Source organism: Porphyromonas sp. C0026D3, assembly GCF_056590775.1.
Window position 1 is genome coordinate 1 of sequence record NZ_JBWPWU010000003.1, and the last position, 55,987, is coordinate 55,987.

Sequence of the window (55,987 nt, forward strand, 5' to 3'; positions counted from 1 at the left end):
CACTTGGGCAAAGCCATACACTTGGGCATTGCCATACACTTGGGCAAAGCCATACACTTGGGCATTGCCATACACTTGGGCAAAGCCATACACTTGGGCATTGCCATACACTTTGGCAAAGCCATACACTTGGGCATTTCTACACACTTTGGCATTGCCACACACTTTGGCATTGCCACACACTTTGGCACAATCGTACACTCGGGCACAGTAACACACTTCGGCAGAGTCATACACTTTGGCCTCTCCGCCCACCCAGCAATAGTTGTGGTGCGATAGGTTCTTCTCGCTCTCCACGTAGCCCCCCCTGTCCCCCTTTCTGACACCACAAAAGTCTTTGAGAGCCTCGACACGGTACAGCGTCCGCCCGTCCACCTCTATTGTGTCCTCCTCCAGCAGTTTGTATTTCTTCTCTTCCATGGTCTTGTTGTTGTTTACTGAATACATGTATATACCCTCGTTGCCGTCCTAGACAGGACTGCCGCCACTGCTATACATACCACCGCCAGCACCTTGGATCCCAGCAAGTAGAGCGCCCAAGCGCCCAGCGACAAGTCGCCAACGGGTATCGCCATCAGGCACACCAGCCCTACAAGAAATAGGATCATGGCCAAACCAAGCGCCAGGATCACCGCCCCAAGTTTTACGTTCTCTTTCATAGTCTTGTTGTTGTTTGTTGTTTGCTACATCTGTGCACAGTAGTACCTCAGTATCTCCCGTCCGGTGTAGAATCTCCGGCCGTTGTGCCTCCAGTATCCGCACTTCAGGTACCCAGCCCTCGTGTGCCTCCGCACCGTGGTCACATCCACCCCCAGTAGCTCCGCCACCTGAGTGGTCGAGTACCGATCATTCAGTTTCACGTTAGGTTCCGTTGTCGTCATAGTCTCTCTTTCCTAATGGTGATGGTACACTTGTTCAGGTCCGTCCTTATGGTGACCCGATACTCATACCGTCCGCCCAGCTGATAGGCGTAGGACTTGGCATTGTAGATGGTGTTTCGGTCGGGCAGTTGGAACGTCTGCTCCCCACCTACCGGAATGGCCTCAAACACATCCAGCGTCAGTTTTTCGATTTTTCTCATTTGGTATATTTGTCTAGTGTTTATTGTTTTGCTGTCTTATGGATCGGATAAGGTTAACGCCAGATGAGGCGGCGTTGCTCAAGTACCTCATCACTCACGATAGGCAGGTTTGCCCGGACCGTGTCGATGGTGTCAATGACTTGGGGGAGGCGGTGTTTTCGCTGAGCCGTCGTGGCTTGGTCAGGCACTCACCCACTACCGGCATGCTCAGGCTCACACCTGACGGCAGGCAGTACATTGGCGAGTACCCCGACCTCCGCAACAAGATAGACGCTACCGAACAGTGGCTGATCATAGAAAAGCAACAAGAGGCGACGCACAAAGTGGCAAGGACCGCCAACCGTATAGCGCTATTTGGATTTATCATAGCTCTGCTATCGTTTTTACTGAGGGTACTCGAACACTTTTCTATTCTTTAAGGGTTAGCAAGCTGTATAAGACATATCCAATAACGGCCACCACAAAAACGGAGAGGCCGATCTGCATAGGCAAGTTTCCTCGGTAGGTGTCCGTGCCCCATATGTTCAGCAACTCCACGACACACACCAGCGGAGAGAGGATAATCAAGCCTTTAATCATCCATTTGTTTCTCCGTTTCATCTCGTCCAGCTCCTTTTGCCATTTGTCTTGTTCCATGTTCATTTTTTGCACTCAATTGTTAAAAACCTTGGAGGATCGAAAAAGAGTACGTACCTTTAGAGCGTAAGATCTAGTCACGAAAGTAGGGCTCCCAAAAGCACCTACTCTTTTTACTTTGTCCTCAAAGTGTTACTTGCTTTGTTACTTACTTGGCAAAGATAGAGCAATGCACCGAAACAAACAAGGAAAATCGGAGCTTTGCTCTAGTTAAACTAGGTTAAACGTTATAATAGTCTGATTATGAGTACTGTAAAAGATCGATTGCTCCGCTACATAAGCGAAAAAAACATGACAGTAAGGGATTTTGAAAGGAGCATTGCTCTATCAAATGGATATGTAAGCTCAATAAGGAAGTCTATAGGACATGATAAACTTGAGAGCATTACAGAGAAATATCCAGACCTAAACAGAGACTGGCTGTTATTCGGCGAGGGCGAGATGTTGGTAAAACAGAGACCGACCAACGAAGCCACCGTCCTACCACCCGAGGATCAACATTGGATCGAGGTACCACTGGTACCCTACGAGGCAATGGCAGGCGAACTGGGCTGGTACCGAGATGTCTTCCCCGACGAACTCAGCCAAAAACGCATGGTCCTGGTAGCCCCCGGCACCTCAGCCCGTGACCACGTAGTCTTTACCGTAGCTGGCGACTCAATGGAGCCACGGCTCGAAAAAGGCGACGAAGTACTCGCCAAGCTGGTCCCGGTCGACTACTACAAAAACGCACGACTGCACATAGACCGTTACAACATTTGGGTAGTCGTCACCCGAACCGAGGGTATACTCATCAAAAAGATTGTCCGCCACGATGTCGCCAACCACACCATCACCCTACACTCCCTGAACCCCCTTTACTCCGATTTTGACGTAGACTTGGCGGACGTAGCTATGATCTACCACGCAGTCTCCCTCTCTCGCAAAAACCTCTGACATAGACACATAACAACATACAAACCAAAGTACAAACAACCCAAAAAGCGCAAATCACGAGCAAGCAACCTCTCCGCAATTATAATCACCACACATACACTCATTTATAAGGTCTGACAAATACCTGTCACGCAGGAGGTCACGGGTTCGAGTCCCGTCCAGACCGCAAAAGGTGGTGAAGCGCTATGCACTTCACCACCTTTTTTGTTTTTGGCGATCAAATTTTGCCGATTCGCTTTGCGACCCCTGGCGGGGTCGGAGGGGAGGGCGCGGGGCTTGCGGTTCCGGGTCATCGTGGCTCCGCCCCTCGACACCTGGCTACTAGGCACCCTTGGCGGGGTGCTGTGGACCCAATTTTGCGACCCTTGGTTTGTCCAGATGACGGGTCAGAGATCCGGGTCTGCCGACCCCGTGAGGGGTCGCGCTTTCATAGCCGGGCGGTCGAGGAGGGGCGGAGGCCCGACGATGACCCCCGGAAAAGACGGTCACCCCACCACCTGCCGACCCCGCCAGGGGTCGCAAAGCAGGTCGGCAAATGATGCTGAAAAACGCCATTTTGTGGAGTGTTGATAATCAGGTGCTTATGCGGGGCTTTGGGTTTCACGGATAGAAGCGAAAGTTTTCACGGATAGAAGCGAGTGTTTTCACGGATAGAAGCGATTGCTTGGACGGATAGACGATTTTTCGCTCGCCTTTTTTGTATTTGGGGTGGGTGGTTTTGGAAATTTCGAGAAAAGTGCGTACCTTTGCGGTCACAAGGATCGGGGTTTCTCGGTCTGTTGATTGGCTCCTTAGCTCAACTGAATAGAGCATCTGACTACGGATCAGAAGGTTAAAGGTTTGAATCCTTTAGGAGTCACTGTTTCGGAACCAATCCGGCCATCCTTCGTGGGGTGTGGATCGGAGGTTCTTTGTAGCCATCCTCGGTGGAAGAAAGTAGCCTTTCGGACCCGATGGTGGTGTTTTTTTTGCGAGGGTGGCATCGGCCCCTTTTCTCGAGTAGTCAATATAATCTCTTGTGTGTATGAACTATCTGACAAATCCTCATGCTCGTGCGATATGGCGACTGGGTACGCCAATAATGCTCGGTCAGATGGGGGTCATCATGGTGGGTTTTGTGGACAACATCATGGTGGGGCGGTATGGAACTGCGGAGCTGGGTGCGGCTTCTTTTGTCAACAACTTTGTGAATATCGCTTTTGTGCTGGGGATGGGCTTTAGCTATGGGCTGACCCCTCTGGTGGCCGGTAGCTATGCTGTGGGGGATGGTCGCCTGAAGAGTTTGCTGAAGAGCAGTGTGCTGGCGAATGTGCTGGTGGGGCTGGTGTTGTCGGCTGTGATGGGTTTGTTTTTGTGGCGTTTGGATTGGCTGGGTCAGCCTGCTGAGCTGACGCCTCTGATCGTGCCGTACTATCTGATCCAGCTGGTGAGTATCTTGCCAATGTCTGTGTTCAATGCCTATAAGCAATTGGTGGATGGGGTGGAGCAGACTCGGGTGAGTATGCAGTCGATCCTGTATGCGAATGTGGTGAATGTGCTGCTGAACTATCTGCTGATCTATGGTAAGCTGGGTTTTCCGGAGCTGGGCTTGCTTGGTGCGGGTGTGGCTACTTTTGTGGCTCGTTTGCTGAGCTTGCTGATCTTGCTCTATGCGGTGCATGGGACGGCGCGTTTCGGACAAATCTTTCGGGAGGCGAAGTGTGTGGGGGGGCGTGTGCGTGGTGATGAGCTGAAGCGTCTTTTTGGGCTGGGACTGCCGTCGGGTATGCAGATGGGGCTGGAGTCGGGCTCTTTTAGTATCGCTGTGGTGATGATTGGCTGGCTGGGTACGATTCCGCTTGCGGCTCACCAGGTGGCCAATACGCTGAGTACGCTGGGCTTCATGATGTACTATGGTATCTCCAGTGCGGTGGCGATACGTGTGGGGCACTTCTATGAACTAAGGGATAGTGAGGGGGTGCGTCGGTCGGTGCGTAGTGGCTTGTCTATCCATGCCCTGCTGGCTGTCTCTCTGGTGGTGATGCTTTTGCTCTTTAGGGAGGAGATTTGTCGCCTTTTTGTGACGGATGAGGCGGTGGTGGCTCTGGGTGCTCAGCTCTGCTTGATCCTCTGTCTCTATCAGCCTGGTGATGTGTTGCAGATCTTGTACTCCAACGCTTTGCGTGGTATGCGTGACGTGAGGTTTACGGCAGGTGCGGCACTTTTTTCGTATGCCGTAATGACGATCTTGATGGGCTACTTGCTAGGTATCCGTTTCGGCATGGGTGTGGTGGGTGTCTGGCTGGGTTTCCCGATAGGGCTGACGACTCTGGGGGTGTTGCTGCTGTGGCGGTATCGTCGAGTGGTGAGCCGCCTGTAGTCTGGGCTAGGGGGCGGTGTTGCGTGGATGGTGGAGTAGGATCTCGTCTCGTAGCTTTTGACGGTCGATGTGTGTGTACAGCTCGGTGGTGGAGATGCTGGCGTGGCCAAGTAGGTCTCGGATGGCCTGAAGGTTGGCTCCCCCCTCGAGTAGGTGTGTGGCAAAGCTGTGGCGAAGGGTGTGTGGGGAGATCTCTCGTGTGATGCCGGCCAAGACAGCCAGTCGCTTGATGGTGAGGAAGACCATCTGTCGTGAGATGGCGGTGCGGTTTCGACTGATGAATAGGTGGTCGGTGTAGCCGGGCTTGGGGATGAGCTCGTGTCGTATGGGGAGGTAGTCGTTTATCCTATCGATGCAGATGCGTGACATGGGCACGAGTCGCTCTTTGGACCCTTTTCCGAGGATGCGGACGTAGCTTTCGTCGAGGAATAGGTGTGAGAAGGTGAGCCCGCATGCTTCGCTGACGCGTAGCCCGCAGCTGTAGAGTACCTCGAGGAGTGCGGCGTCTCGTGTGCCGTTGGGGGTGGAGGTGTCTATGGCGTCGAGTAGGGCATCTACCTCCTCTATGGTGAGTACCTCGGGCAGTGAGCGTCCGATGGATGGGGTGTCGAGTAGGAGGGTGGGGTTTTGGGGGAGTATCTCCTCGAGCTCGAGGAAGTTGTAGAAGGACTTGATGCCACTGATGACGCGCGACATGCTCCTCTGTCCCAATCCTAGATCTGCCAGGTAGGCGAGTAGTCGCTCCAGGGTGGGGTAGGTCATCTCCAGTACCGGTGTGGCTGTCTCGTCGCTGTACTCGATGAGGTGCTTGAGGTCGTTGAGGTAGCTCTCCAGTGTATTGGGGGAGAGGTTTCGCTCGAGTAGGAGATACTGTCGGTAATCGTCGATGATCTCGGTGAGGTTGTTTTGGGCCGGTGTCATGATTGTTCGTCTACTGCCAGTGTGTAGTAGGATATGGACTCTGCGCCGTCGGCTAGCACTGCTTGTGCCAGGTGGACGAGTGTGGCTCCTGATGTGAGGAGGTCATCGACGAGTAGGACTCGCTTGCCGGTGAAGGTGCCGGGTGTCTCTACGGCAAAGATGCCATCCATGCTCTCCCAGCGCTGCTCTCTATTGCGTGTGGTCTGGGTGTCTGTGGCGGAGTCGGTGTGTCGGACGATGGCTTGGGTGAGGAGCTCTGCGTGTAGGGCTTGTGCGAGTGGTGTGGCTAGGTAGTCCGATTGGTTGTAGCCGCGCTGATGCAGTCGCTTGGGGGAGAGTGGGACGGGGACGACGGTGGAGATATCGGCGTAGTGTCCCATGTGGAGGTGTCCGGGGAGGAAGTACTCTACGAGGGAGGTGGCGAGTAGGGGGCTCCGGCGGTACTTGATGTAATGGATAAGGTCTCGGACGGCATTGGTGTGGGTGAATACTAGGTCTGCGTGGTACTCGTTGTATGGCGCATAGCCCTCTATGCGTGGGGTGACATCGTAGTAGTGTGTGTGCCCCTCGTATCGTGGCAGTGCCTCAAAGCATGAGGCGCAGATGAAGTGTCGCTCTGCCGGCAACCGATCCCCGCAACAGATGCAGTAGCCGGGAAAGAGGAAGTCGATCAGTCGACTAATACCACTTGTCGTCATTGTGGGGATTGTCTATGGCCAGCTCGGGAGAGTCCATGGCCACCTCGGCTAGCTCCATGGGGTAGCCTCGTAGGTAGGCGGCTTGCATGAGTCGCGCACGGTAGTGGTAGTCGGAGTCGGACTTTTGGCGGTAGGAGTCAGCTTTGGGGAGGAGGTATTGTACGAGGGCATCGGCCCATGTCTCATCGGATATGGCGAGCAGGGCTTGGTCTATGATCGGTGACGGGATGCCCTTTTGGGCCAATTCACGTCGGATGAGTAGGGGCCCTTTTTTGAGAAAGCGTACTTTGTCAGCTGTGTAGTGTCGTGCGTATCGCTCCTCGTCCACAAAATGGTCTTGGCGCAAGTCCTCGATGATCTTTTGGAGCTCTTGCTCCTCGATCGGTTCGTGGGCCCACTGTCGTACCTTTTCGGCGACTTCTCGGGGCGATCGCTCTGCCTTGGCGGCATAGGCTGCGGCTTTGTTGAGCAGCCTTTTGTACTCGTCTGTCTCTATAGGCATGGTTTTGGGGTGGGCTGTGAGGTGGTTTTTTTGGCAAAAAGGAAGCGACTGAGCCCTCGAAAGTCTTGGAGTAGCTCGGTGTCTAGGCCGGCGCTTTGGTAGAGCCGGCTTGTCTCGAGGGCCGTGTGGTGGTTGAGCTCCAGAGCAATGATCCCTCCGGGGCGTAGCGCAGGGACAACTCGCTGGAGCAATAGTCTGTAGTAGAGCTGAGGGTCGTCGTCGGGGACAAAGAGTGCAGCGTGTGGCTCTCGTTCCAAGACGTGTGGTGCCATCTGTGACTGCTCGGACTCGAGGACGTAGGGGGGATTGCTGACAATGAGGTCAAGTGGGGTGTCGGGTGTGTGGCTGCGCAGATCGGCTTGCCGGAAGGTGATATTGGTGAGACCGAGCCGGTGGGCGTTGTCGGAGGCGACTTGCAGTGCGGCGACACTGAGGTCAAGTGCGGTCACCTCTGCTGTGGGAAAGAAGTGCGCCAGGGCTATGGCTATGGCACCGGATCCGGTGCCGGCGTCCAAAATGTGTGCCCCGGGAGGAAGTGTGCAACGCTCCCGAATCCGTAGGCAAAGCTCTTCGGTCTCGGGACGGGGGATCAGGACATCGGGCGTGACGTGGATCCTGAGGTCGCAAAAGTCGGTGTACCCGATAATCTGTTGCCAAGGTTCGTGCTCCAGCAACCGGATCGTCATCTCCTCCAGACGGTCTCGCTCGAAATCGCTAACTTTGTAGCCCTCAAGTATCAGCAGCGGGTACTGCTTGCCGGTCACCTCTTCGAGCATATAGCGGGCGAGGGAGTCGGCTTCTGTGGGTGTATAGTAGGACTTCAGACGGTCGGAGAGGGTATGGTGTAGGGCTTGGATGTTTTCCATGCTGTGTGTGTTGACTGAGGAGAGACAAAGTTAAGCTAAAAAACAATGCCATCACATGAGTACTATATGTGGCGTGCCATCGACCTTGGCTATCGGGCCGAGAGCCGAGAGGTGCGACTCAATCCCAGGGTAGGAGCGGTCCTAGTCTGTGCTGATCGGGTGATCGGTGAGGGCTACCATAGATGCATGGGGGGACCACATGCCGAGGTGCACTGCCTGAATAGTGTCTCCTCCGCTGATCGTCCGCTCATCCCCGAGAGCACACTCTACGTGACCCTCGAGCCGTGTGCGCATGAGGGGCTCACCCCCTCCTGTGCCAGAAGGCTGGTATCGGAGCGAGTAGGGCATGTGGTGGTGGGTACGATGGATCCGAACCCCTTGGTCGCCGGCAAAGGGGTAGCCATCCTTAGGGAGGCCGGTGTGTCGGTGGAGGTCGGGTGCCTCGAGAGCCAATGCCGCGAGCTGGCCAAGGTCTTTTTGACCAACCAAAAGCTCCACAGGCCCTATGTGTTGCTAAAGTGGGCAGAGAGTGCGGACGGCTTTGTAGACCGTTTTCGCTCGGATGACACGACGCCACCGGCTCGGCTCTCCACTCCGTACACTCAGCTCCTGGTGCATCGTCTGCGATCGCAGTATGAGGCAATCTTGGTGGGCGGGCATACCTTTTGTCTCGATCGTCCCAGCCTCACCAATCGGCTCTGGCCCCCAAGTCACTATTCACCACTGCGGATCCTGCTCTCGTCGCAGATCTCTGCTCCGACCGGCTGGGTAGCTCTTGGCAGCCTCTCCGCAGAGGCGCTCGCCTCCCTTTTGACCCGAGAGAACATCCCATCGCTCATGGTAGAGGGCGGCCCCCAAGTACTGCAGTCGTTCATCGACCTTGGCTTGTGGGACGAAGCCCGAGTCGAGACGGCTCCAACCCTACTACATGACGGTGTATCGGCACCCCGATTGCCGGAGACGGCCCGTCCAATCTCAGTCCGGACCTTTGGCCCCAATCGTATTACTCTCTACAGACCATGAAGATCATAGACACCCATACCCACCTCTACGGTGCAGACTTTGAGGCGGACCTCCTACAAGTGGTGGACCGTGCCCGAAAAGCCGGTGTGGTGGCAGCACTGCTCCCCAATCTCAACCTCGCCTCACTTCCTGATCTCGAGCACGCCTGCTCCTTGGCACCGGACTTTTTTCGTCCGATGATTGGGTTGCATCCCACGGAGATGGGCAGTGACTGGCGACAAGAGCTCCGGCTCCTCCACGACAAGCTGACGGAGTGCCCCTCTAGGTATGTGGCTATCGGTGAGATAGGACTTGATTACTACTGGAGTGTGGACGAAAAAGAGGCCATGAACACTGCTTTTTGCACTCAGCTCACTTGGGCACGCGACTATCGCCTGCCGGTGAGTGTCCACAGCCGTAGTGCCACGATGGATGCGGTCGCTGCGATCGAGCGGATAGGAGCCGATGACATTCGGGGTGTGTTTCACTCCTTTACCGACAGCCCGGATGAGTTGTGCTCCATCCTAGCCTTGCCTCATTTTATGGTTGGTGTCAATGGTGTCCTTACTTTCAAAAACAGCACCTTGCGGGACTTTTTGCCCGACCTTCTCCCCTTGGAGCGCATCGTGGTCGAGACGGATGCCCCCTACTTGAGCCCCGTGCCCCATAGAGGGAAGCGAAACGAACCGGCCAATCTGCCCCTTGTCATTGACGAACTGGCGAAAGTCTACCGAATCTCAAAAGAAAAAGTGGCAAGGCAGATTTTCGCAAACTCTCTGGAAATGTTTGGTTTGGAGTACTGAGTTGACCGAGTGGAGGTGTGGAAAACGAAAAAAGTCAGGCCAAAAGTAGCTTGTTAACTAGAAATAAACTAAATTTGTGGGGTGAATACTTGCCATAGGTGCATTTGAGGGCCGAAAAGGCAAGCATTTGGGAGGCAAAAAAAACGCATGCAGTGGCATGTTGGATACCTATATCAGATACAATGGAGAGGTGCTCGAGTGGCTGAAGAGGCACGCCTGGAAAGCGTGTAAACACCAAAAGTGTTTCGAGGGTTCGAATCCCTCCCTCTCCGCAAGAAAAAGAAAAAGGCGGCTACCCTTGGATGCGGTTGTCCGGATACAGAGGGCAACTGAGGGGTGGTAAGCTGAGGAAAAAACACAGTAAAATTTTTAATCACTAATCTTTAAAAAAGAAGAACTTACAATGAAAAGATTTTTGGCAAGCATCGCCTTAGCCGGCCTTCTGACGTTAGGTGTCGCCAACGTCGTAGTTGCACAAGACTCTGCTCCTGAGGCCACGACCGAAGCTCAAGAAGCAACCGCTCCAGCCCAAGAGGCAACTGCCGATGAGCAGGTTCCCGTAGTAGAGGACAATGGTGGTTTTCACCAAGCTCTGAAGACCAAGTTTATCGAGGGAGGTCCTGAGTTTATGGCCTCTATCGCATTCGTGATGATCCTCGGCTTGGCTTTCTGTCTGGAGAGAATCATATACCTGAACCTCGCTGAAACCAACAACGAAAAGTTCCTCAACGAGATCCAAGCTCGCCTCAATGCCAACGACGTGGCAGGTGCTCTGGATATCGCACGTGATACTCGTGGCCCCGTTGCCTCCATCACCTATCAGGCCCTTCTTCGTCTGGATCAGAGCCTCGACGTGGTAGAGCGCTCTATTACCGCTTACGGTGGTGTGCAAGCCGGCCTTTTGGAGAAGAACCTCTCCTGGATCACCCTCTTCATCGCCACTGCCCCTTCTCTAGGGTTCCTTGGTACGGTGATCGGTATGGTGTTGGCCTTTGATACGATTGAGCAAGCCGGTGATATCAGCCCTACAGTAGTCGCAGGAGGTATGAAAGTCGCCCTGATCACCACCATCTTCGGTCTGATCGTAGCGATGATCCTCCAGGTCTTCTACAACTACATCCTGGCAAAATATGAGGCCATCCTCAACAACATGGAGGACGCTTCTATCACTCTCATTGACTTCGTAGTAGACTACAACGTCAAGTTCAAAAACCTCAAATAATAAGTAAGAAACAAGATTATGGCAGTCACTAAAGCACGGAAAATCTCCAGTACAGTGCTACTTGTCATAGCAATACTCGCATTGGCGGTCATTGTAGCCTTCTTTGCCGGGGGCTATGTTGATCCTACAGTAGCCAAGCCAGAGCCCAAGTTTGCAGATGCGTTGCTGTTCTTCTGCTACGGCGTCTTCTGCCTATCAGTGGTGGTGCTTCTCGGCTTTGCGGTTGTAGGCTTCGTCAATAGCTTCCGAACCAATGCCAAAAACGCACTCGGAGGCTTGCTGGCCATCCTTGGGTTGGTCGTATTGCTAGGCGTTTCTTACGCACTGGGTAGCACTGAGCCGCTTCACCTCGGCACAGACAACCAAGTTTACAACACAGACTTTTACCTCAAGTTTTCAGATATGTGGGTTAACTCCATATACGTGATGTTGGCATTGACCATCCTTGCCCTCATCTGGAGTGGAGTCCGCGGCGTATTTGCCGGAAGGAAGTAAGATACCGGAAACATTATAAAAAGATACAACTATGGCTCGTAAAAAGAAGAAAGTACCCAGCATCAATGGGTCGTCTACTGCCGATATCTCTTTTATCATGCTTCTGTTCTTCCTGCTAACGACCTCGATGGGAACAGACAAGGGTATTGCCCGACAGCTACCCCCTGCTGTACCGCCCGATCAAAAGGATATATCCATCGACGTCAATAGGCGTAATATGCTCCGTGTCTTGGTCAACAACCAAGGCGAGATCCTTGCCAATGGCGAACTTGTGACCAAGGACGCACTCAAGGACAAAGTAAAGGAGTTTGTACTCAACGAAAATGATCGTGAGGATCTACCCGAGCGTACGGTAGAAAACTTCCCGATGATCGGTGACCAAAAGGTGACCAAAAAGCACGTTATTTCACTGACCAACAACGTGGATACGCGCTACGAGGACTACCTCGGGGTACAAAACACCCTTACCAAAGCATATTCTGAGCTGAGAGATGAAAAGGCCCGCTCTGTATGGGGCAAGTCGTTTGAGGAGCTAGAGCCTGCGCAACAAAAGGTCCTGATCGACCTCTATCCGCAGAATATCTCCGAGGCTAACCCAAAGGAGTACGGAGGAAAGTAATTCACTAGAGTTTGAGAAAAGATTATGGGAAAATTTAATAAAGGTGATACGCGTGAAGTGCCGGAGCTGAATACCATGTCCTTGCCGGACTTGATATTTGCGTTCTTGTTCTTCATCATGATGGTGACTTCCATCCGTGAAGTGACCATGATGGTCAGCCTTGACCTTCCTAAAGCTACCGAACTCGTGAAGTTTGAGAAGAAGTCGCTCGGTACCTACATCTACATGGGACAGCCATTGGAGCAGTACCGAGATCAGTACGGAACCGAAGCCGTCATACAGCTCAACGACAAGTTTGCCACACCCAACGATATCTTTGACTTTATCGCTCAGGAAAAGTCGTCCATGTCGGAGGTTGATGCCTCTTACATGACCACGATCCTAAAGATCGACAAGGATACCAAGATGGGTGTCGTTACGGAAGTAAAGCAAAAGCTGAGAGAGGCAGATGCCCTCAAGATATTCTACTCCGCCACAGAGACACGTGAGTGATCGCTGACACGGTATTTTATATCTGAGTAGGCAGATGATTGAGTAAGCCTCGAGATATGTAAGAAAATGGGTGTGACCAAGCCAATTGGTCGCACCCATTTTCTTTTTTTTCTGTGCCGGATAGCCGAGTTCCTTCTCCGCCACACTGTCCGGCTTTTTCACTCTGTTTTCCTTTCTCCCCCTCACCTTACGGTGATTTCATCACCATAGAGATCAGCTTTAGCGCCAGCCAATACGTATTTGTAGGTTGAGTTTGAACCTCAGATGCCCCGTATCCCCGTCACGGTTGATGAACCCGTATCCATGACGACGGGTGCTTGGTCGTTCTACATAGGAGTGGTTGAAAAGTAGATTTTCAAAAGTCCTCAACTCCATGATGTGATAGGCCAGTATTTCGCCATCCTCTTTGACGATAAGGTAGCCACCGTTTGCATCAAAGTGACCCAGCCAGACCTTTTTGGGTACCATCCCCACCACGAAAGCAGTCAGCAGTCTTTTGTCGAATAATGTAGCAGATTCGATCTACCCGTTTCAGCTCCAGATCCCCGGCGTACAGCTTGCCATCGCCCAGTAATTTTAGCAGGACATAGACCTCACTCCACTCTTCTTTGTTGCCACAAAGTACCTTGTTATCGTTGTCCTTACTTGGTTGCGGGGATGGGGGTGGGGGGTTAGCTGCGGGAGCCGGCCCACAGTCCGGCGAGCAGTGCCAGGATCGACAGGGCAACCGATGCGACCAGGTACAGTACCATCATGCCCATCGCCCCTCGGCTGTAGTGTCCGTATAGATCCAGCGCAAAGGTGGAGAAGGTGGTGAAGCCCCCGCACAGTCCGACCACGAAGAATGGCCGACCGACAAGCCCCGTGGAGTGGTGTGACAGGCCGCAGGCCGATAGGTAGCCGATTGCAAAGGAGCCGAGGATGTTTACCACAAGTGTGGCTACCCAGCTGTATCCGGGGAGTGGGCTTGCCCATTCGGTGAGCAGTGTCACCGCATACCGAAGTGCCGCTCCGAGGGCACCTCCGAGCATGACGTACAAAAAGTCAATCAAAACCAACATACCACTACTCTCTCTCTTACTAGAAACAAAACGGAGTGACCGGACACCTGCCCCCGAGGGTCAGGCTTGCTTTTTGGTGGCCACCAGGTGCGAGGCGATGAGGACCAGCCAGGTGGCAAAGACAAAGGGGGCGGTGAGGGTGGTGACCCCCAGCCGTATGCCTGCAAACTGGAGTGCGATGGTCAGGAGGACTCCCACAACGATCCTGAGGAGGCCTCGTGCGGACTTGTCGCCTACCGCCATGGCGACCAGCACGGCGTTGTACCCATACAGTCCGGCATTGATCTCCGCTGTCGGGAATAGGTCGAATAGCGTGACCACCAGCGAGCTTGCCACGCCGGCAATGGTATAGAGCGCGAGGTCGCGTGAGGCGATCACGATGGCCAGCATGAATAGGAGGCCGGTCAGGAGCGAGTCGGCCTGAAACATCACCTGCCCCAGGTCGTAGTCGAGGCTGCTCAGGAGGTCCAGCCTTTCGGCGGGTAGAGCCGTCTCTTGGCCGGTGAGGGGTAGTGGGGGCAGGATCCCTGCTCGGGTGAGTAGGAGGATTGCCCAGACCGTGGCGACGAAAGGAAAGGTGTAGGCGGGGATACGGCACCTATGGTTGAGCAGATGGGCCAGCGGTGTGGTGACCATGGCTCCGATAGCCACCGTGGCGAGCGAAAAGAGCGATAGACCGTAGAATAATAGGACGGCGATGCCGACCAGTGTGCCGTTGAACCCATACAGTCCCCGCTCGATCTCCGTGCGGTCGTACCTCAGCAGCATGGCTGTGTAGGTGGAGGTGATGGCTCCGAGGATGGCACTGAGGAGCATGGGCAGTGAGTTGATGCCGATGCCGATGAGTAGCAGTAGACCGGAGAGGGCGTTTTGGAGAAAAAAGACCTGACCGACACCTCGGAGTAGTTGTTTGCAGTGGTGCAGGAGGGTGGAGAAGACTTGGGCCATTACTTTTTTGGGGGGCGCAAAGGGTTGTTGGATCCGTACTGTGTGGTCGTCGGAGGTGCGGTGTGAGGCCGTGTGTAGGTTTCTGCTCCGAGCAACCGATCCCGTGTCACCCCGCTTGGGGGAAGACTGCGGTGGGCAATACCTAGGCAAAAGTAGGCAAAATATCTGTAGTACGTGGCACGAAGCAATGTCCTCGTACTGTTGCTCCAGGTGCGCCCGAGGGGTGCTCTTGGAGCTTTTGCGCTCGGAAAAGTCTACGCCTCGCCCGGAGAAAGTTAGCCCGATGCGTGCACAAACTATTTCTTTCGGCCGAAAAACTCAAAATCACTGTGTGATTTATTCAGATCACTAAGTGATTTGTTCAGATCACTAAGTGATTTATTCAAATCACACAGTGATTTTATCTTTCTCATAGTACCTGCTTCCCTTTTTCTCCGTTTCGGATAGAATAATGAGGGAATTGGGTAAGTTTGTAGCACCAAAGAGACGGTGTCCCTAGGTGGGTGCGTCCTTTGGGCACAGGTGCGAGTGCGGTGCTTTGGGGCACATTCTCCCACCTCCTTTTCCGGAAAATCGATGACCCGAGCTTGATGGCGAATACATCTCCACATAGCGTACCCCAAAAGGGTGGCACCAAAAACAAGCGCTCCTGGCAGAGGCGTTTTTGGAACATCACTCAAGGGACTTTCCTTGAGGGACAGCTGACGCTACGCAATGCGATCTGGATCGTGGCGGTGGCGATGCTCTTCATCATCCAGGGGCTCAATACCTATACCTTGCTGAGGGGTAAGAAGGAGATTGCGCGCCTCAATCGTGAGATTACGGAGCGGCGTATGGAGCAGGTGACGGTGGAGTCCGAGCTGATGGGTGCACGTCGACTCTCCTCTATTGAGGAGCGGGTCCGTGCCGACAACCTGGACCTGAGTATCCCCAAGTCTCCCCCTATACTGATCAAGTAAATGAGTGGTAGCGAGACCAACAACCGCCTGCAGGCAGGAGTCGAGGAGCGAGAGGAGCGGGTCCGGACCTCGTACATGAGGTACTTCTTGATCGGCTTGGTGCTGTCGGTGCTGTCGGTGGCTGTTTTCCTAAAGACGACCTGGACCGCCACCGTGGATGCGGCGGCGTGGAAGGGGCTCAATGCCCATATGCACAAGGGGAACCAGCCCTCATTGCCCCGACGTGGCAATATCTACTCGGACGAAAACACCCTATTGGCGATCAGTGTGCCGAGGTACGAGACCAGGATCGACTTTCGGGCGGCGGGGTTTGATGCGGATCTTTTTGCCCACAACGTGGACTCTCTGGCGTATCGGCTGAGTGGCTACTTCAAGGATAAGAGTGCCGCCGCGTATCGGGCGCACCTGATGCGTGGCTATGAGCGCAAGAGTCGCTCGTGGCGAGTGGTGGACAAGGAGGTGTCGCACATGGAGTTGCTGGCAATGCAGCAGATGCCCTACCTCTCTGTGGGGAATAAAAATAAGACCGGGTTTACGACCACTCGGTATATCCGTCGGGTGATGCCCTATGGCAACCTGGCACAGCGGACCATCGGTTCGCTCAAGCGGGATGCGGACAGTCTCGGGATTACGCATGGGAGCAGTGGGCTGGAGCTGGCTTTTGACAAGGTTTTGTGCGGAGAGCCGGGCTTGGATCGCTTTATCTTTGTCCCCAAGCGGTGGGTGCCGGATCCGATCCGCCTGCCCAAAAACGGGATGGACGTCTATACGACCCTCAATGTCGACATACAGGATATCACAGAGCGAGCTCTGCGCAAGGCTCTCACCGAGGTGGATGCCGACTGGGGCTGTGCGGTGGTGATGGAGGTGAAGACGGGTGCCATCCGTGCCATGGCCAATCTGGACCGAGTGGGAGAGGGTAGCTATGTCGAGCGAACGAACCATGCACTGGCCGACCAGCTGGAGCCGGGGTCTACCTTCAAGGGCATCACGATGCTGGCCTCGCTCGACCAAGGACGGATCCACCCGGGAGATACGGTCGATGTGGGCAACGGACTCTATCGTGTGGGCCGTGGGCTCGTGATCAAGGACCACAATGCCCACAAGGGTGGCTACGGGCGGATCAGCTATGCGCAGGCCATAGAGTTTTCGTCCAATATCGGAGCCGCCATGGCCGTCCGCAATACGTTTGGAAACGAGAGCCCCAAAAACAATCGTGCTTTTTTTGACGCACTGGACAAGATGAATATCTTCGATCAGATCGATCTGGAGATTCCGGGCACGACCAAACCCCACATCAACACCAACCCCGAAGGGTGGCGACCCGGAGCCATGACGTGGATATCATTTGGCTACCAAGTGCAGATGCCACCGATATACACACTCCGCTTTTATAACGCTGTGGCCAACGGTGGCAGGATGATGGAGCCCTACCTGGTGACCTCCGTCCACAACGACGATGAGGTGGCGTACGAAAACGGCCCCAAGGTGAAAAACAAGCAGATCGCCTGCGACCGAGCCATCAAGGAGCTGCGGGAGATGTTGCGCGGTGTCGTGACCAATGGTACGGGCAAGGCGATGAACTCGCCTTTTGTGCAAATAGCCGGCAAAACCGGTACGGCCAAAATCTCCGGTGCGGGTGGCTATGATGCCGGGTATGGGCACAATGTGACCTTTTGTGGCTACTTCCCGGCCGACGACCCTCTGTACAGCTGTATCGTGGTCGTCAGTCGACCAAGGGGGGTGTACCCCTCCGGGAGCATCCCCGGAAAGGTCCTCCGAGAAGTGGCCGAACAGACTGTGGCTACCACCAACACCCTCCACCTCAGTGACTACACACCGGACAGTACTGCGGTATTTGACCAACATGTGGCCGGTGGAGTGGCGCGTAGCGTGAGACAGGGGGTACACTTGACCAAGACCACTCTGCCCGAAGTGGTGGGCAACGGTGACTGGGCCTGCTACTCCCCCAATGACACCATAGCCATCATGCGGATGAAAGACCCGGTCGTGAACCGTATGCCCTACTTGGTGGGGATGGCCGCCTCGGATGCCGTGTTTTTGGCCGAGATGCAGGGGTTGAAGGTAAACCTGGTCGGAAAAGGAGGATGTGTACACAGCCAGTCCATCCCCCCCGACCGAAAGATAAGCGAAGGAAACAGAGTGACGCTAATATTGAGATAACCAACTATGATCCTAAATAAACTGATGAAAGGCATCCCCCATGAGGTGATAGAGGGGGATGACCAAGTGGAGATCGCACGGATAACCAATGACTCGCGTACGGTACGCCCGGGCGAGCTCTTTGTGGCTATCCGCGGGACCGTGACCGATGGCCACGACTTTATAGCGCAGGCGGAGGCCAACGGAGCGACGGCCATCCTCTGCGAGACGGTGCCCGAGAGCCGCAAGGTGGGGGTCACCTATGTGCGAGTGGAGCACACCGATGTGGTGGTGGGACCGCTTGCCGCCAACTTTTATGACCACCCATCCGATAAGCTCACACTGGTGGGGGTCACCGGGACCAATGGCAAGACAACCATCGCCACACTACTCTACCGACTCTTCACGAGCCTCGGACACAAGAGTGGACTCATCAGCACCGTCTGTGTGATAGTGGATGGACAGGAGATTCCCAGCAAGCTCACCACACCGGATGCTCTGACCCTCCAAGCCTACTTGGCGCATATGGTGGAGGCGGGGTGCGAGTACGCTTTTATGGAGGTCTCCTCTCACTCGGTCGTACAGCACCGGATCGGTGGGACGACCTTCCGTGGTGGGATATTTACCAACCTGACCAGGGATCACCTCGATTTTCACAAGACGTTTGCAAACTATCTGCACGCCAAACAATCGTTTTTTGACGGTCTGCCCAAGGAGGCCTTTGCCCTCACCAATATCGATGAGACCAACGGTGCTGTGATGGTCCAAAACACCCAAGCCGAGGTGCATACGTATGCGCTGAAGCGGGATGCGGACTTCAAGGGGACCATCGTCGAGCAACACTTGGACGGTACGGATCTATTCATCAACGGGACAGAGCTGACCACAAGACTCGTGGGAGCGTTCAACGCCTACAATATCCTCGCAGTCTACGGAGCCGCCATGCTGCTCGGTCAGGAGCACGGAGAGGTACTCCGTGTGCTGAGTGGCCTCCGTCCGGTGGATGGGCGATTCCAGACAATGTCTTCGCCCAAGGGCTATGTCGCTATTGTCGACTTTGCCCATACGCCCGACGCCCTCCAAAATGTCCTCCAGACCCTCACCGATCTCCAAAAACAACATGGCGGACGGATCATCACTGTGGTGGGAGCCGGTGGGGATAGAGACCACGGCAAGCGACCAATCATGGCCGCAACGGCTGTCCGCTACTCCGATCTGCTCATCCTTACATCCGACAATCCTCGGAGCGAGGAGCCCGAAGCCATCATCGCCGACCTGTATTCCGGTCTGAGCGAGGACGAAACCCGGCGCACGCTCTGCATCACCGCACGCCGAGAGGCTATCCGCACAGCCTGCACCATGGCGATGCCACAGGATATCATCCTCATCGCCGGCAAAGGTCACGAGCCCTACCAGGAGGTCAAGGGCGTCCGCCATCACTTCAGTGACGTAGAGGAGGTCCAGGCTGTTTTTGAAACCGAGAAGAAGAAGGACTGATGCTTTACTATCTTTTTGAGTACTTGCAGCGACTAAATATACCCGGTGCCGGAGCTTTTACCTACACCTCCACCCGGGCTGCGCTTGCCCTGGTCCTCAGCCTTGTCGTGGCCACTCTCATAGGTGACAAGATCATCGATCTCCTCAGACGCAAGCAGATGAGCGACTCTATTCGTCCGCTGGATATCGAGGGACAGCTCGCCAAGGTGGGGACACCCAGCATGGGCGGGATCATTATCCTCCTCTCACTGCTTGTGCCGGTCCTGCTGTTTTGCCGGCTCAATAACATCTACATTCTCCTGATGATCGTCACCACGATTTGGCTCGGAACACTCGGCTTTGTGGATGACTACGTCAAGGTTTTCAGGAAAAACAAGGAGGGGATCCACGGGCGCTACAAGCTCATTGCGCAGCTTGGACTGGGTGTGCTGGTCGCTATGGTGATGCTCACCAGTCCTGCGATAGTGATCAAGGACAACGCTGAGGTCCTCACGGAGCATGGCGAGCAGGTGGTGGAGTTTACGACCACGGAGGTGCGCTCCCTCAAGACCACGATCCCATTTGTCAAAAACAATAACCTCGACTACGCAGAGGTGGCGCAAATGATCGGCATCGGTCGAAACAGCGAGCTATTCACGATGATTTTTGTCACGCTGATCTTCGTCTTCATCGTCATGGCTGTCTCCAATGGTGCCAACCTCACCGATGGACTCGACGGCTTGGCTACCGGCTCTTCTGCCATCATTGGAGTGGTGCTGGGGGTCTTTGCCTACATGAGCTCGCACATTCAGTTTGCCTCCTACCTCAATATCATGTTCATCCCGGGAGCAGAGGAGCTGGTTATCTTTGCCGCCGCCTTCATTGGTGCGACGGTAGGTTTTTTGTGGTACAACGCCTATCCGGCACAGGTCTTCATGGGCGACACGGGTAGCCTTATGCTGGGAGGGATCATAGCCGTCTTTTCCATCATTATCCGCAAGGAGCTTCTTTTGCCCATCCTTTGTGGCGTGTTTTTGGTCGAGACACTCTCGGTGATTCTTCAGACCACTTACTTCAAGTACACCAAGCGACGTACCGGCAAAGGGCGTCGTGTCTTCAAGATGACCCCCCTGCATCACCACTTCCAAAAACCCGGCAACGGCACCATCGATGCGCTGATACAAGCCCCTGTGCGTGCCGTCCCCGAGTCCAAGATCACTGTCCGCTTTTGGCTGATAGGGATACTGCTGGCTGTGCTGACTATTGTTACACTAAAGTTTAGGTAGATCGTATGGATTACATTATAGTACTTGGCGGGGGAGAGAGTGGCCTGTGGAGTGCGCTTTTGGCCCAAAAGCAGGGGTCGCGCGTACTACTCTCGGACAGCGGTATGCTCTCGACCAAGACACGAGAGCTACTGGCGCAAAGCCATATCCCCTACGAGGAGGGTGGGCATCTACTCCCCGACCTTGAGCAAGCCACGGCAGTCATCAAGAGTCCCGGCATCCCCGACACAGCTCCGGTCGTCCTGCGGTGTCGTGAGGCCGGTGTCCCGATCCTATCCGAGCCCGAGTACGCCGCACGCTTCGCCGGCACCTCCACCCTCATTGGCATCACCGGTAGCAATGGCAAGACCACTACCACCACCCTCACCGCCTACCTCCTCCGCGCCTGTGGGCTGGATGCCATCGCCTGTGGCAATATCGGCACCTCGCTGGCCCACTGTGTCGCCTCCGACCCCCACGACTACTACGTCATCGAGCTGAGTTCCTTTCAGCTCGACCACATGTACGACACCGATCTCCGAGTGGCGGCTCTGCTCAATGTCACACCGGATCACCTCGATCGCTACGACCACAGTCTCGACAAGTATGCCGATGCCAAGTGGCGCATCTTTAGGGCCCAGACACCCGATGACCTGCACATCATCAACCTCGATGACCCCATCACTCGCCAACTCATCGACCGATCACCGGCACTTTGCTCCCGAGAGTACACCTTCTCGCTAAAGGACGACCGTGCCACAGCCTACTACCGAGACGGGATCATCCGCATACACACGGACCGCGACACCACAGCCGAGCTCGACTTTGCCGACATGCGGCTCAAGGGCGAGCACAATGCAGCCAATGTCATGGCCGCCTGCCTGATCCTCTCCGCTCTGGGGGTCCAAACAGCCCTCAGAGATGGTACGGTCCAAAAAGCCCTCAACCACTTTGCCGGCATACCTCATCGCATGGAGCATGTGGGTACGTGGCACGGAGTCACCATGATCAATGACTCCAAGGCCACCAATATCGACGCCACCCACTACGCGCTGGGCGCCATGGCACCTGCAAGTACCATCCTCATCCTGGGGGGTACCGACAAGGGAAACGACTACAACGATATCCTGCCACTCGTCCGCCAAAAGTGCAAGGCACTCATCTACCTCACCACCGACTCCCAAAAGCTCCACGCCACCTTCGACGCACTCCCCATACCGGCCTATGATGTCCGGAGCATGCCCGAGGCCTTTGAGCGACTTCGTCTCCTGGACACCAAGCCGGGAGATACCTTCCTCCTGTCACCGGCCTGTGCGTCGTTCGACCTATTTCACAACTACGAGCACCGTGGAGACTGCTTCCGTGACGAAGCCCGCAAGTTGGCCGGCACCCAGACAGAAGCGTGATCGACCTATGGGGCTTTTTGATGAAAAAACGCCCCCCTCGTACCCCTGTCCACCACCCTTGGCGGGCAAGCGGGTCGCTCCACTCCGTTTTTTTGTGTACCTTTACCAATGGAGCGATGCTGAGGTACAGCATCAAGTCTCCCGTAACTTCAAAAAGAAGAAACAAACTATGAAGAAGATAATTATGGCCGCCACAGCGGTACTTGCACTCTCCATGAGTGCCATGGCACAAGATTTGTCATTCATCGTCAATGCCGGATACCAGGGAGCCAACCTGGCCAATATTGACAAAAAGACAGCCAAGGCGGAGTTGCTCAATGGCTTCAGAGGTGGTGTCGCTGTCGACTGGACCTTCCTCAATCTCGGAGTCACACAGCTCTCCGTACAGCCCGGTGTTTACTTCTCCATGAAGGGAGCCAAGCTGGCTTCCCTAGATGTGAATAAAAAGCCGGTTGACTTGATCCGTCAACTCAACTACATTGATGTCCCTGTGCTCCTCAATGCACGCTTTGGACTGGCCGATCACACCAATGTTTTTGTCAACGCCGGACCCTATGTGGCATTCGGGATCAATGGCAAAACCAAACTGGCAAAGCCCGACAAAGAAAAGTCTATCAGCGATATAGACCTCTTCAAGGACAAAGTCTACAACCGCTTCGACTGGGGTATGCAAGTGGGTGCCGGAGTAGAGTTCAACCGCTTCATGGTCGGTGTGGGCTATCAGCTCGGCTTGCAGGACCTCAGCAAGGGAGTCAATATGACCTCCTCCGAAGCTTTCAAAAAAGCAGAGGACTGGTTCCGCTCCTCCTTCGCTTCAAAGACCAACAACACCAACTTCTTTGTGACCGTCGGCTATCGCTTCTAAGGGCGCACCAAGGTCTTAGTGAGAAAAAAGACCCCCGATAGGGTCTTGTCACTCCGGAGGATGTGTGAATGCACACATCCTCCGTTTTTTTTTGTGTAGGAAATCGGCCGATCCGGTCGAGGAGGGCAAAACAGATCAGCAGAATCCGAATCCTTTCTTCATCCAAAAAGCCCCTGAAATGGCGGGAAAACAGACCTTTTTGGGGTTCAAAAACACCCCTTTTGGACGCATTGATATTGAGATACTTACACGAGACCTCGAGTTTCACGGATAGAAGCAAAAGTTTTCACGGATAGAAGCGAAAGTTTTCACGGATAGAAGCGATCGCTTAGACGGATAGAAGGGAAAAAGTTCGTGCACCCGGGCAAGTGCTTTTTGTCCGAGGAGAGAGTGCCGAAAACAGGTCACCGGCACTCGGCTTTGGCCCTTGGCAGAGGTTGTCCATGAGGTGTCGGGGGAAATTGGATAGTTCGGGATAAATGTCTACATTTGTGACAGAGGAGGGGCTTTTGGAATGTAAACACACCCATAGGCGATTCCAGGCTGTACGGCTTGGAATTGCTATTGTTTACTGGGTATTCGGTCACCGGCGAAGCTCCCGGTGTAAGCAAGATAAACCAACACAAAACGAAACAGATATGGACTACATCTACATGACCGAGGAGGGCTACAACAACCTCCTCAGCGAGATCCGCAAGCTCGAGGAGATTGATCGCCCACAGGTGATCACCGAGATCGCAGAGGCCCGTGAAAAAGGGGACCTCTCCGAAAACGCAGAGTATAGTGCGGCGAAAGAGAAGCAAGCGACGCTGGAGGACAAGATCGCTCATCTGCGGATGCAGCTGGCGAGTGTCAAGATCCTGGACACCTCCAAGATGGACACCTCCAAAGTGCAGATACTCAGCAAGGTGACCATCCTCGACCTGAAGCGCAACAAGGAAAAGACCTACACCATAGTCTCCGACAACGAGAGCAACCAGCGCGAGGGCAAGATAGCCGTCTCCACCCCCATAGCCAAAGCACTCATAGGCAAAGGAGTAGGGGATGAGGTGGATATAGAGGTGCCGGCAGGCACCCTGAGGTTCAAGGTACTCAACATAGGATTCTGAGACAAAAATGACACTGTTTTCCAAAATCATTGCCGGCGAAATTCCCTCCTACAAGATTGCGGAGGATGAGCACTTCTTTGCTTTCTTGGACATCAATCCGGTACAGCCCGGGCATACCCTTGTCGTACCCAAGCGGGAGGAGGACTACCTTTTCGACCTATCCGATGAGGAGCTTGGCGGCCTGATGACCTTTGCCAAAAAGGTGGCGCGAGGGATCAAGGGTGCCACAGGTTGCCGAAAAGTGGGTGTCGCTGTACTGGGACTAGAGGTCAACCACGCACACGTCCACCTGATCCCGATCACCACGGAGGGTGACATGGATTTCCGAAAGAAGCAAAGTCTGGATCCTAAAACGATGCAGGCCATAGCCGAGTCCATCCAAAAAGCGATGCACCAATAGGTGTCGTGGTGAGGAGTTTTTGGTGAAATGGAGCCATAGGGATTGGATCCTTTTTCTTAAATAACCCTTAAAAAACATAAGTTGCCTCTATTTTTACCCTCGTTTTTGGGGTGTGAACCAAAAAATACGTATCTTTCGGATCGAAGTACAAGCCCTGTCATCAGGCGGACTATCCTAGGCGACTGGGAGTCGGACGGTTGTCAGCCACCGTGGAGAGTTGACTTGATGAGAGGCGGTACAGGATAAGATAATAGATAAATGTAGAGTTTTGGACCGGTGTCGGGAGTGATGCCTCTGTGGCAAAAAGAGACTTTGCGTGCAGATGCATGACTGGCGAATCCGGCAGATTTATTCACATGATAAGCAATCCAATTCCGAGCTTGCTCGTGGTATGCTGGGGCATACTGGCAGGGACACCGGCCGTCGCCCAAAGTCACCACGGAAAGCAGGCCATGCCGATGGGACACACTGCTGCTGTCGCAAAGAGTGACTCCCTAAGTAAAGAAGCAAAAGAAGTGGTGGTGCCGGATCTATCCACCCTATTGGCCGGCTCTCTGGCAGACAAAAAGACGATACTCGACTATGCCACGATCATGAATCAGTCGGTCGGGTGTGGCTCCTCACGGGAGAGCCTTGAGTTCCCGGCGATGGAACTCTATGGCGAGGACTCGTGGACCAAGTTCGTCAACCCCTTTGCCGGAAAAAAAGATATCGATATCCCAAGCGAGTACGAGATCAGCTGCAAAGACTTTGCCTATCCGCTCGACGGTATGCGCCGAGTAAATAGCGGGTACGGCTACCGTCGTAGATTTAGGCGTATGCACCAAGGCATTGACCTAAAGCTGCAAGTGGGAGACACAGTACGCAGTTGCTTTGACGGTCGAGTGCGCATAGTGGACTTTGAGCGTCGTGGCTTTGGCAACTACGTGGTCGTGCGCCACGCCAACGGCCTCGAGACGGTCTATGGACACCTCAGCAAGCACAGTGTGCGAGAGGGTGACATCGTGCGCGCCGGTGACCCGATAGGGCTTGGAGGCAATACCGGACGCTCCACCGGACCACACCTACACTTGGAGATGAGGTTCATGGGTATTCCGATCAACCCGGCACAGATTGTCGACTTTGAGACCGGGCTCCCGCACAGTGAGACCTATGCCTTTTCCAGACAGACTGCTCGCAGTGCGGGCAAGAGCAGAGTGGCTCGCAGTGGCGGAGGCGGTGCCGGTAGCGATATCAAGGTCATCAAGATCCGGAAAGGAGACACCCTTGGCAAGATCGCTCGCCAAAACGGTACGACGGTACGCAAGCTCTGTCAGCTCAATGGGATCTCCACCCGCACCACACTGAGGGTGGGACGCTCGCTCCGCGTCAGCAACTAAAAATATATCCCCGGGCGCAAAATAGCACCCGGACAACAGTATAGCCCTACACACCCCCGACAGCACTGCTGTGCCTAGTCGGGGGCTTTTTCATAACCCCCGACCAATTCCCAACAATGACCACTCCCCCTGCTCGACGCCTAGTCCTACTCATCTTCCTGCCAATCTTGCTTGTGGCGACAGCTAGGCCGGTCGTGGCTCAGAGCCGCCTGCGGTCTCCCAAGACCAGTCTGGAGGTATATGCACTCTTTGACAACCGAGAGTACGACCAAAGCCCCTATGGATCCGGCTATACTGTGGCGGGTATCCGTGCAGTGCCTACTCTTGTGTGGACATGGAGAGGACACCACTCTCTGCACCTGGGGGCGAGTGTTTTCAAGCAATACGGCACACCGGACACCCGGACACTCTTTGCCCCCGTCGCCTACTACAGACTGCAAAAAGAGGCGTGGAGCCTGACCACCGGTATCTTTGACAAAAAACTGGCCTATCGTGGTACAACAGATAGATTTGAGACAGCCAAGATCTACCTCCTCAACCCCTATATGGCCGGGCTGCTTGTCGGCTATGATCGCTCGTCGGATCGCTATGCACATCTCTGGATCAACTGGATGAACCAAAAGGATATCGGGGTGCGTGAGCGTTTTCGTGCCGGACTGGTCACCTCGTATGCCCGAGATGGCTTTTTTACCACCTCGGCTTGGAGTATGCAGCATGTGGCGTCGGAGCAACGCGCCGAGGTGCTCTCCGGAGTGGTGGAGGATCTGCAGGCGGAGATATTGGTCGGGTACAAGTGGGCACCGACCCCTCGAGTGGATCTGTCCTTTGCCACCGGAGTGTATGGAAGCTATGAGCGTGATCGGGTGGCACATGAGTCGTACCGCTGTGCGGGATTGATCGCAGAACTCAAGGCACGCTACCACAGAGTAGGACTGGAGGGCTACACCTACTACGGCACCGGACACCAAAAGCTGAGAGCCAAGTATGGCGAACTACTCTACCAAGAAAACCCCTTCTTGCAGGATCGATCCTATACCCAAATCCAGGGCTTTTGGCAGATCTGGAGCAACCATGGAGTAGACCTTCGCTTGGATCTAGGTCTGCATCTGATCCCCAAAGGCCTCTATTCGCACCAAGCCCTTACCCTCAACGTCGCTCTCTAGAGAGGCCGGTCGCACATTTTGGGGATTGGGGACCGAAAAAACGGGCGACGACAGTCGGCAAACCGACTTCTCATGATCGGGACAAAAGGACTGTACCAAAGTATCGTTTTTTAGGTATCTTTGGTTGTAATAAGTTCCGAGACCCATGATTGACCGACTACCCCACCGACTATCCCATCTCCTCGTCGCAATGCTTCTTTTGGCACTGGCCGTACCGGCACAGGCTACTCCCCCGCCTATGGAGGAGGTGTTGCGTGCGCTTTCGTCCGGAGACACTCGGCCTGCGGAGGAGGTGCTTCGTGGGCTCAACAAGCGACAAAAGCGGACCTTTGCCAACCGTCTATTGGCAGCTCGTGTGGCTCTATGTCGCATGGAGGTCGCACAGGCTCATGAGGTACTGGACGGTCTGCGTGAGCGAGAGATTACCGACACAGTCGCCTATGGAGCCGTGATGACCCGACTCCGCATCGCTGAGCGAATGCTGGGTGCCAAGCAGAGTATCCAGCTGCTGGACTCGATCATTGCAGATGAGACACGCACGCTCCTCGCACGACAGCAAAAGGACTTTGGCGCACTGGGGACAGGTGACAGCATAGGGTACGTCGCACGAGGAGCCCAGGTGCGGTGGACCGTCCTACCCAACACCGAGGGCGGAAGTACCTTTGGTCTGGTGACGCTCCTCGCGGATGGTACATGGGATGAGGAGCATATTCAGCCCATAGAGATACTCGGGCTGGATCCGGCCGGTCAGGTGAGCTATCCTTTCTTGATGTCGGATGGGAGGACCCTCTACTTTAGCTACAACGGCCCCGGGACCTTGGGTGGAGCGGATATCTATGTGAGCCGATACGATGCCGAAAATCACACTCTTCTCGTCCCGCAACAATTGCCACTGCCAATCAATACCCTCGCCAACGACTACGCCTACCGGATAGATGAGGGATCCGGCATTGCCTCTTATATCACTGAGTGGCAGGCACCGGATGGGTTCGCTCGGTACGTGGTATGCCGCTCACTACCCGATGGGGTGCCGACAGCACTCTTGGACTCTGTCCCCGTTCAGCCTGCCGGTAGAGCAGTCGTCTCACTCCTGAGTGTGCAACCCGAGACCGAATCCCCCACTCTTGTGGATGACCCGGAGCCCCTCTTTTTTATCGCCGACAAGCCCATCCATGGAGTCTCCGACCTGACCCGATCAACCGCACGACAGACGCTGGAGCGCTACCTGAGGATAGAGTCTTCTCGCCAGGATCTCCTTCAGCGACTGACGCAACTGAGGCAAAGCTACCGCGGCGGGAGCTCTCGGGCCGGATCGGATGAGATTCTCGCACTCGAGGAGCAGGAGCAACTCTACTACAGGGAGCTGAAGGCCCTCCGAAACGAAGTTATCAGACAAGAACAAAACCTATGACACTCATGCTACTGATCCTTGTCTTGCTGGTCGCTGCGCTGGTGGTAGCGACACTCATATTGGGGGAGCTTTTTCTCTTTCCGGGCTTTGGAATCTCCGGAATACTCGGTATCTCCACCCTCTTCGGCATCAGTTGGTACCTCCTCTCTATTGGTCAGCTCTCGTTACTCATAGCTTTTGCCGTGGCCTGTCTGGCCTTTTTCGTTCTCGGCTTTTGGCTCCTTAGCCGGAAAAAGGTCCTGCGAAAGATCTCGCTAAGCACCTCCGTGGACGAGGTCGTCAATACCATCCCCCCGACGATCACTCGAGGTGCGCGTGGTATCTCCTCCAGCCGACTTGCCCCCGGAGGCAATATCCGTATCGGTGACCATATCCTCTATGCCGAGTCCGAGGATGGATTCATCATCGAGGGGGTCCCGATCTACATTTCTCGGATTACCAACAACAAGATCTACGTCCGCATGGACCGCGAAAAAATCTACGAAAGCTAAGAGACTAACCACTGACCACACTACAGAAAAACGCCATGGACGTGAGCTTTCCTTTTTTGAACATAAGCATCCTCTTGCTTGCACTCTTCCTCCTAGTCGCTCTCATCCTGCTTGCCCGAAAGTTTTCGCTAGAGAAGACCGTGGACGAGGTCGTCAATACCATTCCACCGACAGTCACCAAGGGAGAGCGTGGCATCTCCGGCAGTCGGCTGGCTCCCGGAGGCAATATCCGAGTCGGTGACCATATTCTCTATGCTGAGTCCGAGGATGGATTCACCGCAGAGGGGGTCCCCATCTATATTTCCCGAATCATGAACAACAAGATATACGTCCGTATGGATCAAGACAAAACAGTAAACAACCACTAACCACACAAGAAGTAAAATCTTATGGATCAATACGCCTTATTCCTGACTATGATGGTCTTGCTAGCCATCATTGTCCTAACGATTTTTTTCAGATACTTCCCGATACTCCTGTGGATCTCAGCCATAGCATCGGGCGTGCGGATATCGCTCTGGCAGCTCTTCCTGATGCGGATCCGAAATGTTCCCCCGAGTGTGATCGCCAAGGCAATGGTAGAGGCACACAAGGCCGGGATCAAGCTATCACGCGATGAGCTCGAGGCGCACTACCTGGCCGGAGGGCACGTGGAGCAAGTCGTGCATGCACTGGTGAGTGCCAGCAAGGCCAATATCGACCTACCATTTGGCATGGCCGCCGCCATTGATTTGGCCGGACGTGATGTCTTTGACGCTGTGCAAATGTCCGTCAACCCCAAGGTGATCGACACCCCTCCCGTCACAGCAGTGGCCAAGGATGGGATCCAGCTCATCGCCAAGGCGAGGGTGACCGTGCGTGCCAATATCAACCAACTCGTCGGTGGTGCCGGAGAGGAGACGATCCTAGCCCGAGTGGGAGAGGGGATTGTCTCCAGCATCGGATCCTCCGAGCGACACACCATCGTCCTCGAAAACCCCGACTCCATCAGCAAGCTCGTCCTCCGAAAAGGCTTGGATGCCGGTACTGCCTTTGAGATTCTCTCTATAGACATTGCCGATATCGACATTGGCAAAAACATTGGTGCCGTACTCCAGATGGATCAAGCCCAAGCCGACAAAAACATCGCACAGGCCAAGGCAGAGGAGCGCAGAGCCATGGCCGTCGCTCAAGAGCAGGAGATGCGTGCCCTAGCACAGCAGGCTAGAGCCAAGGTCATTGAGGCAGAGGCAGAGGTGCCTCTCGCCATGGCCGAAGCATTTAGGAATGGCAACCTGGGAGTCATGGACTACTACAGGATGAAGAATATCGAGGCCGACACCCAGATGCGCGAAGTGATCGCCACACCGACATCCACCAAGAGCGACGACAAGCAACTTGACAAGGAGGACGGAAAGGAGACCAGACACAAACACTAAAAAAAAACTGAGCATGAGTAAATTCGTAATCCCATCCTCCGAACTCATCATCAATGAGGACGGATCCATCTTTCACCTACACATCAAGCCGGAAGACCTGGCCGACAAACTCGTCATCTGCGGTGACCCCTCGCGGGTAGACAAGATCGCCTCCTACTTCGACACACAGGAGGTCAATGTCACCAGCCGAGAGTTTCACACCATCACCGGCACCTACAAGGGCAAGCGAATCACAGCCCTGTCGCACGGTATCGGTGGTGACAATATCGAGATTGTCATGAATGAGCTCGACGCACTGGCCAATATCGACTTTGCCACACGCACCGCACGTGACACCCACCGAACACTCACAGTGGTGCGGATCGGCACCAGCGGAGGGCTGCAGGACAACACTCCCATCGGCTCCTATGTCGCCGCTGAGTATGCGATCGGCTTTGATGGCGTTTTGCACTTCTATGAGGACGCCGACAAGGTGGTCGATCACGCTTTTGAGGACGCACTGGTCAAAGGTCTGGACTGGAAGATCAAGGGGCTGAGGCCCTATGCGGTCAAGGCACCGGACGAGGTGGTTCGGCAGTTCACCGACGGCACAGGTATCGTCCATGGTTGCACCATCGCCTGCAACGGCTTCTACGCCCCCCAAGGCCGTCGCCTGAGAGGCAGGCTGGCCGATCCGGATCTCAATGCCAAGATCATGGCCTTTGAGCATGAGGGTAGACGCATCACCAACTTTGAGATGGAGTCCTCCGCCCTAGCCGGTATTGCCGCCATCCTAGGTCACCGAGCACTCACCATCTGTACCATCATTGCAGGGCGCAAGAGCGAAAACATGAATACCACCTACAAGGACTCGCTCAGCAACCTCATCGAGATCGTGCTGGACCGAATCTAGTCCACTGCGCCACCGAGCGTACCAATTTTAGAGCGAGGAGGGGTCAAAAGTCTGTTTTGGCCCCTCCTCGCTCTGCTTTTGGCGAATAGGACTTCGGCCACCATTCCCTCCCATGAGGAGACTCTCGGAGGGCGACCGAATGCCCTACCGAGTGCACCGAGGAGGTCGACAAGGTCTTGGCAGACATAGCCAGGGGCTTCAAGCCAGATCCCGTACTTTGATCAAGGTCCCAGCTCTCCAAAAAGGGGGAAAAACAGACCGTTTTTGGGCCCTCAAAAAGCCCTCTTGGTAAGTGTTGGTAATCAGATGCTTACAAAGAACCTTGCGTTTCACGGATAGAAGCGAAACTTTTCACGGATAGAAGCGAAACTTTTCACGGATAGAAGGGATCGCTTAGACGGATAGAAGGGAAAAAACGGCACTGCCCAAAAACAGATTTGCCGACCCCGGCTCGGCCGACCATTTTTACGACCCTTGTCGGGGTCGTGTTTTCTTGATCGGATCCCACATTACGATCTAGAGCTCAGGGCCGAGCGGTGAGCCGAAGGGATAGCCGGAGCACCAAAATCGGCATCTGATACTTTTTTCGTACTTTTGTAAGTGTACCTATCGATAAAGTAATGGGAAAAGTAATCGCAATATCCAACCAGAAGGGCGGTGTCGGCAAGACGACAACGACGATCAACCTGGCGGCCTCACTTGTGGCGCTGGAAAAGAAGGTCCTCATCATCGATGCCGACCCTCAGGCCAATGCCACCAGTGGTCTGGGCGTGGTGGCTCCCTCGCCCGACCGGACCATCTACAGCTGTATCCTCGGAGAGCAGGATCCACACGACTGTATCGTGCCCACATCCGTGGAGGGGCTGATGATCCTCCCGTCGCACACCGACCTCGCCGGAGCCGAGGTGGAGCTCATGAAGATCCCCCGGAGGGAGTACGTGATGAGAGAGGTGATCGCCAAGATCAAGGACGACTACGACTACCTGCTCATCGACTGCTCGCCCTCGCTCGGACTGACAACGATAGCGGCACTGGCGGCAGCGGACTCCGTGATCATACCGGTGCAGTGTGAGTACTTTGCACTGGAGGGGATCAGCAAGCTGCTAAGCACTCTGCAGGTGGTCAAGAAGCGACTCAATCCGGATATAGATATTGAGGGATTTTTGATGACCATGTACGATGCCCGGACCCGACACTCCAACCAAGTGTACGAGGAGGTGAAAAAGCACTTCAAGTCCCTCGTCTTTACCAGCGTGATCCACCGCAACGTGCGACTCAGCGAGGCCCCAAGTTTTGGAAAGTCGGTGCTCGACTTTGACCTGGACAGCCGTGGCTCCCAAAACTACCTACAGTTGGCACGCGAACTGCTAGAGAAAAACAAGACAACAAACTAAGTACCCACCATGAGCAAAGCACCACAGCGAAGCACCCTGGGACGCGGTCTCGACGCACTGATCAGCACCGACTATGTCTCCGGCAAAGAGGTCGAGACAGAGGGCTCCTCGTCGATCAACGAGATACCGCTCGCGAATATCACGCCCAATAAGGAGCAACCACGTACCGACTTTGACGAAGAGACGCTCCGTGAGCTGGCAGACTCGATACGGCACATAGGGCTCGTGCAACCCATCACCGTGTATGAGCTGGAGGAGCAACCCGGACACTACCGGATCATCAGTGGCGAACGCCGCTACCGTGCCGCACAGCTGGCACAGCTGGAGACACTGCCGGCCTATATCCGCACCGCCGCCGATGAGCAGGTGATGGAGATGGCCCTCATCGAGAATATCCAGAGAGAGGACCTCAACGCTATAGAGATCGCACTCGCTTTCAAGAAGCTGATGGACAACTACAGCCTCACGCAGGAGCAACTATCCGACCGTGTGGGCAAAAAACGAGCCACGATCGCCAACTACCTCCGACTGCTACGTCTGCCGGCCGAGATACAGATGGCTCTCAAGGATGCCAAGATCTCCATGGGGCACGCTCGAGCACTGCTGGGCGTAGATGACCCGGAACTACAACTGGCCTTTTACGAGCAGGTGGTGAAGGACTCACTCTCCGTACGCCAGGTGGAGCAGATGATCCGAGACTACCTATCGGGCAGTGACGAACCCAAGAGCAAAAAAACAGCCAAGCAACGGAGCACAAACTCGGAGTACGATCTGCTGAGCAGACGCTTTAGTGACCTTTTCAAGACCAAAGTGAGCATGAAGGTCAATGAAAATGGCAAAGGCCGGATCTTGATCCCATTCGAGAGCCCCCAACAGCTCGAGGAGATCATAGCCATGCTCGACAAGCTATGAGCAAAAGGAGGGGAACCATCTCGGCACTCGCCATACTGGCTCTGCTCATGGCTCTCCCGGCGCAGGCCGAGGTGTACCATGCCGATACCACGCTCCTCCGATCACTGACGGCGGAGCCGGTCGATACCCTGTCCGCTCCGACGGACTCGACCGTCCTGAGTGCACCGACCCCCAAAAGCCCCGCCAAGCTCGACTCCAAGATCGCGCTGCTCTGCAGTATCATACCCGGCGGCGGACAGATCTACAACCAAAGGTACTGGAAGCTCCCAATAGTCCTAGCGGCCTACACCTCTTGCTATTACGCTATCAGCTGGAACAACGCCGCACTCACCGAGTACACCAATGCCTTTAGGGACATCATGAGCGACCGACCTATGGAGAACACCCGCTGGCAGGATTTTATCCCCTACGGTGCAGATCCGGCCTCCTACGTCAGCAATACCTCTTTCCACAACCAATTGAGACGCGGGCGTGACTTTTACCGACGCTACCGTGACCTGAGTATCATTGTCACAGCCGGGGTCTATATCCTCGTCATGATCGACGCCTACGTGGATGCCGAGCTGAGCAACTTTGACATCTCCCCCAACCTGACTATGCAAGCCGGGCCCGCCGTCCTCCTGCCCGACCCCAAGACCGCGGCCCCACAGGCCACCGGAGTGGGGCTACACCTGGCTCTGACCTTCTGAATCAACACCCCGCATGACCCATCGCATCCTACGCCCAATAGCTCTCCTCGCCCTCATACTGCTGCTGCAACTCCCGCTCTGCGCCACAGCACAGCAAGAGGACTCCACACGACTGGATGACCTGGGGTGGTTGCCGGAGAGCTTTGAGATGGAGCTGGACTCACTCCTCAACGAACGCTACAAGCAGTACCACTCCCTCTCCAAGCCCAATACCATATCCGTACAGCGATCGGGCAATACAGACAGCGACACCTACAGGCATCGTGTCAACGCCATGCAAAGTGCCATCCCGCTGACCTACAACCCCATCGTACGCGAAGCCATCGAACTGTACGTCAATCGACGGAGCTCCCTCATCAGCAGGATGCTGGCACGAGCCGCCTACTATTTCCCCATGATCGAGGAGGAGCTGGACAGATACGGACTGCCACTGGAGCTAAAATACCTGGCGATCGTAGAGAGTGCACTCAACCCCACTGCCGTCTCCCGTATGGGAGCCACGGGGTTGTGGCAATTCATGCTCCGCACCGGTAAGATCTATGGCCTACGCATCGACTCTCTCGTGGACGAAAGACGCGACCCGCACAAAAGTACAGAGGCCATGTGCAAGTACTTCACCGACATGTACAGTATCTATGGCGACTGGATGCTCTCCATCGCCGCCTACAACTGTGGTGCCGGAAATGTCAACAAAGCCATCCGGAAAGCCGGAGGAGCCACTGACTTTTGGCAGATCTACCCCTACCTGCCCCGTGAGACGAGGTCGTATGTCCCCTTTTATATTGCCGCCTTTTATGCCATGGAGCACTATCGTGAGCACGAGATACGCCCCTCGGTGATCACAATGCCCCTAGCCGTAGACACGGTGCACATCGCTCGCCGAATGACCTTTGACGAAGTGGCACAGATGGTCAATATCTCGGTAGACCAACTGCAGGAACTCAATCCCGAGTACAAAAAGAACATCATACCGGGCAATGCCGGGACCCAAATCCTCACCTTGCCAACGGCACTGGCACCGGAGTTTGCCATCAAGTTGGAGGAGATACTCGCCTATGAGGCGGCACACCCCGAGGCCGTCCAAAAAGAGGAAGAGGTGATACCCCAAGTCCCGGAGATACGCTACTACAAGGTACGCAGAGGAGATACACTGTCACGGATTGCCCATAAGTACCGAGGCGTGACCGTCAAGGACATCAAGCGCGCCAACCGACTGAAAGGGAACAGCATCAAGCCCGGTCAAAAACTGATCATACCCAACAAATGAGACAGTCGGATCATGCCATACTGCTCATCAATACCGGATCGCCGCGCTCCACAGAGGTAGGGGAGGTGCGTCGCTACCTCCGACACTTCCTCTACGATCCACGCATCATAGGCGCACCGGCATCCCTTCGCTGGTTGCTGGTCAATGGTATCATAGCTCCTCTGCGAGCACTCTCCTCGGCTCGGAAGTACCGCAGGATCTACACCGATGAGGGATCACCGCTTGTCTTCCTCACCGAGCGACTTGCCCGTAAGATGTCGGACCTCAGTGGCACCAAGGTCTACACCTGCATGCGCTACAACCAAGGCTCCACACAGCAGGCCCTCCGCCAAGCTGTGGCTGATGGCATACGCCACCTCACACTCATCCCACTCTTTCCGCACTACGCCATTAGCAGCTGGGAGAGTGCTGTCGAGCAAGTCCGAGCGGAGCATGCACCCTTTTGCGACATACTATCCCTGGAGGTAGTGCCACCCTACTACGATGCCCCGGCATACATCGATGCCGTGGCCCACGAAATAGCCACCAGAGTCAAGCCCGGTACCCACCTCGTCGTGTCACTGCACGGACTCCCGCTCTCACAAGCGCATGCCTACCGCCACGATCCCACCCGTGACTACCTCACCCAGACCGCAAAAAGTGTGGAGCTCCTCGCACAGCATCCACTCTTGCGCAACCTCAGGCTCACGATAGAGATAGCTTACCAGTCACGCTTTGGACATAGTCGATGGCTTTCACCCAACACACGAGAGCGGTTGAGCAAATTGCCGAGCGAGGGATCCAAGGAAGTGGCCGTAGTCTGCCCCGGATTCGTCTGCGACTGTCTAGAGACCCTCTGGGAGATCGAGATAGATGGGCGAGCGGTCTTTGAAAAAGCGGGGGGCCGTACCTTCACTTTCGTTCCCTGCCCCAACGACAGCGACGACATGGTCCGTTGTCTTTTGGAACTGCCACAAAATAAGTAATATCGCCCCGGTAATCCTCCGTCAATTGTGGGGTGTTGCACAGTAGCCCCAGGGGTAATGGGCGTCGAGGTAGCCCATTTGGTAAGCGAGCAAGGCTTGACCGGCTATGTGGCTTTTATTCACCGTGTAGGGGGTAACTCTTACCCACTCTTCCCAGATCTTTTTGAGCGTCCTTTTATCGTGCCCATTCTCTTGTCCTCCGGATAAGAATTGATCCCGTAGCTTGGCGCACTCGTCAGTCTGTTGGGTATACAATGCTCGGCGCAGGCTGTCCGACATTCCGGGCGTGAAGTTGGCGATGGCTTGTGCCAGTTGCATGATCTGCTCTTGGTAGAGAATCATGCCATAGGTCTCAGAGAGGTATTGCTCCATCATAGGCAGGTGGTAGGCAATCGGTTCTCGGCCTTGCTTTCGGGCAATGTACGTGGCAACGGGCTCCGTCCCCTTGCTGTATAATGTAGAGATAGCCACCATCAAGTCGCCAAAGTTATCTGGCGTTATTTCCCTCAAAAATTGTTGTATACAGTGTGCTTCAAGGAGATAAAACCTTCCTCTTCGCTCTTTGGAAATGTGGTTGAACGTTGCCGAATCATCAGTGGGCATATCATCAAGTCGGATCTTTTCACCCAGTTCACTCTCAATGTAGGTGATGCGATCTTGGAGCAACGTGAGTGGGGATAGCGTGAGCATCCCTATCTTGATTGCGGCTGAATCGTACAAAAGGGTGTAGGGGTGGTCCTCTTTGCTCCGGCGGATGAAGCTATTGGCCGGACGAGAAGGTATGAGGTTGTGAATCCTTAGTTCTCGCTTTTTCGTTTGTTCGCTCATTGTCTTTTTCATGTTTGTTTGGATTGGATGGATGATATGTTCTACCTCTATATACGAATGGGAAAGAAAATCAAAATCTCATCTCTCCAATTTTATCCATTTGATGGTCTCCGCATATTCATTATTTGCTGTGCAGTCACCCTCTTTGGTTAGGGTGAAAAGGGGAGCTTTGATCCAGCCATCCACGAACTGGCACTCCTCACCGCAGGTGATAATATAGTGCCACGATTCTTTTGAGGTGTCGTAATAGTATATTTTACAGTCATTTCCGGGAGCACCGCAAGCACCCGTGTAAATAATGGTATACAGCCGATCACCTACCACCTCTATGGCCTTATAACCGAGGTAGATGATGTTGCTTTCGGGCGGAATAAAATCCACCAACGAATGAGTTTGCTTGTCGATCCTGTATAAAAAGATAGAGCCAAAGTCATTGACAGTGTAACAGAAGAAGCTGTTTTTGCTCTCAATTGATAAGGGTTTTGGGGAATCTATATATTTGATTTCTCTGGTGACGAGAGCTACTTCCCCAAGATCCGAACGGATCTCTCTTTTGGTCCAGTTCCCAAAATGGTCTCTGGCAAGGTTCTCCATTGGTATAAAACGTAATGCTTTCAAGCGGAAGAGCTATTTTGTCACTAAAGTATGAGACTGATTTTACCGGTCCTTGTAGCTCAAAGAGCGAGTAGTTATTTTCGTCCATCTGAAACTGCCCTGATTCGTAGAGACGTTGCAAGATAGCAGCACTTTTGTGGCCGGATAGTGCGTCACAGCCTGTGACCAAGAGCGTAAGGGCCATGAGGAGCGACATAAGTATGTTTTTGCCCTTTGCTCCTCGACGAACGCAGATCGTCTGGCTTCGTTTCATGAGGCTTGTCGAGAGACGGGTCAGCTCTTTCTCGTCGACTCTTACCTCAAGGGAGTGGTAGAGATATTGGCGAAGTATGGAGGTCGGTACTCCGGCCTCTATCGCTTTGATCGCCTTTTTGAGCTTTTTGATTACAAAGCCCCACGTGTGCAGAAGCTCCTTAGGCGACAAGGCTTCTTGATGCCCATTAGGGCTAGTATGCTAGGTAGAGTGAAATCCCGGTCCACAAGGATCCGGAGACCCATCTAGAGTCTATTGCTTCACTTTGCGACTATACTATTTTCAGTGAGGGAGAGTGGAGGACGGCCGGGATGACCATTTCCGTAAGATGATGAGCCGGGGTGGGGTGTGCTAAGCTATTTTTTTTTGTAAATTTACAGAGTTGAAAAGGTTTCGGTCTTTTCGGTATATGGGAGGGTGTGAGGTACACAGGATCGTATGGCGGTAAAGTCCGGAGGAGTAGCCTCTGGTTCGAAGGCCTACCCTGGTGATGCCTCGTTGATTAGGCTATTAGTACAATACAAATATAGATCAAAAGGAAAATGACGAATATCGACAGCTTTGACTTTAAGGGCAAGCGCACGTTCGTACGCGTGGACTTCAATGTCCCCCTAGACGAAAACTTCAGGATCACCGATGACACCCGCATGCGTGCGGCACTGCCTACGCTCAAAAAGATCTTGGGCGATGACGGACGCCTAATCATAGGCTCCCACCTGGGACGCCCCACGGGTCCGGCAGACAAGTTTTCGCTCAAGCACATACTGCCCCATCTGGAGGAGCTACTGGGTGTGCCGGTGAAGTTTGCCCCCGACTGTGGCAACCAAGAGGCTCTCACCATGGCTCGTGAGCTCAAGGATGGTGAGGTCCTACTGCTCGAAAACCTCCGCTTCTACCCTGAGGAGCAAGGCAAACCCTACTTGGCAGATGGTGTCTCCGAAGAAGAAAAAGCCACTGCAAAGAAAGCGGTCAAGGAGAGCCAAAAAGCATTTACCAAGCATCTGGCCGATCTCGCCGAAGTCTATGTCAATGACGCCTTTGGTACCGCACACCGTGCACACGCCTCCACAGCACTCATGGCTCAGTACTTCGACAAGGACCACAAGATGTTTGGCTACCTGATGTCCAAGGAGGTTCAGGCCGTCGCCAAAGTCCTCCGGGATGTCAAGCACCCCTTTACCGCCATCATGGGTGGCTCCAAGGTATCCACCAAGATCGAGATCATCAAGAACCTCCTCACCAAGGTCGACAACCTCATCCTCACCGGTGGTATGACCTACACCTTTGTCAAAGCCAACGGAGGTGAGATCGGTACCTCCATCGTAGAGGAGGACAAGCTCGACCTCGCACTGGAGATCCAGGAGCTGGCAAAAAAGGAGGGTGTAAACCTCATCCTTGGCACCGACTCTGTGATTGCCGACCGCTTCAGCGAAGATGCACAAAAAGGGCTCTCCAAGAGCAACGAAATCCCTGCCGACTGGATGGGTATGGATATTGGCCCGGAGACCATCAAGCGTTTCCACGACGTCATTGTTGGCTCCAAGACCATCCTCTGGAACGGTCCGGCCGGAGTCTTTGAGTTTGACCGCTTTGCCGAAGGTACCAAGGCGATAGGTGAGGCTGTGGCCGAAGCCACCCGCAACGGTGCTTTCTCCCTCGTCGGTGGTGGTGACTCAGTTGCGGCCGTCAACAAGTTTGGCCTGGCCGACCAAGTCAGCTATGTATCCACCGGAGGCGGAGCACTCCTCGAGGCCATCGAGGGAAAGACCCTTCCAGGCATAGCCGCCATAGAGGACTAATCTCCCACAGAGACTTCTCCCCCACGGGGACTTTGGCGAGGTCATCCGGAGCCATCGTTTCTTCCAGGAAAAGAGGTCCATAAGATCACCCAAGAGGGTGCGTTGGTACAGATGAGTGCCAATGCACCCTCTATTTGTACACCCTCTATCCTTTTGTCCGCAGCGTATGATCGTTTTGCGACCACTGGCGGTGTGCCGCCCGCTAGGGGTTACTTCTTCATGCCTGGTGGTCAAGGAGAGGCGGAGTCCCGACGATGCCCCCAGCGGAAACAACTCCTTTTTTCCTGTCAAAATCCTATTCAAATAGTGTGAAAGAGGCTGTTTTGGAGATCAAAAAAAAGCCCCTAAAAGGGGCTTTGATAATCAAGGGCTTACAAGGGGGCTTGAGTTTCACGGATAGAAGCAAAACTTTTCACGGATAGGAGCGAAAGTTTTCACGGATAGAAGGGATCGCTTAGACGGATAGAAGAAAAATTGATCCCATATGGTGACCCAATTTTGCCGATCGTTTTGCGACCCCTGGCGGGGTCACAAAACAGAATGGCCAAGTGGTGGCGTACCGGTGGGCTTACTGCCTGGACAGGCGTACTCGGAGTTGATCCCCCACATAGAGCTCGAGGGTGTCGTCAGCGGTCAGGAGGTATCGATCGACCTCCGAGAGGGCCTGCTCCATGTTTTGCTCGATGGGGTAGTCCTCACAGAGCATACGAGTGGCCGCTATGCCCCCCAGTTTTAGCTCGCCCTTCTCCTGAGAGTAGGAGACGATCGGGGCATTGAAAGCGTTGCAGCCCAGGTTGCCCCATACTTTTGCTTCTTTTGTGTCGATATTGAGTGTCGGGATGCTCTCCATTCCTTGGTCAGCGAGAGCCTTCCCGTCCAGAGTGAGAACGGCCCAAGCGCCATCGGGTGATCCGGCGGATTGTGATCGGTTGCAAGCGGTCAGGCAGAGAGTCAGTGCACATAGCGTGATCAATGCAAGGGAGAGGATTTGTTTTGAGCTTGATTTCATGGTTTGTTTTGAGGGAAATGTAAGTGATACTGCAGTCGTGAGACAAAGATACCAAAATATAGAGGTGCAGACATTTATTATTTATTACGATTTGTGTAGGTTTGCCGAGTGGTTTGGCGACAAAATACGATTTGCCACGGTATGATTTTCGGAAGTAATCCAAAAGTACAAAGCAAACAACGGGACCTCTCCTAGGAGTGTCACTGTCACCTTTCATCCGACGAGGGGTGTAAAGCCGGTCTCATTTACCCTAAAACAAAAGTAAATAACTCATGCAGAAAAACAACATCTATCGCTTCGCAACGGGCCTAAGTGCTATGGCCGGCGTCGTAGTGCCCACAGCCTGCGACTCCAAGTCCAAGGAGGAGGCCCCCACGCGGTACAATATCCTGATCATTGAGAGCGATGACCACACTTCGCAGATGATCTCCGCCTATGGTGGCGAGATCGAGACTCCCAATATCGATCGATTGGCAGAGGAGGGAGTGAGATTCGACCACGCCTTTGTGGTCAACTCGATCTCCGGACCATCCCGAGCCTGTCTCCTGACCGGCAAGCACTCGCACAAAAATGGATTTACCAACAATGAGCACAGTGTCTTTGACGGTGAGCAACAAACCTTCCCCAAGCTGCTACAGGCCGCAGGGTACCAGACAGCGATCGTCGGGAAGTGGCACCTCACCTCTCTCCCGACCGGCTTTGACCACTGGGAGATCCTGCCAGGTCAGGGCGACTACTACAACCCCGCATTTATCACCGCACCCAACGACACAGTGAGAGAAAAAGGGTATGTCACCGACCTGATCACGGACAAGAGTATCGACCTTCTCAGGAATAGAGACAAGAGTCGCCCCTTCATGCTGATGGTGCAGCACAAAGCACCGCACCGCAACTGGATGCCCCGCATCGAGGATCTGGATATGTACGAGGATGTGACCTTCAAGCTCCCGGACAACTTTTTCGATGACTACGCCGGTCGCCCAGCTGCCGCTCGCGCTGAGATGAATATCGGAGAGCATATGGATGCCGCCTACGACTGCAAGCTCCTGCGCAAGGATCACCCGACCCACTACTCAAAGACCTACGAGTGGATCCTCTCCGGTATGGACGAGGGTGATCGTGAAAAGTTCCTCGCCTTTTACCGCCCCATGGCAGACCACTATTGGGATAGCAAGATGACCGACCAGGAGCGTATGGAGTACAAGTACCAGCGCTACATGCGAGACTATGCCAAGGTGATCCATCCGATCGACCAAGGTGTGGGCCGGATCATTGACTACCTCAAGGAGGAGGGCCTCTGGGACAACACCATTGTCCTCTACTTGGGCGACCAAGGCTTTTATATGGGCGAGCATGGGTGGTTCGACAAGCGATTCATGTACGAGGAGTCGATGCACTACCCACTCCTGATGCACCTCCCCAAGGGGTTGGATGCCCGTGGAGCGATTGAGGAGCTGACCCAAAATATCGACCTAGCCCCCACATTCCTCGAGCTAGCAGGTGTGGAGATCCCCGAGGATATACAGGGTGAGTCTCTGGTGCCGCTGCTAAAAGGTGCCAAGGAGCTCCCGGGCCGAGACAAGATCTACTACCACTTCTACGAGTATCCGGCCGAGCACAGTGTGATGCGTCACTATGGCGTGCGCGATGAGCGGTACAAGCTGATCCACTTCTACCTCGATCAAAACTTCTGGGAGCTGTACGACCTCCAAGAGGACCCGCATGAGATGAAAAACGTCTACGACGACCCCGCCTACAAGGAGATTGTCGACCGCATGCGTAAGGAGCTGGTTGAGGCACAGACAGCGTACCAGGATACCCTCGGCCTCCGACTGAACGGCTTCTGATCGGGGATCCCCCCCGCACCAACCTAGAGGAGGGTGTGCCAAGGCAGTGGCTTTGGTGCACCCTTCTCTCATTTTTTTTGAAAAAAAGGAGGGAAGCCTGCTCGGAATGGTTGGCAAAAGTTGGGTATTCCGAAAAAAAAGATATATTTGTGACAGGAGGGAGGTAGAGGTGCAGAGGCACTCAAGATGATGATTGATGGGGTGCACACCTCACTTGGTCCTGACGATGAAGTGGCAGGAGTGCACCGGTTCACTACAAGAGAGTATGCGTATGAATATCAAGATCCAAGACATCAACTTTAGCATCAAGGATGACCTAAAGGCCTTTGTGGAAAAAAAAGTGGGCAAGCTGTCCCGCTTTTACTCCGAGATCATAGATGCAACAGTGGTACTGACACTTACCAAGCCGGAGACGAATGACAACAAAAAGGTCCGTGTCACTCTGTCGGTCCCCGGTCCCGATCTTTTTTCCGAAAAGACGGCCGGTTCCTTTGAGGAGGCGTTGGACGAAGTCTGTGCGGCTCTGGAGAGCCAGCTGGAGCGGCTCAAGGGCAAGCACAAAAAGTGACCCCACATCCATTGTCCGTCACCTATCAATGGTGGCGAGGTGCCCCACATGAGGCACCAAGTCCTGATCCAAGCAGTGGCTCCTCCCGTTGGGAGGGACCACTGCTTTGGTATTTTTGGGGGAAGGAAAGAAAAAGCTGCGGGTCAGCCTTTTTGTTTGAGCCGAAAGGGGGTGAGGGCAAAGGGGGCTTGCCGGCGGAGAACTTTTTGCCCGAGGTCGGTCACCTTGAGGGTACTCCCCTGGGCATAGTCAATGTACATCAGTCCGTAGAGGATCATTTGGTAGATGTAGTCTTGCCACTCCAGTGCGGAGAGGTCGCGTCCGACCCCGTAGGTGGGCAGTCTGTTGTAGCCGTAGTGCCTGATCTCCAACCTGGTTGATCCTCTGAGTATATCCACGAGTATGGGGAGGGTGATCTGCTGGTTGGTCCGGAGTACGGCACTCATAGCTTTTTGTGCAGGGATCGTGCCATCGATGGTCGGCTCTTTGGGGAGCAGACAAGCGTCACAGTTGTGGCAGTCCTCCTCGACATGTGCCCCAAAGTAGCCGAGTAGGACGCGCCGACGGCAGACCTGTGATTCACAAAACTGCTTCATGTACTCCATCTTTTGGCGTGACAAGTCTTGGCGAGAGGTGTTTTCGATCAGGCGGTTGAGTGCGAAAATATCGGCATAGGAGTAGAATAGCAGGGCTCTGGCCGGGAGTCCGTCTCGCCCGGCTCGGCCGATCTCCTGGTAGTACTCCTCTATGTTTTTGGGCATGTTGTAGTGGATGACCCAGCGGACATCGGGCTTGTCGATCCCCATGCCAAAGGCCACAGTGGCACAGACAGCGGTCACTTGTCCGGCGAGAAATATATTGTGTACCAGTGTCCGCTCACTGGTCGACATGCTCGCGTGGTAGGGTAGGGCTCGGATCCCTCGGTCATTGAGGTAGGCGGCTAGCATCTCTGTGTCTTTGCGTGCAGTGGCATAGATGATCCCGCAGCTCCCCTCATCATCCTGCTCAGTGATCAGGTCGACAATCTCTCGGAGTTTGTCGGCTTTTTTTCGGCCTCGGCGTACCCCTAGGCGGATATTGGGGCGGTCAAAGTCCCCAATGATCTCCAGTGGCTGTACCATCTGCAGTTGGGATATGATGTCCACTCTCGTGGCGGGGTCAGCGGTGGCGGTGAGAGCGAGGAGTGGTGTGGCCGGCATCTGCTCCTTGATGAAGCCCAGCTGTGCATACTCCGGCCGAAAGTCATGGCCCCACTGGCTGATGCAGTGCGCCTCATCCACTGCAATGAGCGAGATCGTGCAGTGGTGTAGGATCTGTATCCCGATCGGGCTGAAGAGGGTCTCCGGACTGAGGTAGAGGATTTTTAGCCTACCGGCTCGGAGTTGGAGGAGTACGTTTTGGCGGATTTCGTTGCTGAGGCTGCTGTTGAGGGTGGCGGCCGGGATGTGCAGTTGGTCCAGCTGCTTGATCTGATCTTGCATCAGAGAGATGAGGGGCGAGATGACCAGTGTGACCCCCGGCAGCAGCAGTGCCGGCAGTTGATAGCACAGCGACTTGCCTCCACCGGTAGGCAGTACGACCAGCTGGTCACGCCCTTGGAGTGCATTGGTCACCACCTCCTCCTGATGTGCCCTGAAGGCTTGGTGCCCAAAGTAGGTCCGGAGAGCTTCGATAGGGGTCATGCTGTAGGTGTTCCCTCTTTTTGGAGATGCTCCAGGAGGATCTCCAGTGCACGCATGGTGATGGCTGCCTGGTTTGCCTCTCGTCCTCTGTCCGGGAGTGTCACCCACTCTGCGGTACAGCCGGCCGGAGTGGCCACTCCTACCCATGCCGCAGCCGGAGGTATCCCCTCACTTTCCGCCGGACCACACACACCGGTGGTGGAGACGGCATAGGTCACACCGGCGACTTGGCGCGCATGCTCTGCCATGGCTTTTGCCGTTTTTTCGGAGACCAGCCCATCCGACAGCTCCGCCTCCGACAGCCCCAGTACCCGCTGTTTGCTGGCCCGTTGGTAGCAGATCAGGCCGGTGTGCAACCACTCCGATGCCCCAGGCACCGAGGTCAGTGTGGCGACGATATTGCCACCCGTACAGCTCTCTGCTGTGGCGACGGTGGCTCCTCGCCGAGTGAGCAGTGTCGCCAGTGTCCGGAGGAGCTCAGATCTCGACACGGGAAAAGGGGGTATCCGACAGACTGCTGCGTCTGCCACTGTGGTACTGAAAGGCACCAGCCATGGCGATCATGGCCGCATTGTCTGTTGTGTACGAAAAAGGCGGTATGAAGACCCGCTTGCCACTCCTCTCACCATAGGCCACAAAAGCATCGCGCAACCCGGTGTTGGCCGATACCCCACCGGCTACGGCCACTTCGTCGATACCGAGATCCTTGGCGGCTTTGGCCAGCTTATCCATGAGGATGTCGATGACGGTTTTTTGGAGGGCGGCACAGAGGTCGGCCTTGTTTTTTTCGACAAAGTCAGGGTCGACCTTGAGCTGATCCCGCAGGGTGTAGAGAAACGAAGTCTTGAGCCCACTGAAGCTATAGTCGTAGCCCGGTACCTGTGGCTTGGCAAAGGCAAAGCGAGAGGCATCCCCCTCGTTGGCCAGACGATTGACGACCGGTCCACCGGGGTAGCCCAGCCCCATTACCTTGGCACACTTGTCAAAAGCCTCACCGGCCGCATCGTCTATCGTCTTGCCGATGATCTCCATATCTGTAGGGCTCTTGACCAGTATGATCTGAGAGTTGCCCCCCGATACCAGCAGGCAAAGGAAGGGAAACGACGGGGTCTCGACCCGCTTGTCAGGCTGCTGGATAAAGTGTGCCGACACATGCCCCTGTAGGTGGTTGACATCCACCATCGGGATCCCCAGCGCCTGACTCATGCCCTTGGCAAACGAAGTCCCCACGAGGAGAGACCCCAGTAGACCGGGGCCGCGTGTATAGGCGATGAGGTCCAGGTCGGTCGCTTTTTTGCCCGCTTGTCGGAGTGCTTCGGAGACGACCGGTACGACATTTTGGAGGTGAGCTCTGCTCGCCAGCTCCGGCACTACGCCACCGTATTTTTCATGCACTTTTTGGGAGGCAATGACGTTGGAGAGGAGAGTGTCTCCCTGTAGGATGGCGGCGGAGGTATCATCGCAGGAGGACTCCAGACCCAGGATCAGGAGGTCGGGATCTAGGTAGTTGTGCAGTAGTTTGGTCATATCTCGTTGTGTTGTTTTTCTTCCACCAAAGGTACCAAAAAAAGCACCCACTACAGTGCTAACTGCAGTAGGTGCTTTTCGCTCTGAGCTGACCCATGAGGATTCGAACCTCAACAGACAGAACCAAAACCTGTAGTGCTACCATTACACCATGGGTCAGTGCTATTATGATTAAGCACCGCAAAGGTACGAAAATAATTGATATTCCACAAAATCCTCCGTGGGCATTTTTTCTTTCTTCTGTCCGTCTAAGCGATCGCTTCTGTCCGTCTAAGCGATCGCTTCTATCCGTGAAAAGTTTCGCTTCTATCCGTGAAAAGTTTTGCTTCTATCCGTGAAACTCAAGGCTTCTTGTAAGTGATTGATTATCAAAGCTCCCAAAAGGTGGGCTTTTTGTCCGAAAAGCGCCCGTTTTTGTCCCCTTTTTTTAGGGAAGTTTTTTGGTGGAAAAGGGGGCGGATTTAGCGGATCTGTTTTGCGATCCCTTGCGAGGTCGTGGGGTGGCCACCTCTTCCGGTGGGCATCGTCGGGGCTTTGCCCCTCCTCGACCACCCGGCTATGAAGGAGCGACCCCTTGCGGGGTCGGCAGATCCATTTTCCGCCACCCCTGTTTTTCGTTTTGGGATTCACCATTTGTATCGTTTGATTGAGTTCACCAATGGGTCAATAGTTTGGGGGGTCACCAAACAGTCGGCAATATTGGGTCACAAGAGATATAGTTTGCGGAGATTGGGTCGGAAAAATTGGGTGGTCAGCACCCCACTAGGGGTGCCTCTTTCATAGCCCGGTGGTCGAGGGGCGAAGCCCCGAAGACCCCGGGTCAGTAGCCCCCGCACCCCAATCCTCGACCCCGCCAGGGGTCGCAAGACGGATCGGCAATTCTGGGTGAGCCAGTGGGTCGCCAAACGGTCGGGGTGGCTCCCCATCATAGGACGCAAAAAATGCCGGCAAGGAAAAAGTCCTTGCCGGCATTGCAATTTTGTGGCGAGCCGAGAGTTACTTTTGTGAAACTCCTTCCCAGCCCGGATTTTGGATCAGGTTCGTATTGAGGATCAACTGGTCTTTCGGAATCGGGAAGAGCCAGCGCTTGTCGTTTTTGGCCCACTTCCTACCGTTGTTTTCGAGGCTGGTGCCGGGGTATTGGTAGAGGTAGGTCTTGCCCTGGTACTCGATTGTGGTTCGTGCGTCCGGACCAAATGTGGTGTTGGCCTTTTTGTAGGCTTCGCGTACGGAGGGTGTGATCCTTATCCCAAACATGGTCTTGGGGTTCTCTAGGAGGGTCATAGCGTTCCACCTCTGTAGGTCGTCGAATCGTCTGCCCTCTGCGATCAACTCGATACGGCGCTCGCGTCGGATCTCATAGAGCAGTGGACTGATCGTGTACCCATAGTTGATGGGTGCGGCATCTACGGTTGGGTTGACGGTGAGGTGTGCCATTTGGACACGATCTCTCAGTTTGTTGATGGTCTTGTCCAGTACCTGCTGTGTGCATGATCCTAGCTCAGCGTGGGCTTCGGCGTTCATCAGGAGGACTTCGGCGTAGCGATAGACGAACCAATCGTAGTAGGTGTTGTTGGCACTCTCCTGCCTTTCGTTGGCGGAGCGATACTTGACACAGGGGTATCCGGTGACTCCTTTCACGTTTTCGACGGAGGGTAGCTCGTTGACGGAGCGTTCGCTGCCTTTTACACGATAGGGCTTGTGTGGATTGTCGATGATCTGATAGATACGTGGATCTCTGTCGACAAACTCGTCTCCCAGGTTTTCGTCACCCTTGTATCCCGATCCCGAGTTGTAGATGGGTGTCCCGTTTTTCATCAAGAAGGACTCGACGAAGTCTTTGGAGAGTCCTATTCCGTTTTCGCCCACTTGTCGTCCGGTCTGGTGTGTGAGGACTCCCTCGGTGTAGTATCTGGCGAGGATGTTTTCCTTGTTGGTGCTCAGATCTTTTTGGGTGAATTGGTTGGAATAGTAGAGTGGGTAGTCGGGGAAGGAAAGCTGGTCGCAGCCTTGGTCGGATCCCTTGACAATCTCGTATCTGCCTGTGGCCATGATGTCCTCGGTGAGCTTGACCACTTTTTTGAGGAGGTTGTCGGGGGTCAGGGCTCCGCTTCCGCTCTGTCCGTGGTACTTCATGTAGGTACCGTAGTAGAGGCAGATCCTAGCCAGCTGAGTGCGTGCCGCATCCTTGTGGAGGCGTCCGAGTACTGCATTTTCTTTTTCGGGCAGCCATTGGATGGCATACTCCATGTCCTCTATGATCTTGCCGAGTACATCGTCTCTTTTGTCTCTGGGCTTGGTCAGTAGCTCCTTGTCATCGGTCTTGAGGTCGGTTTCGTACCAGGGGACATCACCGTAGCGCTTGATCTTGTTGAAGTAGATCAGGCCCCTAAAGAAGCGGACCTCGGCGGTGTACTTGTTGATCTCTTTTTCGTCGCCCTTGACATTGCCGACGCGCTGGAGGTAGTAGTTGCACTCACCGACATCTGCCCAGGTCCAGCCACCGCTGGCACTCTCTTGGTTCATGTTGTCGAAGAGGATGGCGACCTTGTTGTTTTTCACAAAGTTGTCGCTTTCCTCATCTCCGTGAGCTGTCGGACGTGGTAGGTATCCATAGAGGCCATTGGCATAGAGCTCTAGGTCCTCTACTTTTGTCCAGTAGCTTTTGTCGGTGATGGAGCCTTTTGGGGCCATGTCTATGAGGTCACATCCGGCTCCGGCGATAGAGAGGAGTGCGATGAGACCAAGTTGTGGTATCGTTGTACGTTTCATATCTGTGTTTTGAATCTTGGCTTAGATGGTGAGGGAAAGACCGATGGCAATCTTTTTGTTGATCGGGTAGACCATGTTGTTGAGCACCTCAGGATCAAAGGCCTTGATCATTGGGGTCAGCGTCAAGAGGTTCTCGCCCTGTATGTAGAGGCGCATATTGGTGATTCCCAGCATCTCGTTGATGTTTTTGGGCAGGGTGTACCCTATGGTGACATTCTTTAGTCGAGCATAGGCGGCATTTTGGAGGTACCTTGTGCTGGTTTGCCTGCTACCCGGCCAGGTCTGATAGTCTAGGTGTGGGCGGGGGAAGTAGGCGTTGCGATTGTCCTCTCTCCAGTAGTCCAGAGATGTGGTGAGCGGTGTCTGCCAAGGATCGGTAAAGCCCCAGAAGTTTGGTCCTCCGGGCATGAAGGTCCGCTTGCCTACACCCTGTACAAAGATCTCTGCATCGATACCCTTGTAGTCGGCTCCGAGGGTGAGACCGAAGGAGTACCGCGGTGTGGAGTTGCCGATGATCTTCCGGTCACCGGGGTTTTTGAGGGTGTTGTCGCCAAAGTCGATCTTTTTGTTTCCGTCCAGATCCTCGTACTTGATGTCACCCGGAGCCCACTTGACGTTGGCCAGACGTGATTGGTCGGCGTGATTTTTGACCTCCTCTTCTGTCTGGAAGAGTCCGTTGGAGACAAAGCCCCAGATCTCTCCGAGCTTTTCTCCGACGTAGTGTTGGCCTAGAAGCCCATTGGGGTTGTCGAAACGGGTGATGACTGACTGATAGTCGGATAGTACGGCCTTGACGTGGTAGTTGAGCCCAAATGAGAGTCGGTCATTCCACTCCATAGAGAGCTCCCATCCGTACGTTTTCATGTCGGCTGAGTTTTCTCTAGGGACGGCTGCACCGAGTACTGAGGGGAGGGGCTTGCCACTGTGGAGCATATCCTTGGTGGTTCTCTGGTAGATGTCGAACCCGGTGATCAGTCGGCTGTTGAAGAAGTGTGCGTCGACACCTAGATTGACTTGGCTCACCTTCTCCCACGTGAAGTAGGCGCTAACAAGGCCGGGACGTGTGATTGCCACGGGACGCTTGCCGGCAAATAGGATGTCGTACTTGGTGTTGATCCCGTAGCTGGCGAGGTAGGGGAAGTCTCCGGAGACGTTTTGGTTACCCAGGGTACCGTAGGATGCGCGGAGCTTTAGGTCATTGACGTACTTTTTGAGACTTTCGGTCCAGAAGTTTTCTTCAGAGACGCGCCATGCGGCGGAGAAGGAGGGGAAGAAGGCGTAGCGTCCGGCCTTGGGAAACTTGGACGACCCATCGAGTCGGCCATTGAGCTCCAGGAGGTACTTGCCCATAAAGTCGTAGTTGATACGACCAAAAAGGCCTTGTACTGCCCATCCGGATTCGTTGCCTGTTGTCTTTTGATCTCCGTAGGCCAGGTCTATGATGGGCTTGTCGTTGTCGACGAGTCCGAGGCGGCCGGACATGCTGTTGGTGTTTTCTTTTTTCTCAAAGTTGTAGCCGATCATCACCTTGGTGTTGTGCTTTTCGGCAAACGTCTTGGTGTACTCGGCAAAGGCGTTGAAAGCGTGGTAGTAGTCGTTGTTGTTGGCTACCACAGCGCTATTGTTTTTGGTCCAAGGATAGGGTAGCTCGGTACCGGGCACAGCGGTGTACTCGTTGAACCTCCGCACGTGTTCGTTGGTGTTGCGGTTGTAGTAGTTCCACGTGTAGTCCGCATTGATCATGAGCCCCTCGATAGGTGTCAGTCGTACCGCCCCGCTGATCCAGAGGTCATTGGTCTTGAAGATGGAGTTGCCCCCTTCGCGCATCACTGCCACGGGGTTGGTGTAGCCTCCTTGTCCGGCGTAGTGTCCATCGGGGTGGTAGACAGGCATGAGCGGGCTCAGGTCGGCCTTGAGCATACCGGATGAGGGCGAGATACCGGAGTAGGCTGTGGGGTTCATGGACGTTGCACCACCGGATGGGTGTTGCTCCGAGGTGTAGGCGTTGGTGATTTTTCCGGAGATGTTGAGCCAATCGGTCACCTGTGAGGAGACATTGATGTTGGCGTTCATCTTGCGGTACTTGTCATCGGCGTGCTTGAGGATACCTCCTTGGTCGTTTAGTCCGAGGGAGGCATAGTAGTTCATCTTTGATGTGCCTCCGGTGATGCCGGCTGTGATGATCTTGGAGAAGGAGGTCTTGTACAGCTCGTTCCACCAGTCGGTGTTGCCACAGTACTCGTACTTGTGTGGAGCGTCGCTGTGGGGGTTGACGAAAACGGGCTTGTCGTAGGTGCCTTCGAAGTACTTTTTGGCATACTCGTAGATGGACTCGTGGTAGAATCTGCCGCCGCCGTCATTCTTGCTGGCCTCGTCTTTCATCTTGAGGAAGTCCATGGAGTTGACGTTGTGAAACTCCATGGCAGGCTTTTGCCAGTATCCGGTGACCGATGCTGTGATGACGGGCTTCTCTTGCTGCTTGCCTTTTTTCGTCGTGATGAGGATCACGCCATACGCTGCTCGTGCACCATAGATGGAGGCGGAAGCGGCATCCTTTAGGACGGAGATGGACTCAATGTCCTCGGGGTTGACGAGGTTGGGGTCCATCTGGACGTTGTCGACTAGGACAAGTGGGCCACCACCGTTGATGGAGGTGTTTCCGCGGATGTTGAAGCTGGAGTGAGAGCCCGGCGCACCACCGCTTTGCATGGAGACGTTCAGGTTGGGGACGACACCTTGGAGTCCTTGTCCGACGTTGGTGATTGGTCGATTCTCCAGAGTCTTGCCACTTACGGTGGAGACGGCACCGGTGAGGTTGGCTTTTTTCTGCGTACCGTAGCCGACGACGACGACTTCGTCGAGGAGCTCTTGGTCATAGTGGAGTACTATAGAGAGGTCGGTCTGTCCGTTGATGGGGACCTCTACTGTCTTCATACCCACATAGGAGATGCGGAGCGTGCCATTTGCGGGGATTCCGCTGAGCTCAAAGGCGCCATCCATATTGGTGACTGTGCCTTTGGTCCCGTCTTGGACGAGTACGATTGTGGCTCCTATCACAGTCTCTCCGGTCGTGTCATGCACGACACCACGGACTTTGACCTTGTCGGATTGGGTGATTACCTTTGTGGATTGATCTCCTAACTCATTGGCGTATAGCTGATTACCGCCCCCTATGATGGGAGATGCAATCGCGCAGACCAGAAGAGAGAGCAGATGCCTGATGTTACTTTTCTTCATAAGTCTTGGGATTTGGGAAAAATATATAATAGATCAATGTTTTTTTTATGGTTTCCTAAAGTAAGTTGCTGTGAACTCCGTTTTATCTCCCTTTCCTAAAGCAAAGCTACCTAAAAAAACGGTAAATCATAAATAGTGTTGCCCTGATTTTAGTCTTGTTTGGATGGGTGCTAAACTAAACTAATCCCCAAAAAAAGACTGTTGCACGATGGCGGTGGTGCCTTTCGTGCAACAGTCTCGTGGAATAGGTGCTCAATCAGAGCTCGGTGATGGTGAGCGGGCTGTCGAGGGTGATGGTGTGTGTGGTGATGGCTCCGTTGGGGTGTCGGAGTCGGAATGTGACGGTCGGTAGCTCGGTCCTGAAGGTGGCTGAGGTGACTTTGCCCTGCTCCCATGTGACGTCTACTTCCACTCCGCCACGTGCTTTTAGGCCGGTATAGCTGCCGGACTGCCAGTGATCCGGTATGGCGGGCAAAAGCTCGATGAAGCCCTCGTGGCTCTGAATGAGCATCTCGGCGATAGCCGCTGTGCCGCCAAGGTTGCCATCGATCTGGAAGGGCGGGTGTGCGCAGAAGAGGTTGGGGTAGGTGCCGCTGTAGTGCTTGGATCGGTCGGCCGGATCGATCGCCGGGTGTAGCAGGCTGGCCAGTAGCTTGTGTGCACGGTTACCATCTTTGAGCCGTGCCCAGAAGTTGATCTTCCATGCTCGACTCCATCCTGTGGCTTCGTCTCCCCGCCGGTTGAGGGTTAGTTCGGCCGCCTTGGCGAGTTCGGGGGTATTGTGGCGTGTGATTTGGTTGCCGGGGTAGAGGCCGTAGAGGTGAGAGACGTGCCTGTGGTGTGGCTCAGCCTCTTGGTAGTCTTCGAGCCACTCTTGTAGGTAGCCGTGCTTGCTGATCTGGTGTGGGGCTAGCCTAGGGAGTGTGTTGGCCATCTGAGTGAGTTCTTTGTCGTACACCCCTAGTATCTTGGCGGCATCAAGGGTGTTGTTGAAGAGCTCGCGTATGATCTGCATGTCCATCGTTGGTCCCATGCAGACGTAGAGTGGTCCTTGTCCGTCGGGTGTGATGAAGCCGTTTTCTGGCGAGGATGAGGGTGCTGTGACGAGCCATCCGTGTGAGGGCTCTTCGATAAGCGAGGTGAGGAAAAACTTGCCTGCCTCCAGCATGATGGGGTAGGCTTTGGCGAGAAATGCAGTGTCTTGGGTAAAGGCAAAGTGCTCCCATAGGTGATGGCACAGCCATGCTCCTCCGGTGTTGGTCGCACCCCATGAGGCGTGCTCGCCCGGAGCCGTGAAGTGCCAGGGATTGGTGATGGGGTGTGCGGTCCACCCCTCCGCTCCGTAGAAGGTGCGTGCGGAGCGTTGGCCTGAGGGGACGAGGTCGCGTGTAAACTCGAGCAGAGGCTCGTGTAGCTCGCTGAGATTGGTGACCTCGGCTGGCCAGTAATTCATCTGCACGTTGATATTGAGGTGGTAGTCGCCGTTCCAAGGGAGCTGAGTACCATTTGCCCAGAGGCCTTGTAGGTTGGCCGGCCAGGAGTTTGGTCTAGAGGAGGAGATGAGGAGGTAGCGCCCGTAGTTGAAGTACAGAGCCACGAATGCCGGATCGTGTGTCTCCGCATATCGTGCTAACCTAACGTCTGTGGGGAGGTGGTGGGTCGTCGTGTCGGAGGCGGAGAGGGTGAGGGTCGCTCGGCCGTAGCCCTCCTCGTAGCCGGCCATGTGGTCTCGGAGTAGTGTCTCGTACTCCATACCCTGTAGTCTGCTGAGCTCTGTCGTTGGGTCCGTGGGGTTGACTCCGGATGGTGGGGTGTTGTCTGTGGAGGCAGCTATGTAGATGAGTACAGCATCGGCATCGGCCACGGTCACGGCATCTGCATTGGTACTGAGGGTACCTCCCTCGGTGACAAAGCTCACCTCAGCTGAGAAGCGGGTACCGGTATCACCCCCAAAGCCATCGGGGAGCTGACCTTTCATGTAGAGTCGTCCATCTCGTGCGGTGCAGGTGGCGTTTTCGGAGCGTGAGAGCTTGGCCGAAAAAGAGATCTGCTTTTTGCGATCTGCACTCAGGCGGATGACGATGACGTCTGCTTCTCCTTGGCTGGCGAAGTAGGTGCGGGTGTAGTGGGTCGAGTCGAGGTCAAAAAAAGTGTGAGCCAGAGCGGAGTCGAGGAGTAGCTCTCTCCGGTAGTGCTTGGGGTCGGAGTGCGGTAGTCGGTGCTCCAGCTCTAGGTAGCCGAGTACTTGGTAGGATCCGTAGGGGGCATCCTTGCCACTACCAAAAGCGGAGCCCCTGCCACCGCACTGAAAGTGCTCGTACATGAGCCGCTGTGCCGTGGCGTTGTCTCCTCGGAGGAGTGCTTCGCGGATGGGGGCAAGGTATTGGCGCGCTGTGTGTGAGTAGGCGGTACTATCGGGGCTGCCACTCCACATACTGATGTCGTTGAGTGGGATCTTTTCGGTCCGGATATCTCCGGCTACGGTGAGTCCGAGGCGCCCATTGCCTAGCGGTAAGGTACCCTCCCACTCCTGGGCAGGATGGTCGTACCAGAGGAGGTGACTCTGCGCAATGCTCGTCAATGGGAGCAACATACAGATGAGGGAGAGAAGTCGTCTTTTGTAGGTCATAATGCTAGATGTAAACAATATAGCCCGCTATTCCGGATAGGATGATGAGCAGGATGGGGTGAATCTTCCGTGAAAGGATGGCTCCGAGGGTCACGAAGAAAAAAAGGTAACTGGTGCGGTCGATGAAGTTTTCGGCATTCATCAGCAGTAGTGCGGCCGCTACGATCAGCCCAACACTTGCCGGCCTGATGCCCGTGAAGAGTGCCTCGACGTGGGGGCTTTTTTTGAAGCGAGCAAAGGAGAGCGATATGAGCATCACCAGCACAAAAGAGGGCAACATCACCGCCAGTGTGGCCACCACACTGCCCCATACCGACTGTGTGACGGTGTAGCCAATATAGGTGGCACTATTGATGCCTATGGGGCCGGGTGTCATCTGGGATACCGCCACGATATCGGTAAACTCTTGGGTAGTGAGCCACCGGTGCTTGGTGACCACCTCCTCTTGTATGAGGGAGAGCATGGCATATCCTCCGCCAAACCCCAGTAGGCCGATCTTGATGTAGACCAAAAATAGCTGTAGGTAGATCATGATCGGAGCTTGGGGCGGATGAGGCGTGAGTAAAACCAGCCTGTGAGGGCGCTGACAAGTATGATGGTCACCGGGCTGACTCCACAAAAGGCCACCAGAGCGGCACTGAGTAGCGGGATCCACAGGTGTGTCGGGCTGAGGTGCAGTGCGCGCCATACCGATAGGCATGGTGCGATGATCAGGGCCACCACTGTGGGACGTATGCCCTTGAATACCGCATCGACAGTGGGGTTGCCCCTAAAGCGACCGGCATAGATGGCGATCATGAGGATGATCAGAAAACTTGGCAACGTGCACCCTATGCCACAGACGATGGCTCCAACTAGGCCCTGAAGCCGATAGCCGACAAAGATGGAGATATTGACGGCAAAGACGCCCGGCAGTGATTGTGCGACGGCAAAAAGGTCGATGAACTCCTCATCTT

Annotated in this window: 57 protein-coding genes and 3 tRNA genes (1 of these 60 cut by a window edge); 34 read left to right on the plus strand and 26 right to left on the minus strand. The window is 54.6% G+C overall.

Translation table 11 applies throughout. The features are described 5' to 3' along the window. The 4 genes from AC1EK1_RS02790 to AC1EK1_RS02805 all read right to left on the minus strand — a co-directional run. Window positions 1-420 (minus strand): hypothetical protein (locus AC1EK1_RS02790; RefSeq protein WP_480305595.1); only part of this gene is annotated, 420 nt, incomplete at its 3' end. Window positions 421-434: 14 nt separating this feature from the next. Then, on the minus strand, window positions 435-659 hold the full coding sequence (locus AC1EK1_RS02795) for a hypothetical protein (RefSeq protein WP_480305596.1): 225 nt from the start codon (window positions 657-659) through the stop codon (window positions 435-437). A gap of 24 nt (window positions 660-683) precedes the next feature. Then, a complete protein-coding gene (locus tag AC1EK1_RS02800) occupies window positions 684-881 on the minus strand; it encodes a helix-turn-helix domain-containing protein (RefSeq protein ID WP_480305597.1) in 198 nt (65 codons plus the stop codon). Then, a complete protein-coding gene (locus AC1EK1_RS02805; protein WP_480305599.1) occupies window positions 878-1,081 on the minus strand; it encodes a hypothetical protein in 204 nt (67 codons plus the stop codon). The genes AC1EK1_RS02800 and AC1EK1_RS02805 overlap by 4 nt, the downstream gene beginning before the upstream one ends. A 38-nt stretch (window positions 1,082-1,119) precedes the next feature. Between AC1EK1_RS02805 and AC1EK1_RS02810 the strand changes: the two genes are divergently transcribed. Further along, window positions 1,120-1,500 carry a hypothetical protein gene (locus tag AC1EK1_RS02810; RefSeq protein ID WP_480305601.1) on the plus strand — a complete coding sequence of 127 codons (381 nt, stop codon included), beginning with the start codon at window positions 1,120-1,122 and terminating at the stop codon, window positions 1,498-1,500. On the opposite strand, the gene AC1EK1_RS02815 is transcribed toward AC1EK1_RS02810, so the two are convergent. After that, window positions 1,490-1,717, minus strand: coding sequence for a hypothetical protein (locus AC1EK1_RS02815; protein ID WP_480305602.1), 228 nt, complete (start codon window positions 1,715-1,717; stop codon window positions 1,490-1,492). The two genes, AC1EK1_RS02810 and AC1EK1_RS02815, sit on opposite strands and share 11 nt — an antisense overlap. Window positions 1,718-2,008: 291 nt before the next feature. Between AC1EK1_RS02815 and AC1EK1_RS02820 the strand changes: the two genes are divergently transcribed. From AC1EK1_RS02820 to AC1EK1_RS02830, 3 genes are all read left to right on the plus strand, one after another. Beyond that, window positions 2,009-2,653: a S24 family peptidase gene (locus tag AC1EK1_RS02820; RefSeq protein ID WP_480309151.1), complete on the plus strand. Its 645-nt coding sequence runs from the start codon at window positions 2,009-2,011 to the stop codon at window positions 2,651-2,653. A gap of 785 nt (window positions 2,654-3,438) precedes the next feature. Continuing rightward, window positions 3,439-3,512: transfer RNA gene (locus AC1EK1_RS02825), tRNA-Arg, on the plus strand. 165 nt (window positions 3,513-3,677) lie between these two features. Continuing rightward, window positions 3,678-5,012 carry an MATE family efflux transporter gene (locus AC1EK1_RS02830; protein WP_480305604.1) on the plus strand — a complete coding sequence of 445 codons (1,335 nt, stop codon included), beginning with the start codon at window positions 3,678-3,680 and terminating at the stop codon, window positions 5,010-5,012. Between the two features lie 6 nt (window positions 5,013-5,018). On the opposite strand, the gene AC1EK1_RS02835 is transcribed toward AC1EK1_RS02830, so the two are convergent. Genes AC1EK1_RS02835 through prmC form a run of 4 tightly spaced genes read right to left on the minus strand, consistent with a single transcriptional unit; the run spans window position 5,019 to window position 7,999 of the window. Beyond that, on the minus strand, window positions 5,019-5,933 hold the full coding sequence (locus AC1EK1_RS02835; protein WP_480305605.1) for a site-specific tyrosine recombinase: 915 nt from the start codon (window positions 5,931-5,933) through the stop codon (window positions 5,019-5,021). Then, entirely contained in the window at window positions 5,930-6,631 is a 702-nt protein-coding gene (locus tag AC1EK1_RS02840) for a ComF family protein (protein WP_480305606.1), read from the minus strand. The genes AC1EK1_RS02835 and AC1EK1_RS02840 overlap by 4 nt, the downstream gene beginning before the upstream one ends. After that, on the minus strand, window positions 6,612-7,133 hold the full coding sequence (locus tag AC1EK1_RS02845) for a regulatory protein RecX (RefSeq protein WP_480305608.1): 522 nt from the start codon (window positions 7,131-7,133) through the stop codon (window positions 6,612-6,614). The genes AC1EK1_RS02840 and AC1EK1_RS02845 overlap by 20 nt, the downstream gene beginning before the upstream one ends. Then, window positions 7,124-7,999, minus strand: coding sequence for a peptide chain release factor N(5)-glutamine methyltransferase (gene prmC / locus AC1EK1_RS02850; protein WP_480305609.1), 876 nt, complete (start codon window positions 7,997-7,999; stop codon window positions 7,124-7,126). Before prmC ends, AC1EK1_RS02845 begins: the two co-directional genes overlap by 10 nt. Before the next feature lie 45 nt (window positions 8,000-8,044). Between prmC and ribD the strand changes: the two genes are divergently transcribed. The 7 genes from ribD to AC1EK1_RS02885 all read left to right on the plus strand — a co-directional run bounded on the left by ribD (window position 8,045) and on the right by AC1EK1_RS02885 (window position 12,632). Then, window positions 8,045-9,022: a bifunctional diaminohydroxyphosphoribosylaminopyrimidine deaminase/5-amino-6-(5-phosphoribosylamino)uracil reductase RibD gene (ribD, locus tag AC1EK1_RS02855; protein ID WP_480305610.1), complete on the plus strand. Its 978-nt coding sequence runs from the start codon at window positions 8,045-8,047 to the stop codon at window positions 9,020-9,022. After that, window positions 9,019-9,804, plus strand: a complete 786-nt coding sequence (locus AC1EK1_RS02860) for a TatD family hydrolase (RefSeq protein ID WP_480305611.1) — start codon at window positions 9,019-9,021, stop codon at window positions 9,802-9,804. Before ribD ends, AC1EK1_RS02860 begins: the two co-directional genes overlap by 4 nt. 184 nt (window positions 9,805-9,988) lie before the next feature. Beyond that, window positions 9,989-10,076 (plus strand) — tRNA-Ser (locus AC1EK1_RS02865). 131 nt (window positions 10,077-10,207) lie between these two features. After that, window positions 10,208-11,026 (plus strand): MotA/TolQ/ExbB proton channel family protein, encoded by an 819-nt coding sequence (locus tag AC1EK1_RS02870; RefSeq protein ID WP_480305613.1) that lies wholly within the window; start codon window positions 10,208-10,210, stop codon window positions 11,024-11,026. Between the two features lie 18 nt (window positions 11,027-11,044). Continuing rightward, window positions 11,045-11,521 (plus strand): hypothetical protein, encoded by a 477-nt coding sequence (locus AC1EK1_RS02875; RefSeq protein ID WP_480305615.1) that lies wholly within the window; start codon window positions 11,045-11,047, stop codon window positions 11,519-11,521. Between the two features lie 31 nt (window positions 11,522-11,552). After that, entirely contained in the window at window positions 11,553-12,140 is a 588-nt protein-coding gene (locus AC1EK1_RS02880) for an ExbD/TolR family protein (RefSeq protein WP_480305617.1), read from the plus strand. Window positions 12,141-12,164: 24 nt separating this feature from the next. Next, window positions 12,165-12,632 carry an ExbD/TolR family protein gene (locus tag AC1EK1_RS02885; RefSeq protein ID WP_480305619.1) on the plus strand — a complete coding sequence of 156 codons (468 nt, stop codon included), beginning with the start codon at window positions 12,165-12,167 and terminating at the stop codon, window positions 12,630-12,632. Window positions 12,633-12,851: 219 nt separating this feature from the next. Here AC1EK1_RS02885 and AC1EK1_RS02890 read toward each other — a convergent pair whose 3' ends face one another. The 4 genes from AC1EK1_RS02890 to AC1EK1_RS02905 are packed head-to-tail and all read right to left on the minus strand — an operon-like array spanning window position 12,852 to window position 14,641. Continuing rightward, the gene (locus AC1EK1_RS02890; protein WP_480305896.1) at window positions 12,852-13,154 is read right to left on the minus strand and encodes an HpaII family restriction endonuclease; all 303 of its coding nucleotides are present in this window, start codon (window positions 13,152-13,154) and stop codon (window positions 12,852-12,854) included. Beyond that, window positions 13,066-13,359: an HpaII family restriction endonuclease gene (locus tag AC1EK1_RS02895; protein ID WP_480305621.1), complete on the minus strand. Its 294-nt coding sequence runs from the start codon at window positions 13,357-13,359 to the stop codon at window positions 13,066-13,068. Before AC1EK1_RS02895 ends, AC1EK1_RS02890 begins: the two co-directional genes overlap by 89 nt. After that, window positions 13,304-13,693: a fluoride efflux transporter FluC gene (locus AC1EK1_RS02900; RefSeq protein ID WP_480305622.1), complete on the minus strand. Its 390-nt coding sequence runs from the start codon at window positions 13,691-13,693 to the stop codon at window positions 13,304-13,306. Before AC1EK1_RS02900 ends, AC1EK1_RS02895 begins: the two co-directional genes overlap by 56 nt. Window positions 13,694-13,753: 60 nt before the next feature. Then, window positions 13,754-14,641, minus strand: coding sequence for an urea transporter (locus tag AC1EK1_RS02905; protein WP_480305623.1), 888 nt, complete (start codon window positions 14,639-14,641; stop codon window positions 13,754-13,756). Between the two features lie 590 nt (window positions 14,642-15,231). Here AC1EK1_RS02905 and AC1EK1_RS02910 point away from each other — a divergent pair. The 20 genes from AC1EK1_RS02910 to hemH all read left to right on the plus strand — a co-directional run bounded on the left by AC1EK1_RS02910 (window position 15,232) and on the right by hemH (window position 36,265). Next, window positions 15,232-15,600 (plus strand): FtsL-like putative cell division protein, encoded by a 369-nt coding sequence (locus AC1EK1_RS02910; RefSeq protein ID WP_480305624.1) that lies wholly within the window; start codon window positions 15,232-15,234, stop codon window positions 15,598-15,600. Next, window positions 15,601-17,784, plus strand: a complete 2,184-nt coding sequence (locus tag AC1EK1_RS02915; protein ID WP_480305625.1) for a penicillin-binding protein — start codon at window positions 15,601-15,603, stop codon at window positions 17,782-17,784. Window positions 17,785-17,790: 6 nt separating this feature from the next. Beyond that, on the plus strand, window positions 17,791-19,260 hold the full coding sequence (locus AC1EK1_RS02920; RefSeq protein WP_480305626.1) for a UDP-N-acetylmuramoyl-L-alanyl-D-glutamate--2,6-diaminopimelate ligase: 1,470 nt from the start codon (window positions 17,791-17,793) through the stop codon (window positions 19,258-19,260). Further along, window positions 19,260-20,525, plus strand: a complete 1,266-nt coding sequence (gene mraY, locus AC1EK1_RS02925; protein WP_480305627.1) for a phospho-N-acetylmuramoyl-pentapeptide-transferase — start codon at window positions 19,260-19,262, stop codon at window positions 20,523-20,525. Before AC1EK1_RS02920 ends, mraY begins: the two co-directional genes overlap by 1 nt. Window positions 20,526-20,530: 5 nt before the next feature. Beyond that, a complete protein-coding gene (murD, locus tag AC1EK1_RS02930; RefSeq protein WP_480305628.1) occupies window positions 20,531-21,910 on the plus strand; it encodes a UDP-N-acetylmuramoyl-L-alanine--D-glutamate ligase in 1,380 nt (459 codons plus the stop codon). Between the two features lie 169 nt (window positions 21,911-22,079). Next, the gene (locus AC1EK1_RS02935; protein WP_480305629.1) at window positions 22,080-22,775 is read left to right on the plus strand and encodes a porin family protein; all 696 of its coding nucleotides are present in this window, start codon (window positions 22,080-22,082) and stop codon (window positions 22,773-22,775) included. A gap of 638 nt (window positions 22,776-23,413) precedes the next feature. After that, window positions 23,414-23,884 carry a transcription elongation factor GreA gene (greA, locus tag AC1EK1_RS02940; protein ID WP_480305630.1) on the plus strand — a complete coding sequence of 157 codons (471 nt, stop codon included), beginning with the start codon at window positions 23,414-23,416 and terminating at the stop codon, window positions 23,882-23,884. Window positions 23,885-23,891: 7 nt separating this feature from the next. After that, window positions 23,892-24,284, plus strand: coding sequence for an HIT family protein (locus AC1EK1_RS02945; RefSeq protein ID WP_480305631.1), 393 nt, complete (start codon window positions 23,892-23,894; stop codon window positions 24,282-24,284). Between the two features lie 356 nt (window positions 24,285-24,640). Continuing rightward, window positions 24,641-25,663 (plus strand): peptidoglycan DD-metalloendopeptidase family protein, encoded by a 1,023-nt coding sequence (locus tag AC1EK1_RS02950; protein WP_480305632.1) that lies wholly within the window; start codon window positions 24,641-24,643, stop codon window positions 25,661-25,663. Between the two features lie 116 nt (window positions 25,664-25,779). Then, a complete protein-coding gene (locus AC1EK1_RS02955) occupies window positions 25,780-26,826 on the plus strand; it encodes a hypothetical protein (protein ID WP_480305633.1) in 1,047 nt (348 codons plus the stop codon). A gap of 145 nt (window positions 26,827-26,971) precedes the next feature. After that, window positions 26,972-28,237, plus strand: coding sequence for a hypothetical protein (locus AC1EK1_RS02960; protein WP_480305634.1), 1,266 nt, complete (start codon window positions 26,972-26,974; stop codon window positions 28,235-28,237). Next, window positions 28,234-28,728 carry a hypothetical protein gene (locus AC1EK1_RS02965; protein ID WP_480305635.1) on the plus strand — a complete coding sequence of 165 codons (495 nt, stop codon included), beginning with the start codon at window positions 28,234-28,236 and terminating at the stop codon, window positions 28,726-28,728. The genes AC1EK1_RS02960 and AC1EK1_RS02965 overlap by 4 nt, the downstream gene beginning before the upstream one ends. Window positions 28,729-28,763: 35 nt before the next feature. After that, window positions 28,764-29,096 (plus strand): hypothetical protein, encoded by a 333-nt coding sequence (locus AC1EK1_RS02970; protein ID WP_480307232.1) that lies wholly within the window; start codon window positions 28,764-28,766, stop codon window positions 29,094-29,096. 21 nt (window positions 29,097-29,117) lie between these two features. Beyond that, complete coding sequence (gene floA, locus AC1EK1_RS02975; RefSeq protein ID WP_480305637.1) at window positions 29,118-30,146, plus strand: flotillin-like protein FloA; 1,029 nt, start codon at window positions 29,118-29,120, stop codon at window positions 30,144-30,146. Between the two features lie 13 nt (window positions 30,147-30,159). Next, window positions 30,160-31,038 carry a nucleoside phosphorylase gene (locus AC1EK1_RS02980; RefSeq protein ID WP_480305638.1) on the plus strand — a complete coding sequence of 293 codons (879 nt, stop codon included), beginning with the start codon at window positions 30,160-30,162 and terminating at the stop codon, window positions 31,036-31,038. A gap of 620 nt (window positions 31,039-31,658) precedes the next feature. Beyond that, entirely contained in the window at window positions 31,659-32,432 is a 774-nt protein-coding gene (locus AC1EK1_RS02985; RefSeq protein WP_480305639.1) for a ParA family protein, read from the plus strand. 9 nt (window positions 32,433-32,441) lie between these two features. Continuing rightward, window positions 32,442-33,344, plus strand: coding sequence for a ParB/RepB/Spo0J family partition protein (locus AC1EK1_RS02990; protein WP_480305640.1), 903 nt, complete (start codon window positions 32,442-32,444; stop codon window positions 33,342-33,344). After that, complete coding sequence (locus AC1EK1_RS02995; RefSeq protein ID WP_480305642.1) at window positions 33,341-34,033, plus strand: DUF5683 domain-containing protein; 693 nt, start codon at window positions 33,341-33,343, stop codon at window positions 34,031-34,033. The genes AC1EK1_RS02990 and AC1EK1_RS02995 overlap by 4 nt, the downstream gene beginning before the upstream one ends. 13 nt (window positions 34,034-34,046) lie before the next feature. Beyond that, window positions 34,047-35,300: a lytic transglycosylase domain-containing protein gene (locus tag AC1EK1_RS03000; RefSeq protein ID WP_480305644.1), complete on the plus strand. Its 1,254-nt coding sequence runs from the start codon at window positions 34,047-34,049 to the stop codon at window positions 35,298-35,300. Further along, window positions 35,297-36,265 (plus strand): ferrochelatase, encoded by a 969-nt coding sequence (gene hemH, locus AC1EK1_RS03005; RefSeq protein ID WP_480305645.1) that lies wholly within the window; start codon window positions 35,297-35,299, stop codon window positions 36,263-36,265. The genes AC1EK1_RS03000 and hemH overlap by 4 nt, the downstream gene beginning before the upstream one ends. Before the next feature lie 21 nt (window positions 36,266-36,286). On the opposite strand, the gene AC1EK1_RS03010 is transcribed toward hemH, so the two are convergent. The 3 genes from AC1EK1_RS03010 to AC1EK1_RS03020 form a co-directional block, all read right to left on the minus strand. Then, the gene (locus tag AC1EK1_RS03010) at window positions 36,287-37,105 is read right to left on the minus strand and encodes a hypothetical protein (RefSeq protein WP_480305646.1); all 819 of its coding nucleotides are present in this window, start codon (window positions 37,103-37,105) and stop codon (window positions 36,287-36,289) included. A gap of 66 nt (window positions 37,106-37,171) precedes the next feature. Continuing rightward, window positions 37,172-37,474, minus strand: a complete 303-nt coding sequence (locus AC1EK1_RS03015) for a hypothetical protein (protein ID WP_480305648.1) — start codon at window positions 37,472-37,474, stop codon at window positions 37,172-37,174. Between the two features lie 85 nt (window positions 37,475-37,559). Then, complete coding sequence (locus AC1EK1_RS03020; protein WP_480305649.1) at window positions 37,560-38,132, minus strand: hypothetical protein; 573 nt, start codon at window positions 38,130-38,132, stop codon at window positions 37,560-37,562. Window positions 38,133-38,503: 371 nt separating this feature from the next. Here AC1EK1_RS03020 and AC1EK1_RS03025 point away from each other — a divergent pair, with 371 nt between their 5' ends. Continuing rightward, a complete protein-coding gene (locus tag AC1EK1_RS03025) occupies window positions 38,504-39,760 on the plus strand; it encodes a phosphoglycerate kinase (RefSeq protein WP_480305650.1) in 1,257 nt (418 codons plus the stop codon). A gap of 568 nt (window positions 39,761-40,328) precedes the next feature. Here the strand turns inward: AC1EK1_RS03025 and AC1EK1_RS03030 are convergent. Beyond that, window positions 40,329-40,769, minus strand: coding sequence for an META domain-containing protein (locus AC1EK1_RS03030; RefSeq protein ID WP_480305652.1), 441 nt, complete (start codon window positions 40,767-40,769; stop codon window positions 40,329-40,331). 272 nt (window positions 40,770-41,041) lie between these two features. Between AC1EK1_RS03030 and AC1EK1_RS03035 the strand changes: the two genes are divergently transcribed. Together AC1EK1_RS03035 and hpf are read left to right on the plus strand one after the other, a co-directional pair. Beyond that, window positions 41,042-42,616 carry a sulfatase family protein gene (locus tag AC1EK1_RS03035; RefSeq protein WP_480305654.1) on the plus strand — a complete coding sequence of 525 codons (1,575 nt, stop codon included), beginning with the start codon at window positions 41,042-41,044 and terminating at the stop codon, window positions 42,614-42,616. 271 nt (window positions 42,617-42,887) lie between these two features. Continuing rightward, the gene (hpf, locus tag AC1EK1_RS03040) at window positions 42,888-43,184 is read left to right on the plus strand and encodes a ribosome hibernation-promoting factor, HPF/YfiA family (RefSeq protein ID WP_480305655.1); all 297 of its coding nucleotides are present in this window, start codon (window positions 42,888-42,890) and stop codon (window positions 43,182-43,184) included. A gap of 143 nt (window positions 43,185-43,327) precedes the next feature. Here hpf and AC1EK1_RS03045 read toward each other — a convergent pair whose 3' ends face one another. From AC1EK1_RS03045 to AC1EK1_RS03085, 9 genes are all read right to left on the minus strand, one after another. Then, window positions 43,328-44,866, minus strand: coding sequence for a RecQ family ATP-dependent DNA helicase (locus AC1EK1_RS03045; RefSeq protein ID WP_480305657.1), 1,539 nt, complete (start codon window positions 44,864-44,866; stop codon window positions 43,328-43,330). Further along, complete coding sequence (locus AC1EK1_RS03050; protein ID WP_480305659.1) at window positions 44,863-45,357, minus strand: CinA family protein; 495 nt, start codon at window positions 45,355-45,357, stop codon at window positions 44,863-44,865. Before AC1EK1_RS03050 ends, AC1EK1_RS03045 begins: the two co-directional genes overlap by 4 nt. Then, window positions 45,344-46,393, minus strand: a complete 1,050-nt coding sequence (tsaD, locus tag AC1EK1_RS03055; protein WP_480305660.1) for a tRNA (adenosine(37)-N6)-threonylcarbamoyltransferase complex transferase subunit TsaD — start codon at window positions 46,391-46,393, stop codon at window positions 45,344-45,346. Before tsaD ends, AC1EK1_RS03050 begins: the two co-directional genes overlap by 14 nt. Before the next feature lie 88 nt (window positions 46,394-46,481). Next, a tRNA-Gln gene (locus AC1EK1_RS03060) sits at window positions 46,482-46,552 on the minus strand. Window positions 46,553-47,389: 837 nt separating this feature from the next. Then, on the minus strand, window positions 47,390-49,165 hold the full coding sequence (locus AC1EK1_RS03065) for a RagB/SusD family nutrient uptake outer membrane protein (RefSeq protein ID WP_480305661.1): 1,776 nt from the start codon (window positions 49,163-49,165) through the stop codon (window positions 47,390-47,392). A gap of 21 nt (window positions 49,166-49,186) precedes the next feature. Continuing rightward, a complete protein-coding gene (locus AC1EK1_RS03070; RefSeq protein WP_480305662.1) occupies window positions 49,187-52,402 on the minus strand; it encodes a SusC/RagA family TonB-linked outer membrane protein in 3,216 nt (1,071 codons plus the stop codon). A gap of 256 nt (window positions 52,403-52,658) precedes the next feature. Beyond that, window positions 52,659-55,031: a glycoside hydrolase family 95 protein gene (locus tag AC1EK1_RS03075; protein WP_480305663.1), complete on the minus strand. Its 2,373-nt coding sequence runs from the start codon at window positions 55,029-55,031 to the stop codon at window positions 52,659-52,661. Between the two features lie 4 nt (window positions 55,032-55,035). Next, entirely contained in the window at window positions 55,036-55,563 is a 528-nt protein-coding gene (locus tag AC1EK1_RS03080; RefSeq protein ID WP_480305664.1) for a chromate transporter, read from the minus strand. After that, window positions 55,560-55,987: the 3' portion of a chromate transporter gene (locus AC1EK1_RS03085; RefSeq protein WP_480305898.1), read on the minus strand. It continues 115 nt past the right edge of the window; 428 of the gene's 543 nt are visible here — the last part of the coding sequence; its start codon lies off the right edge, out of view; it ends in the stop codon at window positions 55,560-55,562. Before AC1EK1_RS03085 ends, AC1EK1_RS03080 begins: the two co-directional genes overlap by 4 nt.

Excerpts from the sequence above, each read along its gene's own strand:
- AC1EK1_RS03025 (WP_480305650.1), top strand. The coding sequence starts at position 38,504 with ATGACGAATATCGACAGCTTTGACTTTAAGGGCAAGCGCACGTTCGTA.
- AC1EK1_RS02960 (WP_480305634.1), top strand. The coding sequence starts at position 26,972 with ATGATTGACCGACTACCCCACCGACTATCCCATCTCCTCGTCGCAATG.
- AC1EK1_RS02835 (WP_480305605.1), bottom strand. The coding sequence starts at position 5,933 with ATGACACCGGCCCAAAACAACCTCACCGAGATCATCGACGATTACCGA.
- AC1EK1_RS02955 (WP_480305633.1), top strand. The coding sequence starts at position 25,780 with ATGACCACTCCCCCTGCTCGACGCCTAGTCCTACTCATCTTCCTGCCA.
- AC1EK1_RS02935 (WP_480305629.1), top strand. The coding sequence starts at position 22,080 with ATGAAGAAGATAATTATGGCCGCCACAGCGGTACTTGCACTCTCCATG.
- ribD (WP_480305610.1), top strand. The coding sequence starts at position 8,045 with ATGCCATCACATGAGTACTATATGTGGCGTGCCATCGACCTTGGCTAT.
- AC1EK1_RS02840 (WP_480305606.1), bottom strand. The coding sequence starts at position 6,631 with ATGACGACAAGTGGTATTAGTCGACTGATCGACTTCCTCTTTCCCGGC.
- AC1EK1_RS02820 (WP_480309151.1), top strand. The coding sequence starts at position 2,009 with ATGACAGTAAGGGATTTTGAAAGGAGCATTGCTCTATCAAATGGATAT.
- hemH (WP_480305645.1), top strand. The coding sequence starts at position 35,297 with ATGAGACAGTCGGATCATGCCATACTGCTCATCAATACCGGATCGCCG.
- AC1EK1_RS02915 (WP_480305625.1), top strand. The coding sequence starts at position 15,601 with ATGAGTGGTAGCGAGACCAACAACCGCCTGCAGGCAGGAGTCGAGGAG.
- AC1EK1_RS03065 (WP_480305661.1), bottom strand. The coding sequence starts at position 49,165 with ATGAAACGTACAACGATACCACAACTTGGTCTCATCGCACTCCTCTCT.
- AC1EK1_RS02920 (WP_480305626.1), top strand. The coding sequence starts at position 17,791 with ATGATCCTAAATAAACTGATGAAAGGCATCCCCCATGAGGTGATAGAG.
- AC1EK1_RS02795 (WP_480305596.1), bottom strand. The coding sequence starts at position 659 with ATGAAAGAGAACGTAAAACTTGGGGCGGTGATCCTGGCGCTTGGTTTG.
- murD (WP_480305628.1), top strand. The coding sequence starts at position 20,531 with ATGGATTACATTATAGTACTTGGCGGGGGAGAGAGTGGCCTGTGGAGT.
- AC1EK1_RS02845 (WP_480305608.1), bottom strand. The coding sequence starts at position 7,133 with ATGCCTATAGAGACAGACGAGTACAAAAGGCTGCTCAACAAAGCCGCA.
- AC1EK1_RS02945 (WP_480305631.1), top strand. The coding sequence starts at position 23,892 with ATGACACTGTTTTCCAAAATCATTGCCGGCGAAATTCCCTCCTACAAG.
- AC1EK1_RS03010 (WP_480305646.1), bottom strand. The coding sequence starts at position 37,105 with ATGAAAAAGACAATGAGCGAACAAACGAAAAAGCGAGAACTAAGGATT.
- AC1EK1_RS03075 (WP_480305663.1), bottom strand. The coding sequence starts at position 55,031 with ATGACCTACAAAAGACGACTTCTCTCCCTCATCTGTATGTTGCTCCCA.
- AC1EK1_RS02980 (WP_480305638.1), top strand. The coding sequence starts at position 30,160 with ATGAGTAAATTCGTAATCCCATCCTCCGAACTCATCATCAATGAGGAC.
- AC1EK1_RS03000 (WP_480305644.1), top strand. The coding sequence starts at position 34,047 with ATGACCCATCGCATCCTACGCCCAATAGCTCTCCTCGCCCTCATACTG.
- AC1EK1_RS02885 (WP_480305619.1), top strand. The coding sequence starts at position 12,165 with ATGGGAAAATTTAATAAAGGTGATACGCGTGAAGTGCCGGAGCTGAAT.
- AC1EK1_RS02870 (WP_480305613.1), top strand. The coding sequence starts at position 10,208 with ATGAAAAGATTTTTGGCAAGCATCGCCTTAGCCGGCCTTCTGACGTTA.
- AC1EK1_RS02990 (WP_480305640.1), top strand. The coding sequence starts at position 32,442 with ATGAGCAAAGCACCACAGCGAAGCACCCTGGGACGCGGTCTCGACGCA.
- AC1EK1_RS02950 (WP_480305632.1), top strand. The coding sequence starts at position 24,641 with ATGATAAGCAATCCAATTCCGAGCTTGCTCGTGGTATGCTGGGGCATA.
- AC1EK1_RS02985 (WP_480305639.1), top strand. The coding sequence starts at position 31,659 with ATGGGAAAAGTAATCGCAATATCCAACCAGAAGGGCGGTGTCGGCAAG.
- AC1EK1_RS03035 (WP_480305654.1), top strand. The coding sequence starts at position 41,042 with ATGCAGAAAAACAACATCTATCGCTTCGCAACGGGCCTAAGTGCTATG.
- AC1EK1_RS02995 (WP_480305642.1), top strand. The coding sequence starts at position 33,341 with ATGAGCAAAAGGAGGGGAACCATCTCGGCACTCGCCATACTGGCTCTG.
- tsaD (WP_480305660.1), bottom strand. The coding sequence starts at position 46,393 with ATGACCAAACTACTGCACAACTACCTAGATCCCGACCTCCTGATCCTG.
- AC1EK1_RS02910 (WP_480305624.1), top strand. The coding sequence starts at position 15,232 with ATGGCGAATACATCTCCACATAGCGTACCCCAAAAGGGTGGCACCAAA.
- AC1EK1_RS02860 (WP_480305611.1), top strand. The coding sequence starts at position 9,019 with ATGAAGATCATAGACACCCATACCCACCTCTACGGTGCAGACTTTGAG.
- AC1EK1_RS03045 (WP_480305657.1), bottom strand. The coding sequence starts at position 44,866 with ATGACCCCTATCGAAGCTCTCCGGACCTACTTTGGGCACCAAGCCTTC.
- greA (WP_480305630.1), top strand. The coding sequence starts at position 23,414 with ATGGACTACATCTACATGACCGAGGAGGGCTACAACAACCTCCTCAGC.
- AC1EK1_RS02900 (WP_480305622.1), bottom strand. The coding sequence starts at position 13,693 with ATGTTGGTTTTGATTGACTTTTTGTACGTCATGCTCGGAGGTGCCCTC.
- AC1EK1_RS02965 (WP_480305635.1), top strand. The coding sequence starts at position 28,234 with ATGACACTCATGCTACTGATCCTTGTCTTGCTGGTCGCTGCGCTGGTG.
- AC1EK1_RS02875 (WP_480305615.1), top strand. The coding sequence starts at position 11,045 with ATGGCAGTCACTAAAGCACGGAAAATCTCCAGTACAGTGCTACTTGTC.
- AC1EK1_RS03080 (WP_480305664.1), bottom strand. The coding sequence starts at position 55,563 with ATGATCTACCTACAGCTATTTTTGGTCTACATCAAGATCGGCCTACTG.
- AC1EK1_RS02880 (WP_480305617.1), top strand. The coding sequence starts at position 11,553 with ATGGCTCGTAAAAAGAAGAAAGTACCCAGCATCAATGGGTCGTCTACT.
- AC1EK1_RS02800 (WP_480305597.1), bottom strand. The coding sequence starts at position 881 with ATGACGACAACGGAACCTAACGTGAAACTGAATGATCGGTACTCGACC.
- AC1EK1_RS02970 (WP_480307232.1), top strand. The coding sequence starts at position 28,764 with ATGGACGTGAGCTTTCCTTTTTTGAACATAAGCATCCTCTTGCTTGCA.
- hpf (WP_480305655.1), top strand. The coding sequence starts at position 42,888 with ATGAATATCAAGATCCAAGACATCAACTTTAGCATCAAGGATGACCTA.
- AC1EK1_RS03070 (WP_480305662.1), bottom strand. The coding sequence starts at position 52,402 with ATGAAGAAAAGTAACATCAGGCATCTGCTCTCTCTTCTGGTCTGCGCG.
- mraY (WP_480305627.1), top strand. The coding sequence starts at position 19,260 with ATGCTTTACTATCTTTTTGAGTACTTGCAGCGACTAAATATACCCGGT.
- AC1EK1_RS02830 (WP_480305604.1), top strand. The coding sequence starts at position 3,678 with ATGAACTATCTGACAAATCCTCATGCTCGTGCGATATGGCGACTGGGT.
- AC1EK1_RS02810 (WP_480305601.1), top strand. The coding sequence starts at position 1,120 with ATGGATCGGATAAGGTTAACGCCAGATGAGGCGGCGTTGCTCAAGTAC.
- AC1EK1_RS03030 (WP_480305652.1), bottom strand. The coding sequence starts at position 40,769 with ATGAAATCAAGCTCAAAACAAATCCTCTCCCTTGCATTGATCACGCTA.
- prmC (WP_480305609.1), bottom strand. The coding sequence starts at position 7,999 with ATGGAAAACATCCAAGCCCTACACCATACCCTCTCCGACCGTCTGAAG.
- floA (WP_480305637.1), top strand. The coding sequence starts at position 29,118 with ATGGATCAATACGCCTTATTCCTGACTATGATGGTCTTGCTAGCCATC.
- AC1EK1_RS02905 (WP_480305623.1), bottom strand. The coding sequence starts at position 14,641 with ATGGCCCAAGTCTTCTCCACCCTCCTGCACCACTGCAAACAACTACTC.
- AC1EK1_RS02815 (WP_480305602.1), bottom strand. The coding sequence starts at position 1,717 with ATGGAACAAGACAAATGGCAAAAGGAGCTGGACGAGATGAAACGGAGA.
- AC1EK1_RS02805 (WP_480305599.1), bottom strand. The coding sequence starts at position 1,081 with ATGAGAAAAATCGAAAAACTGACGCTGGATGTGTTTGAGGCCATTCCG.